Origin of the sequence: Pseudoxanthomonas sp. UTMC 1351 (assembly GCF_040948865.1) — a bacterium.
GTDB lineage: Bacteria > Pseudomonadota > Gammaproteobacteria > Xanthomonadales > Xanthomonadaceae > Pseudoxanthomonas_A.
The window spans coordinates 230470-288140 of sequence record NZ_JAVGJT010000008.1; the positions used below are offsets into that span (position 1 = coordinate 230470).

Sequence of the window (57671 nt, forward strand, 5' to 3'; positions counted from 1 at the left end):
ATTGAGCCCTTCGGGAGCTTTTGGCGTGGGATCTTCCAAGCCCAAGCCGGTGCCAACGTCGCCACTGACCAGCACCAACTGGGCAGCCGATGCCGAAGAGGCTGCCGCCAGTGCGAGGCAAAGAGCGGATGCAAGCGAAGAAAGCTTATTCATGGGCGGCGCCCTCCCGTTTTTCCGCATGGGTGTCACCTGGGGTGCCATCGTCGCCTTCGCCTGCGTGCTGAATGCGCAGCTGCCCATCGGCGTCACGCGTGACCATCAACTGGGTCATCATGCTTTCGGGCACCTGTTGCGCCAGGCCTCCGTTGGGCAGACGACGTTGTGCGGCCTGCGCTTCGGCTTCGGTCGCTGGCGCAATAAAGCCCTTCCTCGCCGCGCCTAACGGTTCGCTGCGGCGCGCCTTCCTGGCGTCTTGTGCGCTGAGTTGCTGCCGTTCTTGCGCGGTCAGTGGCCGCAATTTGCCTGTAACGGGGTCTATAGCGACCCGGCTGTCGGCGGACGTCTCTTGTACGGCTTGCAAAGGCTTTTGGGGATCGGCGGTTTGCGCCGTGGCGTGCGTGGCCATGCCGACGGCGATAGCCGCCAGCAGCCATCGGGAACGATGGTTTCGATTCATTGCACTCTCCATAGCATGCGACAGGGAATGCCTGCGCCTGCCCGTGTTGAGCAACCGGGCGAACGCGCAGGAGTGACTGCGGCCAGACGTGAAGCCCCTGGGGAACTGGCCGGTATCGCAGTCTGCTCCTACCGCTGCTGCAAGTTCAATCCCGCATTGCAGCGAGAGATGGCACGCCCTAGATGATGCCGCCGCCCAGCACCAGGCGGCCGATGCCGACCACGATGACGATGCCGTTGAGGACCAGGCCGGCCTTGGCGCGGCCGCGCCGCTCGGGGGAGGTGAAAAGGATGCCGACCGCGGCGATGATGGCGCCCACCGCGGCGAATGGGATCAGGAACCAATTGCCCCAACCCAATAGGGGAATCAGCGCCAGTACCATCCAGATCATGGCTACGATGCCCCACAACAGACTGATCAGTCCCATTCGCTTCCATCCCATTGTTGGCACGCCAGTGCGTGCGCCTGGCAGCAATATAGACGCGTCGGCGGCAAGATCAAGCCGATACGCCGTGCATGCCTTCGATTTCCACCAGTAGTTCCCGCCGGCAGACATCGGCTTGCAGCATCAGATAAGGCACGCCGCTGCCCAGCCGCGCACTGAGCTGCGCGGCGACCGCCGCGGCATCTTCCTCGTCGCGCACGTAGACCTTCAGGCGTGAAGTCCCATCGAAGTGCGGTGGCAGCGCGGGTGCGCGTCCGCGGGCGATGGCCAACAGGCTGTCCAGGTTGGCAAGGGTTTCGTCCAGCTGCGCCCGCAGCGAGTCGGCGTGCTGCGAAGCGTGGCCGACGATACTGGCGGTGCCGGACAGGAACAGCGGTACCTGCGCGGCGGCCGGCGGCAGCAGTGCGCGGGCGAAGCTCGGCGACTGCGGGCCGTACTCGCGCGGATACCGGTAGGCGCTGGTTTGGCGTGGGTTCTCCAGTGACGTGCCGGGTAAGCGCGATGCCAGCCAGTACACCTGCAGCACGCGCCGGCCGTCCCGGCAACCGATGGCCGTCGCCGCGGGCAGGCGGGAAGTATCGATGCCTCCCAGGCCGCGCACGCGGCCGACGCAGAACTGCCGATAGCGTTCCCCATCGCCTTCGCCGTCGGTAATGGCGTCCAGATAGTTCCAGATGCGCAGCACATGCGGATAACCGCTGCTGCGCCAGAAAGCGCTGAGCTGTGCGTAAGCGAGCTCGCTGGCGTACAGGATGTTGCCTTCGATCTCCTGTACTTCCAGCGCACCGAACTGCAGTTCGCCATCGCTGCTATGCGCGATGGGACCGTCCATGCCTTGGGTCACCGGACCGGAGGCGCGCCAGACCTCGAACGGCGCCACGCCCTGCAAGGCAGGCAGGGGAACCCGCAAATAGCGCGCATCGCCGACCGTCGTGGGCGCCGGCGCCAGCTCGCCGAACCCGAATACCGCCAGGGTTTCGGGCAGGCCCAGCAACGGCCCCGGGGTGGCGGCATGGACATAGTCGACCGCCAGCCGCGACGGCGCGCGCTGCAAGTCGGGAAGAACGCTCATCGTGCGGAATGCGGACCCATGGAAGACCGTAAATGATAACTCGCCGGGGTTCCTCCGCCCTCGGAGCTGCCAGCCCACTCTCAGGCCGGCCGCCGCGGTCAGCACGGTTTGGGTCCGGGGGCGGCGCCCGTCCTTCATCCTGAGGGGAGAAGGAAAAGCTTCGCGTGATGCGATCTTCAATCCAGATAGGCCATTATTCAGCCGAATCGGCGGATCATCCGGTCGAATCCATTGGGAGAATCGCCATGTCGTTCCGACTCGCTCCTCTACTGGCGCTGTCCCTGCTGCTGGGTGGCTGCGCCAATACATCCAAGGTCATGCTGGGCCAGGCGCGTCCACCGGTCGACCCGAGCCAGGTCCAGGTGTATCGCACGCCGCCGGTTGGATCGGTCGAAATCGCGCAGTTGGAATCGACCAGCGCAGTCGGTTTCGGCACGCAAGGACAAACCGATGCCGCGATCGCCCGTTTGAAACGCGAAGCCGCCGCACTGGGCGCCAATGGCGTCGTGTTGATGGGCGTGGGTTCCAGCGGTTCACCGGTGGGCATGTCGGTCGGGGCCGGCAGTTATGGTCGCCACAGCGCCGGCGGCGTCGGCATCGGCATTCCCACCACCCAGCGCAGCGCGGCCGGCGTAGCGATCTATGTTCCGCCAGGTGCGGCGGTCGATCCGGCCTCGGTGGTGGAGCCGAATCCGACGCCGGTCAAGCCGGAATAAACATGTTGCAGACGCCGATTGGTCTCCCTCGTGACCGACGACAAGAGCGTTGGACACGGATCGACGCGGATGAAGGCGGATAAAGCGATGAAGACGGATGAAGCAATGAACGCTTTTCATCCGTGCCCATCCGTGCCCATCCGCGTTAATCCGTGTCTAAAAGCTTTCGCTTTGCGCGCGATGTGCCCGGACTCGCGACCGGAGACAAACGTGTTGGACGGGAATGAACTGTTCCTTCACCGCTTTAGCCAACTGATCCGGCGGCAGCAGGCCCTGATCCAGCAGGAAGTTGTTGAACGCCAGCCGGTCGAACTTGTCGCCCAATGCCAGCTCCGTCTGCACGCGGAGCTCCATGATGCGGCTGTAGCCGTAGAAATAGCTGCCGGCCTGGCCCGGCGCATTGAACGTGTAGCGGTCCAGTTCCTGCCGTGCCATCGGCTTGGACAGCACGACTTCGTTCTCCAGCACCTGTCCGGCGCGCGCTCGGTCAATCAGGCCCAGGTTGAGCATCGGATCCAGCATGGCGCGCGCCGCGCGCATCAGCCGGAACTGCAACGCGATCAGCTGACCTTCCAGTGGCTCGTACGGCACCATTTCGGCTTCCGCGTACAACGCCCAGCCTTCCACGTTGACCGAGTTGAAAGCGAACATGGTGCGCGCCAGCGATATCCCGCGCTCCACCATCGCGGTGAACTGCAGCTCGTGGCCGGGGCGGCCTTCGTGCGCGGTCAGCGTCCAGGTCACCGCGTCGAAGTTGAAGTCGTCGTACTGTTCGCTCTTGTCGCCTTTGCCCGGATTGCCCAGCGGCAACACGAAGGTGCCTTGCTGGCCGGTATTGCCGATAAGCGGCGCAGGCAGGAAATGCGGTGCGGGTTGCGCGGCGCTTTCGGCTTCCGAGCCCAGCCGCATCTGCATCGGGCGCTGGGGCACGTCGACGATCCGGTTCTTCTCGATGATCGGGTCAATGGCGTCGATCACGCCGCGGTAGTGCGGTTCCAGCTGTTCGTTGGGAATCCGGCTCTTCTTCAAGCCACGAATCACGTCGCGATAATCGGTGGCATCGATGCCCTTGGCTTTGGCCACCAGTGGTGCGATCTGCTGCATCATCGCGCGGGTTTCGATGAACTCCAGCTGCGCGCGTTGCATCAACACGGCCGGATCGATATCGATGCCGTATTGCTTCAGTTGATAGGCATACAGTTCCGGCGGTAGGCGAGTATCGGTGCGTGCTTTCGGCAGCACGGTGCTGCGTGCCCACGCGGCGTATTCCTTGAACTGGCGATCCATGGCCGCAAGCGCTTCCTCGCCGCCCGCGACTTTGTACTCGGCGAATAGCTTGCGTATGCCGGCCGCGTACGTCTCTATGTTGTCCAGAGCGCGCTCGACCTCCAGTTTGGTCGGCGGGAGCAGCGCCGCGTTGGACAGTTTTTCTTCGTAGCGTTCGCGCGCGAGTTGAGTGAACGGCGAAGTGCCGGCGGTCAGGCCCACGTAGCGCTGTAGCCGATCCACTGCCTTGGCCTGGCGTTCGGGCGACGTTTGTTTCGACAGCAGCCCATTGATTCCGGTGAACACCTGTCGTGGTGCATCGGTCCACGGCAGCATCAACCGTTCGTTCAACTCGCTGCCTTCGATACTCTCGGCCGCCGCGGCAATCATGATCTCCAGATCCTGGCGGACGTTGGGGTCGCGCTCCGTCGCAAGCCTGGCCTGCAACGTGGCGCTGGCCTTCGCAACGGCGTCGCGATAACGCCGGCTGTTGTCCGGGCCCAGATCGGTTACCTGATCGTCGTAACCGGGAACGCCGAAAAAGCTGAGGGTTTCCGGTTGGAATGGCGCCTGCGCATTCAGCAGGATATGCGCGTACTCGTTGCTCTTGGCGACCCATGCGGGCGCGGGCGCGGGTGTTTGCGCGGCGGGCTTGGACGCGGTCTGCGCCAGGGAAGGAAGTGGCGCGACCAGCGCCAAGGCAATCGCAAGGACGAGTGGTTTCATCAGCATTCTCCAGGGTGAAAGACGGAAGCTACACCGAACAGTGATACCCCGAGCCTGTCTCACGTCATGGAATGGCTGTCCCAAAATTGCGTCTTTCTGTTGCAGGCGGACCGGCAACCGCGTTATTTCAGACTCGACGAAGCCACACCCAGGCTTTCAGAGGCCCTCGCTCTAGGTAGAGCCGAGATCCTATATCGACTGTCTAGCCGCTATGGCGACAGTGTCGACAAGGCATCATTGTGGGAGTCGCACCGGCATGCCGGTGAAGGCATCATTGTGGGAGCGACGTGAGTCGCGACCGGAAACATCAACGTCGCGACTTACCGGTACCGGCATGCCGGTACCACTCCCACAAGGAATTCATCCGTGCTTTTGTAGAGCCGAGCTTGTGCTTGCATCCCCTTGGGGGCTCGGCTGCTCTTCCATCACCATCCGAAAGCAGGCGAACGCGCTCGATGAGAATCGTCTAGAAATCTCTAGAACTCGCTTTGAACTTCCAACTCATCGTTGCCTTCCAGCAAATCGACGCGCTGATGGCTGCCTTCGATCTGGACCACCAACGTTTTGTATTCCCAGCGTCCAGCGGATTGGCTGGCGTCCACGTAGACCTTGGCGCTGCCTTTCGGGCCCTTCAGCGGGATAGCCAGATTGGCTTCGCCGGTGGTCCCCTGTGTGCTGATATTGCCCTGCACGAAGTAACCGGATTCGATCGGTTCGCCCAGGGCCTGGACGATCTGCGGATTCGCCGTGGCGCGCGCCACTGCTTCCCGGTAAGGCTCCGATGATTTCATCATGCCGAAAACGAAAGCGAAGATCGCAGCGAAAAATGCCGCGAACAGCGCCAACATCACCACGGCTAGCACTGGCACGAACCATTTCCAGTTGCGTCCCCACCAGTTTGGTTGCGGTACGTTCGTGGCGTTCATGTGATCTCCGTGGCAGCGCTAGGCGCTTAGCGTTTCAGGCAACGGTTGAAGAAGTCTTCGCTCAATCGGTAGCGGTGCAGCAGATCATTCCCGCGCAGGCCATGCTTGGCTCCGGGATAGGTCATTAGTTCGAACGGTGTGGCGCGCTTCTGAAGTTCGCTCATCAGCTTGGTCGAATTGCTGAACAAGACATTGTCATCGGCCATACCGTGGACCAGCAGCAGTTTGGATGTCAGCCCGCCCAGATGCGTGAAGACGCTGCCTTGCCGGTAGCCGTTCGGATTGACGAGGGGCAGATTCATGTAGCGCTCGGTGTAATGCGTGTCGTACAGCGCCCAGTCGGTCACCGGCGCCCCGGCGATACCGCAAGCGTAAGCCTCACTGTGGTTAGCCAGCATCATCAGTGTCATGTAGCCGCCATTGGACCAACCATAGATCCCGATGCGCTGCGGGTCGACGAATGATTGCGCCTTCAGCCATTCCACACCGCGCAGCTGGTCGGCGACTTCCACCGTGCCCTGTTTTTCATACAGCGCGCCGCCGAACGCCGCGCCCCGGCGCGGTGTGCCGCGGTTGTCCAGCGAGAACACCAGGTAACCCTGCTGCGCCAGGTACTGGTTGAAGAAACCATCGCTGCGGCCCGGCCACGCGCGTGTCACCGTCTGCGCCGCCGGGCCGCCGTAAACGTAGACCACCACGGGATACTTCTTCGCGGGATCGAATCCTGCCGGCTTGATCAGGCTGTAATGAAGCGGCGTCTCGCCGTCGGCCGCCGCCAACGTGCCGAACTCCACCGGTCGCTGCGCGCCGCGATATTGCGCGTAGGGATGCGCCTGGTCCGTCACATCGTTCGTCAGCAGGGTGGCGATCTTGCTGCCGTCGGATTTGAACAGTTCGATCTGCGGCACGGTTTCGTTGTTCGACCAGCTATCGACATAGACGCTACCGTTTCTGGCGAACGCAACGCCGTGCATGCCGGGCGCCGTCGACAACCGGCGAATGTCGCCACCCTGCAACGGGACGGCGTAGAGATGGCTTTCCAGTGCCGAATCACGAGTGCCGCTGAAATAGACCATGCCTTTGGTTTCATCGACCGCCAGCAGTGCATCCACCACCCACTCGCCCTGGGTCAAAGGAGCCAACGATGCGCCATCTTCCGAGGCGAGATAAAGGTGGCCGTAGCCGCTTCGCTCGGAACCCCAGATGAAGCGGCCGTCCTTCAGGAAGCGCAGGTTGTTGTGCAGCGGTACCCAGGTTTTGGCAGTTTCAGTGACGAGCGTGCGCTGCTTGCCGGTCGCCAACACCGTTTCGATCAGATCCAGTGTTTTTTGATGGCGCGACTGACGCTGGAACGTCAACCGTTGCGGGTCGCGCCAATCCACGCGGGCCAGGTAGATGTCCGGGTTCTTGCCAAGATCGATCCAGCGCGGTTCCGCTTTCGCTGTTGGTGCGATGACACCCAGGCGGATGCCGACGTTGCGGTCGCCGGCAGCCGGATAGCGCTGCTCGATGACGTCGGTGCGATCCGGGTAGACCTCGTAGCGCTTCTGTACCGGTACCGGCGATTCGTCGATGCGGGCAAACGCGATTGCCGAATCGTCCGGCGCCCACCAGTAGCCGGTGTGGCGGTCCATTTCCTCGTCGGCGACGAACTCGGCAACACCATTGCCGATGGTGTCCGATCCGTCGAACGTCAGTTGCAGCTCCCGGCCATTCGCCAGCTCGATCACCCATAGGTTGCGGTCACGGACAAAACTGACGTAGCCGCCTTTGGGAGAGATCTTCGGATCCGTGGCGAAACCGCCACCGGCGGTGAGCTTGCGCACGACGGATTTATCGCTGTTCGCCAGATCGTACAGATACAACTCGCCACCCAACGGGAACAGCAGCGCCTTGCCATCCGGCGACCATTGGTAATCGACGATGCCCGACAACGCCGCAATGCGCTGGCGTTCGCGGCGCGCCTTTTCCTCATCGCTCAAGGTTTCCTCACCCGGCAACACCACCGTCGAATCGACCAGCAAGCGCGTCTGCCCACTCGCCACGTCGTATTCCCACAGATCCAGCTGGTTGCGGTTGCTTTCCTTGCCGCGCAGGAACGTCACGCGCGATCCATCCGGCGCAATCTGCGGTTTGGTCAACGTAGGACCGGACAGTGGCGCATTGCCGGTGATCGCCTCAAGAGTGAGTCCGCTCTGGCCGGGCGGGGCGGCGGTGGCGACAGCGGAGGAAGTCAGCATCATCAGGGCGAGCAACGCAGGGCGCATGGAGAATCTCGGTTCGGCATCACAGCGTCATAGTCTGTCACGTGCGGCGAGGGCTTACTTAGGCGTCTGGCCATGGCCGAACAGGTGTTTGCGTTCCTCATCGCTCAGCGGTTTGCCTGCTTCCGGATTTACTTGTGTCTTCAGCGCGTAGGCGCGCTGGGTGGCGGAACGCACCGCGATGGTCGCATGCCAGTGGGCCAGGTGCGGAAACGCATCGAAATCCGGCGGCAGCTTGTCGTAGGCCGCGACCCATGGATAGATGGCCATGTCGGCGATGCTGTAATCGTCGCCGGCCACGAAAGCATGTTCGGCCAGTCGCTTGTCCAGCACACCGTGCAGGCGGGTCACCTCACGTCCATACCGATCGATGGCGTAAGGAATGGGTTCGGGCGCATATACGTTGAAGTGCCCCGCCTGTCCTGTCATCGGGCCCTGTCCTCCCACCTGCCAGAACAGCCATTCCATGGTGGCCACGCGGCTGCGCAGGTCCGCGGGAAGGAACTGTCCCGTTTTTTCCGCCAGATACATCAGGATGGCGCCGGATTCGAACACGCTGATGGGCGCGCCGCCATCGGTGGGGGCATGATCGACAATGGCCGGCATCTTGTTGTTGGGCGAAATGGCCAGGTATTCCGGCTTGAATTGATCGCCCGCGCCGATATTGACGGGTTTTATGTTGTAGGGAAGGCCGGCTTCCTCTAAAAACAGGCTGATCTTGTGGCCGTTGGGTGTCGGCCAGTAGTAAAAGTCGATCACGGCAGTTCGCCTTCGCTATGGGGGAGAGCGAGTTTAGCGCCGGCGGTCGGGTTGGCAGCGTCACAGACTGCCGGTAACCTGCCGCATCCCCGCAACGCAGCATCCCGCACATGTCCCAGCCTTCCGCAGCACGTCTTGGCAGTTTGCCGAATCTGATTTTCGCTTCCCGCTGGTTGCAGCTGCCGCTCTATCTGGGACTGATCGTCGCCCAGGGCGTGTATGTCTGGCAGTTCGGCGTGGAGTTGGTGCATCTGGTCAGCGAGGTGTTCCTGCACAGCGGTGAGGCGGAGCAAGCCGCCAAGCTGGCCGATGGGGGCCCGAGCGCCGAAGTGGCGATCATGCTGATCGTGCTGGGCCTGATCGACGTGGTGATGATCTCCAATCTGCTGATGATGGTGATCGTGGGCGGCTACGAAACCTTCGTGTCGCGCCTGCGCCTGCAAGGCCACCCCGACCAGCCGGAATGGTTGAGCCACGTCAACGCCAGCATGCTGAAGGTGAAGCTGGCCATGGCGATCATCGGCATCTCCTCCATCCACCTGCTGAAGACCTTCATCGAAGTCGGTGACCTGGGGATGCCGGGCAGCAAGTTCACCGAAGCGGGCGTGATGTGGCAGACCATCATCCACTGCGTCTTCATCCTGTCGGCGGTCGGCATCGCCTACACCGACCGTTTGATGTTGCATGTCACGGCGAAGCCCAAGGGCGAGCACGCGGCGCATTGATTCCAGGGTGCTTTGCTTCTCTCGTAGAGCGGAGCAAGCTCCGTGATGGTGCCGGGTTAATGGCAATGAGGCCGTCGCAACGGCAGGCGTAGGAAATAGCCGCTTCGCTTCTCGTAGAGCGGAGCTTGCTCCGCTGCTTTTGACCGCAACGTGCCGGTAATTGGGGCTGTCACGAAAAGCAGCGGAGCAAGCTCCGCTCTACAAAGAAAAAGACCGGCAGCTTCGCCGCTCCTGTAAAATGCCGCGGTGGATGTCTCTCACTTACTCGATGATCTGAACCCCGCGCAGCGCGAAGCCGTTTCGGCGCCGTCGGGCCACTATCTTGTGTTGGCCGGCGCCGGTTCCGGCAAGACGCGCGTGCTGACGCACCGCATCGCCTGGCTGAATGAGGTGCACCGCGTACCGGCGCACGGCATTCTGGCGGTGACGTTCACCAACAAGGCCGCCGGCGAGATGCGCGCGCGCGCCGACATGCAGCTGCGCAATGGCAGCCGAGGCATGTGGATCGGCACCTTCCATGGTCTGGCTCATCGCCTGTTGCGGTTGCATTGGCAGGAAGCCAAGTTGCCGGAAACCTTCCAAGTGCTGGACAGTGACGATCAGCTTCGCCTGATCAAGCGAGTCGTGCAGCAGATGGAATTGGACGAAGCGCGCTTTCCGCCGCGCCAGATCGGCTGGTGGATCAATGCGCAGAAAGACGAAGGCCGCCGCCCGCAGCACATCCAGCCAGGCGAGGACGTATGGACCGACACGCTGCGCCGTGCCTACGCGCTGTACCAGGAGCGTTGCGACCGTGCGGGGTTGGTCGATTTCGCCGAGCTGTTGCTGCGCGCGCATGAATTGCTGCGCGACAATTCGGCATTGCTGGCGCATTACCGCGCACGTTTCGGCGAACTATTGGTCGACGAATTCCAGGACACCAACGCCATTCAGTACGCCTTCGTGCGTGTGCTGGCGGGCGAAAGCGGCCACGTATTCGTGGTCGGCGACGACGATCAGGCCATCTACGGCTGGCGCGGCGCCAAAGTTGAGAACGTGCAGCGCTTCCTGAGCGACTTCCCCGGTGCGCAGACGATCCGCTTGGAGCAGAACTACCGCTCCAGCGCCAACATCCTCAATGCCGCCAATGGCGTCATCGCGCACAATCCCGGCCGTATCGGAAAGCAGCTGTGGACCGATACGGGCGATGGCGATCCCATCGACCTGTACGCCGCCTACAACGAAATCGACGAAGCGCGCTTCGTGGTCGAACGCATCCGCCAGTGGGTGCGCGATGGCGGCAGCATCAGCGACGCTGCCATTCTTTATCGCAGCAACGCGCAATCACGAGCCTTCGAAGAAGCATTGCTGGCCGAGCAGGTGCCGTACCGCGTCTACGGCGGCATGCGTTTCTTCGAGCGCGCCGAAATCAAGGACACGTTGGCTTATCTGCGCTTGATCGCCAATCGCGATGACGATGCGGCATTCGAACGCGCGGTTAATACGCCGACGCGCGGCATCGGCGACCGCACGATGGACGAAGTGCGCAAATGCGCGCGTGATGGCGCGGTGCCCTTGTGGGAAGGTGCACGCCGGATCGCCACGGGCACGGCGTTGGCGGCGCGGGCACGCAACGCGCTGGCGGCATTCCTCGCACTGATCGATGGCTTGTCCGACGAGACCGGCGAGCTGGAACTGAAAGACAAGATCGATCACGTGCTGATGCGGTCCGGGCTACGTGACCATTACGCCGCTGAAAGTCGCGGCCAGCTCGATTCGCGCACGGACAACCTGGATGAATTGGTTTCGGTCGCCTCGCGCTTCGTGCGCCGAGAAATGGACATCGCCGACGACGAAAGCGACGAAGGCATGACGGAACTCGTGGCGTTCCTGTCCTACGCGGCCCTGGAAGCCGGCGAAGGCCAAGCGCAGGCCGGCGAGGATGGCGTGCAGCTGATGACGCTGCATTCGGCCAAAGGACTGGAGTTTCCGCTGGTGTTCCTGGCGGGGTTGGAAGAAGGCCTGTTTCCCAGCAACAAGTCGCTGGACGAAAGCGGTCGGCTGGAAGAAGAGCGCCGGCTGGCCTACGTGGGCATCACCCGCGCGCGGCAGAAACTAATACTCAGCTACGCCGAGGCGCGGCGCCTGCACGGCCAGGATATGTACGGTATTCCATCGCGCTTCCTGCGAGAGATTCCGGCCAACCTGGTGCATGAGGTTCGTCCGCGGGTACAGGTATCCCGGCCGGTGCCGGGCTATGCGCCGCGGCGGGACTTCGGACATGCCGCTATCGAAACACCCGCGTTGAAATTGGGCCAGAACGTCCAGCACGCGAAGTTCGGGCGTGGTGTCGTCATCGACTACGAAGGCAGCGGCGCGCACGCGCGCGTGCAGGTCAACTTCGACAACGAAGGCAGCAAGTGGCTGGTGCTGGCCTACGCGAACCTGCAGGCGGTATAGCGGATAGCTTGCGGAAGATATGTAGGAACGACGTGAGTCGCAGTCCGAAATCCAAGAGCTTTAGACACGGATTAACGCGGAAAAAGCGGATAAGTCATTCATTGCTTTTCATCCGTGTTTATCTGCGTTGATCCGTGTCTAAGAGCTTTAGATACCGGTGCGACCGACGTCGCTCCTATAAGGCGATGCCGCCCTACCAGCCGTAAAGCTTCCAATACACCGGCGACACCGGGCCTTCGCCCTTGCTGCTGTCCAGGCGGCCATCGCCGTTTTCGTCGATCAGGTAATAGGTAGGCCCGCGTGCGGGAACCACCTTGACCATCTTCAGCGCTCCGCCAACCCGGTATTCCTCGATCACATCACCGTTCTTTTCGGTGCGGACGGCCACCTGGGCGTCGGCGAGATCCACGTTGGGATCGTCTTGAGCACCGCCAAAGGCGGCGCAGCCGGCCAAGGCCAGTGTGCCGGACAACAGCAGCGCGATTTGCAGAGTCGTGCGGGACATACGGGTTCCTCGGATTACCAATGTCCGGATTATGCGCCCGGCCGGCAGAACCGCGCCGTGATGGCGGACGCGGGAAGCAGGGGAGGTAGAATCCCGCCATGACACGACTCGTACTGATCGACGGCTCCAGCTATCTCTTCCGCGCCTTCCATGCGCTTCCGCCACTGACCAACGCCGCCGGCGAACCCACCGGCGCGCTGTTCGGCGTGGTCAACATGCTGCGTTCCACCTTGAAGGAGCAGCCCGATTACGTCGCCTTCGTGCTGGACGCCAGCGGGCCGACGTTCCGCGACGCGCTCTATCCGCTATACAAGGCTCAGCGTCCGCCAATGCCGGAGGAACTGCGGGCCCAGGTGGAACCCATGCGCCGGATCGTCGAGGCGTTGGGGTTCCCCTTGCTCTGCATCGACGGCGTGGAAGCCGACGACGTGATCGGCACCTTGGCCCTGCAAGGCGCGGCCGAAGGCATGGAAGTGACCATCTCCACCAGCGACAAGGACTTCGCCCAGCTGGTGCGTCCGGGCATCGCGCTGGTCAACACCATGAGCGGCAGCCGCCTGGATTCCGAAGCGACGGTGATCGATAAGTTTGGCGTACGCCCGGAACAGATCGTCGATCTGCTGGCGCTGATGGGCGACACGGTGGACAACGTGCCTGGTGTGGACAAGTGCGGCCCCAAGACGGCAGCCAAATGGCTGGGCGAATACGGCACGCTGGATGCGATCATCGCCAACGCCGATCAGGTCAAGGGCAAGATCGGCGAAAACCTGCGCGCGGCGCTGCCGCGCCTGCCGTTGAACCGCCAGCTAGTCACCATCAAGACCGACGTACCGCTGGAAGGCGGGCCCACAACTCTGGCCCTGCGCGAGCGCCACGTCGAAACGCTGCGCGAAATGTACGCGCGCTACGGATTCAACCAGGCGCTCAAGGAACTGGATGGCGGCGTTGTCGCACCGCTGCAGGAAAAAGAGCCGGGACGTGCGCGTGGTACCGGACGCGTTGCCTCGTCCACCGAGATCGAAGCCGTCGTGGATGCGGAACTATCCGCGCCCGGCGAATATGAAACTGTATTGACGCATGAGCAACTCGAAGCCTGGATCGAACGCCTGCGCCAAGCCGACGAATTCGCTTTCGATAGCGAAACCGACAGCCTGGATCCGATGCGGGCCAATCTGGTCGGGCTGAGTTTCGCAGTGGAGCCGGGCAAGGCGGCATACCTGCCGCTGGCGCATGAATATCCCGGCGCTCCAGCGCAGCTGGATCGCGCGTCCACATTGGCGCGGCTGGCGCCATTGTTCGCCGACGCGGGAAAGAAAAAGCTCGGCCAGCACGGCAAGTACGATCTCCAGGTGCTGCGCCGCCACGGCGTCGACGTTGCTGGCTACAGCGACGACACCATGCTGGAGAGCTTCGTGCTGAACTCCGGCAGCAACCGCCACGACATGGACAGCCTGGCCAAGCGCTTCCTGGGCTACGAGACCATCAAGTACGAAGCAGTGGCGGGGAAGGGCGCCAAACAGATCCTGTTCTCGCAAGTTGCTTTGGACGATGCCACTCGTTACGCCGCCGAGGATGCGGACATCACGCTACGGCTGCACCGTGTGCTCGCGCCGAAGCTGGTTACCGAGCCTGGATTGCAGCGTGTCTACCGTGAGATCGAAATGCCGCTGGTGCCGGTGCTGGCTTCGATCGAAGCCAACGGCGTCATGATCGACGGCGAAGAACTGCGGCGGCAAAGTGCGGACTTGTCCAAGCGCATGCTGGCGGCGCAGCAGAAAGCCACCGAACTGGCGGGGCGCAGCTTCAACCTGGACTCGCCCAAGCAGTTGCAGGCGTTGTTGTTCGATGAGTTGAAATTGCCTGCGGTGCTGAAAACACCAACCGGACAACCCAGCACCAATGAAGAAGCGCTGGAAGCCATCGCCGACCAGCACGAACTGCCGCGCGTCATTCTGGAATATCGCGGACTGGCGAAGCTGCGCAGCACCTACACCGACAAGCTGCCGGAAATGGTCAACCCGGTGACCGGTCGCGTGCATACCAGCTATCACCAGGCGGGTGCCGCCACCGGCCGGCTATCGTCCACCGATCCCAACCTGCAGAACATTCCCATCCGCACCGAGGACGGGCGGCGCATTCGCAAGGCATTCGTCGCTCCGCCAGGCCGCAAGCTGATCGCCTGCGACTACTCGCAGATCGAACTGCGCATCATGGCTCACTTGTCAGAAGACCCCGGCCTGGTGCGTGCGTTCGAATCCGGTGCCGACATCCATAAAGCCACCGCCGCGGAAGTGTTCGGCCGCAAGATGGAGGAAGTCACTTCCAATGAACGCCGTGCCGCCAAGGCGATCAATTTCGGCTTGATGTATGGCATGAGCGCATTCGGCCTGGCGCGTCAGCTGGGCATCGGCCGCGGCGAAGCCCAGGATTACATCGCCCTGTATTTCAGCCGTTATCCCGGCGTGCGCGATTTCATGGAGCGCACTCGCCAGCAGGCGCGCGAGTATGGCTACGTGGAGACGGTTTTCGGCCGACGTCTGTATCTGGAATACATCAACAAGGGCACGCAGGGCCAGCGTGCCGGTGCCGAGCGTGCCGCGATCAATGCGCCGATGCAGGGCACCGCGGCGGACATCATCAAACGCGCGATGATCACCGTGGATGCCTGGTTGGCGGACTATCGTCAGCGGGCTTTGATGATCCTGCAGGTGCACGATGAACTGGTGTTCGAAGCGGACGAGGATTTCGTGCCGACGCTGCTCAGCGAAGCGACCCGGCTGATGGCCGGTGCGGCGCAACTCTCCGTTCCGTTAATGGTCGATAGCGGGGTTGGGGACAACTGGGACGAGGCGCATTGAGGAGGCCCGAACCGCAAAGTCGTTGAAGAACAGTAATTTATGGAGATTGACCGTGATTTTCAGTCAGGTACATTAATGAACTTACGGGTTTAGTAAACTGAATCTCCAATAAATCTTACGGTTTACTAACGGAAATCTTCACGAACCATCCATGCCTGAAATGGTCATATAGGTCGCGACAGATGCAAGGTCTGTCGCTGGATCTCTCCCATCCCCTGGAGTGATCTCCCCGGAACGGCGACCCCTCCCCAGGTCACGTTCCCTGGCCCCGCTGATCCCCCCCTGGTCTGCGGGGCTTTTTATTGCCTGAAGATTAGTGATGGCGATGTCTAGCCATGCGGGTTCTTCATAATCAACCATCGATGAAGCCCTTGTAGGAGCGCCGCCCGGCGGTAGGAGCGGCGTCCCGCCGCGAGCTCTTCCCGTCAGATTGCGATAGAAAGCGAAGAGCTCGCGCCGAGACGGCGCTCCTACAACAGCGAACGGTGATTGATCCGGAACCCACCCGGCACGAAAAACCTCTAACGTGGCGTCGCATCCATCAAGAGACATGCCATGCACGCCGAATTCGACCAGATGTTCGAGCTATCGATGCCCTGGTGGGCATTCGTCCTGCGCGCCTGCGTGGTGTACTTCGTGTTGCTGACGATGATCCGGCTGTCGGGCAAACGCACGATGGGTCAGTTCACCGCGTTCGACATGCTGCTGGTGGTGCTGCTGGGCAACGCGGTCCAGAACGCGTTGCTGGGTAGCGACAACTCGTTGGCCGGCGGCTTGTTGCTGGCCGCCACGCTGATCGCGCTGAATGGACTGGTCGGGCTGGTATCGGCGCGTAGCGACAAGATCGAGGCATTGGTGGAAGGCACGCCGGTGCTGCTGGCGCGCGACGGCAAGGTCTACAAGGAGGTGCTGCGGCGCCAGCTGGTGAGCCGTGCCGACTTCGAGAAGGCGATGCGCGAAGCCGGTATCGAGGAGGTCGACGATATCCGCATGGCGGTGCTGGAGACCAACGGTCATATCACTGTCGTCAGTCGCGACTGACACGGAGCTACTGTGAGCCGTAATGGCCCAATGCAGCGCAGTGGCTTTTAACAGCCGAATGGCTGGTCAATCCGGGGAAAGGAGCATCAAAAACAAGGCCGTAACGCGCCCACGGACATCACGCCAGTTCGTTCAACCAGTCGCGCGGCTTCAGATAATCATTGAGGCGTTGCTCCGGGCTATCGGGCTCCGGCGTATAGCCATACTCCCACCGCACACGCGGCGGCAAGCTCATCAGGATCGATTCGGCGCGGCCACCGCTTTGCAAGCCGAACAAAGTGCCGCGGTCGTAGACCAGGTTGAATTCGACATAGCGGCCACGCCGGTACAACTGGAACTCGCGCTCACGTTCGCCATATGGCATGTCTTTGCGGCGATCAACCAAGGGCAGGTACGCGTCCAGGAACCCGTCGCCCACCGCGCGCATGTAAGCGAAGTCGGAACCGAAATCCTCCCCAAGATCGTCGAAGAACAATCCGCCGACACCACGCGTCTCGTTGCGATGCTTGATGAAGAAGTACTCGTCGCACCAGCGCTTGTGCGCGTCGTACCGCGCTTGGCCGCCGAACGGTTCGCACAGCGCGCGCGCGGTGCGGTGCCAGTGCAGCACGTCGTCATCCATCGCATAGAACGGGGTCAGGTCGAAGCCGCCGCCGAACCACCATGCCACCGTCTGCCCTTCGCGCTCGGCACGGAAATGGCGCACGTTGGCGTGGGTGGTCGGCAGATACGGGTTGCGCGGGTGGAATACCAGCGAGACACCGACCGCGCGCCAGGACGCACCTGCCAGCTCAGGTCGATGGGCGGAAGCCGAAGGCGGCAACTTGTTACCCGAGACATCGGAGAAGCCGATGCCGGCCTGCTCGAACACGTTACCGTCGCGCAGGATGCGGGTACGCCCACCGCCGCCCAAGGACGGGCCAGTGTCGCGGGAGGCAGGACGCCGGGAGCGACCGCCGCCCAAGGACGGGCCAGTGTCGCGGGAGGCAGGATCCGCCGGGCGACCACCGTCTTCCGATCGCGTCCAGATATCTTCCTTGAACCGGGCGTGGCCGTCGGCCATCTCGATCTGGGCACAGATGCGGTCCTGCAGACCGGTCAGGTAATCGCGTACGGCGTCGAATTCGTTCATGCCGCGCATTCTAACGGCGGTGGCGACCATCTCGCGCCGCGGCTCTCACGAAGCACTCAACCTTGCGCGTCACCGCCGGAACTCGGACCGGATGGCGCGCGTGCACAGTTGATAGACGATCCAACCATGCAGCGCGGCGAACACGACGGCGCTGCCGGACGTCATCGCCAGCGACGTGACGCGCAGTTGCGCCAGCTCGGCTTGCAGATACGCGGCATCTGCGGAGACCGGCAGCGATTGCAGCCAGTCGAACACGGCGGCCAGTAGCCATACACCCACGAAGTTCGCCGCCGCGCCTACCACCATGAAGACGATAAACAACAGTCGGCCCCATTCGTAACGCTTGAGCAAGCCTACCGATGCAGCCAGGAAAGCGCCTGACATCAACACGAATCCCCAGCCCATCGCTGGCAGGTAGGCTATCAGCCCGTTGGCAAACGGCGGCAGGCTTTCAGCCGGTATTTCCGCGAAGGCGCTTCTCACGGAGTCACTGTCGAGCAGGACGGTGACCACCACCATCTGCAACAGACCGTAGGCGGTGCCGACTATTCCCAGCACGATCGAAATCACGGCCATGACGGTTACGAACTGCGACCGTCGCGGCATCGCGGTGCTGATAGTGGCCACAGAGTTCTCCGGCGCTATTTCAGGTTGTTTTCGAATAGCTTCAGGATGCGCTTGTACTCGTCCAGCCAGGCATCAGCACGGACAAAGCTGTGGCGCTCCATCGGGTACGGCGCGATTTCCCAGTTGTCTTTACGTAGTTCGATCAGTTTCTGTGTCAGCACCACCGAATCGCGGAAGAACACGTTGTCGTCGATCATGCCGTGCGCGATCAGCAGGTGGTCTTGCAAGCCAGCCGCATATTCGATCGGCGAAGACTTGCGATAGGCCTCCGGGTCCAGTTCCGGCGTGTTGAGGATGTTGCTGGTGTATTCGTGGTTGTACTGGGTCCAGTCCACCACCGGCCGCAGCGCGGCACCGGCCTTGAACACACCGGGTTGGCGGAACAGCGCCATGAACGTCATGAAGCCGCCGTAGGAACCACCATAGATGCCGGCGCGGTCGCGGTCGCCCTGCTTGTTGGCGACCAGCCAATCCAGACCATCCAGATAATCTTCCAGTTCCGGGTGGCCCATCTGCCGATAGATCGCGGTGCGCCAGTCGCGGCCATAGCCTTCGCTCGCGCGGTAGTCCAGATCCAAAACGATGTAGCCGCGTTCCACCAGCAGGTTATGGAACATCTGCTCGCGGAAGTAAGCCGGATAACGGGCGTGGACGTTCTGCAGGTAGCCGGCACCATGCACGAACATCACCACAGGGTAGCGCTTGCCGGCTTCCAGCTGCTTGGGTCCGTAGTACTTGCCCCAGAGGGTGCCGGCGCCGTGCTTGGACGGCACTTGCACGATCTCAGGTTGAATCCAGGCGCGTGCCTTGAAGCCGGTTTTGCGGGTGTCGGTCAACGCCTTGGCCTGGCCGCCGGCGGCGTCCACCAGCGACAACTGCGCGGGTGTATAGCTGCGCGAATGCCGCACCAGCAAATGGCTGCCATCGGGTGATTGGGCGAAATCCTCCACGCCGTCCAGCGCGGTCACTTCGGTCACCTGTTCGCTGGCCATGTCCAGCTTGCAGACCTCGTAGTCGCCAGGCCATTTGCGGTTGCACAGGAAGAAAAAACCGCGGCTGTCGGCGGAAACCTGCGGCGCGGACACTTCCCACTTTCCTTTGGTTAGCTGGCGGGGCTTGTTGCCGTCGGCCGTGTACAGATGCGAATAGCCGGACTGTTCGGACAGGAACCATAAGGTCGTGTTATCCGGTAGCCAGCCAAACTCGTTGAAGCCCCAGTTGACCCAGGCCTTATCGGTTAGCCGGTGACGCGGCTGCAGCTTGGCGGCGGCCAGGTCGACGCTGGCGAGCCAACGGTCCTTGTTGTCCACCGAATGGATTTGCACGGCAACCTGGTTGCCATCGTCGCTCCAGACGATGGCGTTGCCATCGCTGTCGTTTTCGATATGCACATCGCGGTTGCCCTTGAACGGTTCCTTGCCCGCGGCTTTACGCAACGCGGCCAATGGATCCTTGTCGATACCCGGCAGCGCATCGAACTTCAGCTCCTTGATGCTGCCGTCGTTCAGATCGATTCGCCACAGCGTGTGCGCCAGCGGTGAGTTGCGGCCGACGCGTGTGCGGACTTCCTGGAATTCTTCGTAGCCGGATTCGGTGACGTACTTGGGCATCTTGCCGGCCTGGCCGGCATCGGCGCCCTTCTTGCGCATGACCACCAGCAGCCAGCGCGCGTTCGGCGAAAGTGCGCTGTCTTCGATGTGGACGTCATCGCCCAGGAAGATCGGAGCCGGCGAGCGGCTGGTGTCGGCTTTGCGCCAGGCTTCGCTTTGCTTCTGCGCGGCTTCGCGTTGGGCACGGTCCTGCGCCAGCGTCTGCAAGGTGCGCAGCTGTTGTTCGCGCAAGGCGTCCGGCTTGGGTTCGGAAGCCGGGTCCTTCTCGGCTTTCAACAAGGCGACCTGCGTTACGACGCCCCCCGGCGTGCTGCGATACCAGTCATTGCCGTTGCGCCAGATCGCACCGCCGTTGGTGGCGAAGCGCGCGCGCGTTTCGGCATCGTTGCTGCGCGTGAGCTGGCTCAACGCGCCATTGCGAAGGTCGCGGATGAAAACATCGCCGTTGCGGACGAACAGCATGCGCTGGCGCTGCGAGTCGTAGACCGGCGCGTTGGCGTCCAGTTCATTGCGCTGGGCATCTTCCACTTTGCGCCCAGCGCCGCCTTCGGTGGATTGCTCGTAGGTGTCGCGGATCAGGCTGCCGTCGCGTTTCAGTTCGTACTGCACGCGCTTGCCGTCCCACGCCCACCAAGCACGTTCGACCGGCGGGCCTATCCAATCGGGGTCGGCCATCACTTGCTCGATGGTCAATGCGGACGCGGGAGCGCTGGATGTGGAAGTGTCGGCCGTGCCTTGGGCATGCAGTTGGGGAGCCAAGACCAGCGATAGCAGGAGGGCGAACGGGGCAATGCGCATCCGGGTTTCCGTTAGTGCGATGTGAAACGCCAAGATTACCAGCCTGCCGCACCTGGCTCCGTATGAACGGCGTGGCTGTCGTGCGGGTTTCGCCGAACTGTCATTTACTACACAATCTGCCGATCCTCTTTTACTGCAGGGCGCGCACGCGCGGATGCAAGCCTACGTTTACAAAAGCCAGCGCAAGGCCGACACGTTCGTCTACCTTGCCCAGCGCGACGACTTCGCCTGCCTGCCAGAACCGTTGAGGACCCAGATGGGAGCGCTGTCCTTCGTGTTGGAGGTAGCGCTGACGCCGGATCGAAAGCTCGCCCGCGGGGACGCAGCAGTGGTCCGCCAGAATCTGGCAAGCCACGGTTTCCACATTCAGTTCCCGCCAACACCCGAAACCTTCGAACGCGCTGCGGGCAAACATTCCGATGCTTGAAACCCGCTTCTCCCTCCGGCGTATCTCGCTCCGGCACATCGCTGCAGCCGCGCTGGCGTTCGGCGTGCTGCTGGCGGCGTTGGGGGCGATCGGTGGCGTAGTCGCCGCGCTGGGCACTTGGCTGGCGCAGCCAGTGTTCGCGCTGGGTGTGTCGTGGTGGCGCGGGACGCGGGTGCTGGCACCGCAGCGCGGTTGGCGCAAGGACCTGCCGGCGCTGCTGCTGGCTTGGGCGGTGGCGTTTGCCGCCGCCGCGATCCTGCTGGCCTGGCCATTGGCTTCGCTTCGCGAAAGCGGCAGCCTGCCGGCCGCGCTGAGTGTCAGCGCGGTGATTGGCGCGGTACTGATTGGATTGTGGCGTACGTGGCCGCTGTGGCATGGCCTGGAGCGCGATGGCGGTTCGCTGATCCCGCATTGGCGGGGCTTGGCCGAGCGCGACTTCCACGCTTGGCGTGGTTTGGGCGTGGCGGCGCTGGTAGGTGCTGCCGTGGGCGGCGGCTTGCTGCTGGCCTGGCCGGACTTGCTACCGCAGAGCGCGCGTATCGCAACGGCGTTGGCCTACGCGCTGATATCGCCGGTTCTGCACTGGACCCTGCAGCGCGTGGATGGTGCCGGGACGTTGCCGGTGGTGGAAATGGCGGCCGATGGCGCAGCCGCCGTCATGTTCCCAACGCCTGAGCCAGACCAGCTTCAACTTCAACACCCGGTCGCCGACCTGGATGCTGCCCTGTTCGAAGCGGCCCGTGCCGGCAGAGTGCAGCGCGCGTTGGACCTGATCGAAGCCGGCGCCGATCCGCACGCGGTGCCGCCGGAAGGGTCGCGCGATCAGCGCAGCCTGAGCGTACTGGCGGCGGTGCTGCCTGATCTGCGCCTGCTGCGCGCCTTGATCGCGCAAGGTGTCGATCTCAATCACGCGCATGCGGGCATGACCCCGTTGCTGGCGGCCACGCGCGACAGCTGGCATGGCCGCCCTGATGCAGTCACCACCCTACTCGCCAACGGCGCCGATCCGCGCATTACGGACAACGAAGGCAACACGCCGCTTCATTTCGCTGCCCGCAGTTCCGATCCTGGCGTGGTGGCCTTGCTGCGCGATGCGGCGGCGGAAATCGATGCGTTGAATCACGACGGCCTATCGCCGCTGGGCATCGCCTGCGTGGCGGGCAACTGGCGTTTGGCGAAGTTCCTGCTGGAGCGCGGCGCGCGGCCTGATCCTCAGGGCGGCCAACCGGTGTTGCTGGCGGCAGCCGCCACGGAAGAAGACGACCCGGCCGGCGTGCAACTGCTGTTGAAGCACAAGGCCAAGATCGATGCGCGCGATGCGCAGCTGCGCAGTGCATTGCATGAAGCCGCATTCGCCGGCCACACCGACATCCTGGCGACGCTGGTCGCAGCAGGCGCCGATGTGCACAGCCGCGACAACGCTGGGCGTACTCCTTGGCTGGATGCGGCGCGTGGCGGGCGCATCGGAGCACTGGAAAAACTGGTGGAAGCCGGGTTGGACGTTGCCGCGGTAGACGCCAATCAGCGCAACGCGGTGATGCTGGCGTGCACCGCCGAGGCCGCCTCCCCTGCGTTGATTCGGCGTTTGTTGGAACTAGGCGTCACGCCCGGACACGCCGACGTCGAAGGCAAACGCGCCGTAGACCTGGCGGCGGCCGCGGGCCGCTGGGCGATCGTGTCCGTGCTGGATCCGAACTATCCGCTGCCTTCCGCGGTTTCGCTGGGCGACGAAGAACAAGCACCGCCAGACCGTGCGCCGCTGGCGCTGGTACGCGATGGGCTACATGCCAGCCAATACGACGGTCTCACCGAGCTGGCGAAACTATGTTCGCCGCAGGAACTTGGCAGCCTGCTGCACGATCCTGAGCTGGCTTTGTCGCCGACGCGCTTGGAATGGCTGCTGGCGCGGGGCGCTGATCCTGAGATCCGCGATCATTCCGGCGATGTGCTGGTGTTCTTCTTGTTGCCGGAAGGCGCCGATGCTTTGCCGGCCCTGCAGGTGCTGTTGCGCCGTGGGGTTTCGCCCGCCGGTGCCAGCGGACTGGCGCGTTTCCTGGCCGGATGCGCGCAGGACGAACAGGCGGCGCGTGGGTTGGAACAGTTCGCGCTGGAGTTGATCGAACGCGGCGCCGATCCGTTCGCACCATCCAAGCAGGGCGATCCGCCGCTGTCGTTGGCGGTGCGCCTGGGTTGGACCCGTTTGCTGGAGCGTCTGCTCGACATCGGCGTGGACAGCGAGGCGCGCGACAGTCACGGCATGACGGCATTGCACCTGGCCGCCGCGCTGGGCCGCGAAACCGCATTGAAGCGGCTGATCGCCAGGGGCGCTTCACCCGAGTCGCGCGCGGCGGACGGCCAGACGCCGTTGGGCGTTGCGTTGTCGACCGGCCGGCGCGACTTGGCGGATTGGTTGGATTGGCGCGGTTGGAACCTGCCAAAACGCGCCCTTCGCGCATCGGACCTGCCGGCCGCGGCGATGGTGGGCGACACCGAAGCCGTACGCCGTTTGCTGGACCTGGGCTTCACGGTGGACTCGCCGGATGCGCAAGGTTGTACCGCGCTGCTGCGTGCTGCCGGTGGCGGTCATCGCGCCACCGTGGAACTGCTTATCTCGCGTGGCGCCGATCCGCAACGCGCGGCCAACACCGGCGCTACGCCGCTGTCCGCCGCTGTCAGCATGCGCCAGGCGGATATCGTCAAAGCGCTGCTGGCCGCAGGCGCGCAGCTGGAACATCGCCTGCCGGGCGGCGTGACTGTGTTGATGCTGGCCGCCGCACTGGGCTTGCCGGAAATCGTCGCCAAATTGCTGACCGCCGGCGCCAATGTCCAAGCGGGCGACGCGCAAGGACTCACGCCATTGCATTGCGCGGCGCTGTACGGCTTCACCGCGCGGGATAAACCGCGCCTGGTGGCGCTGTTCGACACCTTACTGCTGTCTGGCGCCGAGCCCGAACAGATCGCCGCCGGCGCGGTCACGCCGTTGCTGTTGTTGCTGGGTGCGCGCGCCGAACCAGGAACGGCCTGCGACGAAGACGTCGTACTGTCCGGATTGGAACGCCTGCTCGACGAAGACGTGTCGTTGGACGTGCAGGATCCGCGTGGTTTCGGCCCGCTGCACCTGGCCGCATTGCATGGTCTGCTGCGCGTCGTGCAGCGGCTGATGCGCGCCGGCGCGGATCCGGAACTGCGCGACGCCTTGAACCGCACGCCGCGCGAGATCGCCATCATGCGCGGCTTCGTCGATGTCGCCAGTGAATTTTCACCCGCGCTACCGGGTGCATCGATGGCCCGCTTCCTGCGCGAGCGGAGTTGATTCGCGCGAACGCGGATTTCCGAATGGAATAGGACATGTAGAGCGGAGCTTGCTCCGCTGCTTTTGCTTCCAAGGCATTGCGAAGAGGAGCGGAGCAAGCTCCGCTCTACGTCATCGCTCGTTCAACACGCGCTAGCTCTCGCGCGCATCGACGCCACCCGCATCGGCTTCCAACAACTTCTCCAGATCGCCGATCGCATCCTTGGCGGTCTGGATGACGGCCACGTCATCGTCATAGACCAGATACTGCGCACGCAGCAGTTTCTCGTCGTGCTCGCGGAAGCGTTCGGTCTGCCGGGCGGCGGCGTCTGGCGGCACGCCCAGGGCAACCAGCACTTGCTCGCCCATTTCCAGACTGGAGGCGAAAGTTTCGCGGATGGGTTCGGCGCTGAGGTCCATCAGCCGCCACGCGTGCTGCCGGTTGCGGGCGCGGGCGAATACCTTGGCTTGCGGAAACATCCGGCGGATCAATCGGGTCGCCTTGATGTTGATGTCCGGGTCGTCAACGGCCACCACGAATGCCTTGACGTGCTGGGCGCCGGCCGCGCGCAACAGATCGGGCCGTGTCGGATCGCCGTAGTAGATGCGGGCGTTGCCGAACCGGCGCAGCGTGTCGACGGTCTCCGGACTGTTCTCCAGCGCGACAAAAGGCACCCGCTGTGCCGTCAGCATACGGCCGATGATCTGTCCGAAGCGGCCCATGCCGGCGATCAGTACTTGCGGCTGATCGTCGGGAAAGTCGTCGAACGCGCGCGACGGCGGCTTGCGTTTGGCGACACCCGCCAACATCTGGCTCATGCCGATCAGCAACAGCGGCGTCAGCGCCATCGACAAACTGACGATGGCGACCAGGCGGTCGCGCAGTTCGTCATCCATCAAGTTGGCCCGCACCGCTTCGCTGAACACCACGAAGGCGAATTCGCCACCCAGCCACAGCACGCCGCCCAGCATCAGCGCCCCGCGCATATCCAGCTTGCCGGGCCCCATGCCGATCAGGAACAGCATCAGGAATTTGATTGTCAGCAAGATCAGCACACCAGCGCTGATGAGTTGCGGCTCGGCCATCACCCGGTCCAGATCCACGTCCATGCCCACCGCGATGAAGAACAGGCCCAGCAGCAAACCTTTGAATGGTTCGATCTGCGATTCGAGTTCGTGGCGGAACTCGGAGTCGGACAGCAGCACGCCCGCCAGGAAGGCACCCAAGCCCGCGCTCAGTCCCGCCAACTGCATGAACCAGGCGATGCCCAACACCACCAGCAGCGCGCTGGCCGTGAACACTTCCGGCATGCGCGTGCGCGCCACTATCCGGAATAGATGACGCAGCAGCAGGCGGCCACCGAAAATGACGACGGCTACCGCGCCCACCGCCTGGAAGACGTCCGTCCAGGTAAGAGTCTCGTCCTTGGCGCCGCCCAGCAATGGAATCGCCGCCAGCAGGGGGATGGCGACCAGATCCTGGAACAGCAGGATGGCGAACCCTAAACGTCCGTGTTCGCTGGTCAGCTCCTTGCGTTCGGAGAGCAGTTGCAGGCTCACCGCCGTCGACGACAGCGCCAGGCCCAGGCCGATGATCAGCGCCGTTTTCCAGTGTTGGTCAGCCAACAGCGCCAACCCGCCCAGCGCCAGACCCGTCAGCAGCACCTGAAGACCGCCGGCACCAAACACCGGCTTGCGCATCACCCGCAGCCGCGATGGCGACAACTCCAGGCCGATCACGAACAGCATCATCACCACGCCGATTTCCGCCGCGTTGAGGATGCGGTCCGCATCCTGCACCACGCCCAGGCCGTACGGCCCCAGCACCACGCCAGTCACCAGGTACGCCAGAACGGCGCCCAGTCCAAAGCGCTTGAACACTGGCACGGCAGTCACCGCGGCCAGCAAAAACACCAATGTCAATTCCAGGGCACTACCGTGCATGCGTCACCTCTGCCTCACATTATGCGGGCTGATCGTTCACTAAGAAGGGTCCATGGGTGATCAGCGTTGTCTTGGTGGTCTGCCGTCCCGGCTGGAGGAACCACAGATTGAAACCGTTCGTGGGCAGTAGTAGCCTCGGCGAACTCACCATGTAGGGAAGCATGTCCGATGCGAGCGATTGCAATATTGCTGTTGCTGTTCCTTGTGTCGGCTGCGGCCCAGGCCCAGCAGGATGCCAAGCCGACGCTATCGATGACCGTGACCGGGCATATCGAAATTGCCCCAGACGGTAGCCTGCACACCTATCAGTTGGACAAGGACAAGGGGCTCCCGCCTGCCGTCCAGCAATTGGTGGAGCAGAACCTGCGCGGATGGACTTTTGAGCCGATCACCGTCGATGGACGCCCCGTGATCGCGAGGACTCGGCTGCGGCTAATGCTATCGGCCGAAGAGGTTACCGGCGGCTACCAACTGAAAGTGGAGAACGTGTGGTTTGGCGAACCCACTCGCTCGTCGAAGATGCGGCCGCCCCAATACCCGATGCAGGCGGCTTACGCAGGACTCGGCGCCAGAGTGATCCTGGTGCTCAAGCTGGACGCGAGCGGCAAGGTGATCGATGTCCATTCCGAGCAAACAAGCCTGGGCGCCATCACCAAGAATGAGAAACAAGCTGAAGAATGGCGCGCGGTATTCGAAAAGGTCAGCGTGGCAGCGGCTCGGCGTTGGAAGTTCGACGTGACCGAGATCATCGAAGGAGCGCCTGTAGAGACGAGTAGCGTGCGAGTGCCTGTGGACTTTGAAATGATGGGAAGCACCTCCAAGAACCGGTGGCGCGGTTATGTCCCTGGACCTCGGCGACCTGCGCCCTGGGTGGCGGATGAGGTGGCGGCCACTCATGCGATCGACAATTTGGGTGCGAACGATACGCAGCCGCTGGACTCGCGATTCAAGTTGAAGACGCAGGTTGTCGGCGTACTGCTCTGACGCAGTGGTTGATTCGGATGGGAATAGAAGCAGAGCAACCCGGTGTGTTATCCCGCTGGTGCGGCTTCGCGGGGCATCATGGGCGCTTGGTACGTGGGGATCGAAACCGAGGGAAGTGTCAGCCGACTGGAGATTGATCAGCGCGACAAGCGGCCCGCCGCCATCGTGAGACTGGTGGAAGGTTCAGAGCCCTCCTAGAAGCTGGCGAAATCCGCTGCGGTCGGGTGAGCTTCAGAAGCGGAACAGCGAGGAAGCTTTCGTTTCTCATTTCGCTAGAAACACAACTTGCGCGGCTCGGGATATTTCGGCGAGAACGGCAATAAAAAGCCCCGCATTGCAGGGCTCTTTTTTTTAGCCAACTGCTCGGCGGAGCAAGGCTTCCTACGATCCTCGTCGCGCGCGCTGCTCGCCCAGGGCAGAGAGCAGCATGTCCTGATCCGGCCGCGATTGCCGTTAGTGTGATGAGAACCCGGGGGGTATCCTTGACCAGCTTTCATTCCAGCCAGTCGCTTGTGCGGCTCGGCATTGTTGGATGCGGCGCGATCACGCGCGAGGCGCATCTTCCGGTGATCATCGGAGACCGCAGGGTCGAGGTGACCGTGCTCTGCGATCGCGATCGCGCCAACGCCACGCACGCCGCGCGCGCGAGTGGCATTGAGGCGGCGATCATCACCGACCTCGCCGAGCTCGCCGGGAAGGTCGACGCCGCCATCGTGGCCGTTCCACCGCGCTTCCACGCGCCCGTCGCGATCCAGCTCATGGAGATGGGGATCGATGTCCTGTGCGAGAAGCCGCTGGCGATTACGGTCGCCGACGGTCGCAAGATGGTGGAAGTCGCTCGCCAGACCGAGCGGGTGCTCGCCGTGGCGCTGATGATGCGGTTCTTTCCGCACAACCGGTGGCTCGCGGACCTGGTGGAGGAAGGAGAGATCGGCGAGGTTCGCGAGGTGATCGTCGAGGACGGCGCGCCGCTCGACTGGCCAATGGCGAGCAACAGCTACTTCGACCGCAAGGCGACCGGCGGCGGCGTCCTCTTCGACAGCGGCGTGCACCTGCTCGACAGGGTGCTCTGGCTGTTCGGCGATCTCACCGAGATCGCCTACGAGGACGACGCATTCGGCGGCTTCGAGAGCAATGCGAAGTTGACCGGCATGCTGCGCATCGGTGGGCGACCGGTGCCGGCACGCCTGGAGTTCAGCTGGTCGCACCGGCTGCGCCGCAGCATCCGGGTGGTCGGTGAGCGCGGCACGCTGGAAGCATCGACCTCGGATCCGCGGACCCTCACCCTTCACCGCACCACGCGCCGCGGGCCCATGGAGATGCAGATCCCGTGCGCCAAACAGTGGGATGGGCGCAGCCACTACCGGGCGCAGCTCGACGATTTCATCGGCGCGGTCCGCGAGCGGCGCGCGCCGTTCGTGACGGCGGAGTCGGCCCTGCACGCGCTTGCGGTCATCGAAACGGCGTATGCGAGCCGCACGCCGATGGCGCAGCCCTGGCTGGCACGAATGGAGCGCTCGGCTTGAAACCCACCAAGATCCTCATTACCGGCGCCACCGGATTCATCGGCTCGCGCCTCTGCGAGCTCCTGTCGCTCGAACACCGGCTCCCGTACCGCGCGCTGGTCCGCGATTTCTCGCGCGCGGCGCGGATCGCCCGGCTGGATCCCGAACTGGTTGCCGGCGACATGCTCGACGCCGGCAGTCTGGCGCGCGCGGTGGAAGGGTGCGACGCCGTCGTCAACCTGGCCCACGGCGACGACCAGAGCGCGGAAAAACAGACCAAGCTCCTGGTCGACGCCTGCGTGCGTGCGCGTGTCCGCCGCTTTGTCCACGTGAGTTCGATGGCGGTGCACGGGCCGTCGCCCAAGCCGCCGGTGCTCACCGAAAGCACCGCGTCGATCCAGCGATGGGGTGAGGGCTACTCCGACGCCAAGTCCGCCGCCGAGGCCGTGGTTACCGCGGCGGGAAAGCGAGGCGCGCTCGCGACCGTCATCCTCCGCCCGACCATCGTCTACGGTCCCTACAGCTTCTTCGTCACCCCGATAGTCCAAGACGCGCGGGCAGGGAAGATCAGCATGATTGATGGCGGCCGGGGCGTCTGCAACGCGGTGTATGTCGACGATGTCTGCGAGTCGATCATGGCGGCGCTCGACCGCGACGACGCTGTCGGCGAGGCGTTCTTGATCAACGGCGATGGCCGCATCACGTGGCGGGATTTCATCACCACGTTCGCCGGCATGGTCGAGGGCGCGAAAACCATCCACGACCACTCGCTCGACGAGATCGCCGCCTATTGGCAGGCGAAGCGCCCGCGCGTTCGCGATAGCGTCACCGCGGCGATGCGGCTCGCCGCCTCTCCAGCGTTCCATGCACAGCTCGGCACCATCCCGCCCGTCGGCAAGCTGATCCGCGGCACCAAGGAGCTGGTCGCCCGTCGAATCAGCTCCGAGCAGAAAATGACGATCAAGTCTCGGCTGCAGAGTCGTAGCGCCACTGCGCACGCCGACGAGGCCCCGGCGGTGCGGATGCCCAGCGAAGGCCGGGTCGTGCGCGAGGCGTATCGATCGTGGGTGTCGAACGATCTGGCGAAGGCCAGGCTCGGCTGGGTGCCGGCCCATTCGTTCGAACTCGGCGCCCAGCGCACGGGCGAGTGGATGCGTTTCGCGCGCATCGTTTGATCGGAAGGTTGTCACGCTTGGCTCCAATGCCGAACCAAGCCGGCCCTGGGCTGGTTCTTGATCGACCCGATCCGCAATAAAAAACGCCCCGCATTGCGGGGCGTTTTTGTTCTTCACCAAGTGCGCCGTCGAGCGAAAACTTACCGCTTCATCGAAGCGAAGAACTCATCATTCGACTTGGTGTTCTTCATCTTGTCCAGCAGGAATTCCATCGCGGCGATCTCGTCCATGGGATGCAGCAGCTTGCGCAGGATCCAGATCTTCTGCAGCAGTTCCGGTTCGATCAGCAGGTCTTCGCGGCGGGTGCCGGAGCGGTTGATGTCGATGGCCGGATAGACGCGCTTCTCGGCGATACGACGGTTCAAATGCACTTCGCTGTTACCGGTCCCCTTGAATTCTTCGTAGATCACCTCGTCCATCTTGCTGCCCGTCTCTACCAGAGCCGTGGCAATAATCGTCAGCGAGCCGCCTTCTTCCACGTTGCGTGCCGCGCCGAAGAAACGCTTCGGGCGGTGCAGTGCGTTGGCGTCGACGCCGCCGCTGAGTACCTTGCCGGAGCTGGGCACCACGTTGTTGTAGGCGCGGGCCAGACGGGTGATCGAGTCCAGCAGGATCACCACGTCCTTCTTGTGCTCGACCAGGCGCTTGGCGCGCTCGATCACCATTTCGGCGACCTGCACATGGCGCGCGGCCGGCTCGTCGAAGGTGGAGCTGATCACTTCGCCGCGCACCGTGCGCTGCATTTCGGTCACTTCTTCCGGACGCTCGTCGATCAGCAGCACGATCATGTGCACGTCGGGATGATTGGTGGTGATCGCGGTGGCGATCTGCTGCATCAGGATGGTCTTACCGGCCTTCGGCGGCGACACGATCAACGCGCGCTGGCCTTTGCCCTGCGGCGCCATCAGGTCCATGATCCGGCCGGAGATGTCTTCACTCGAACCGTTGCCACGCTCCAGCGTGAAGCGGCGCCGCGGGAACAGCGGGGTCAGGTTCTCGAACAGCACCTTGTTCTTGCTGGCTTCCAGCGGCTCGCCGTTGATGGTGTCGACGATCGACAGCGCGAAATAGCGCTCGCCATCTTTCGGGAAGCGGATGCGACCGGAAAGATGATCGCCAGTGCGCAGGTTGAAGCGGCGGATCTGGCTGGGCGAGATGTACACGTCGTCCGGGCCGGCCAGGTAGCTGGCCTCGGCGGCACGCAGGAAGCCAAAACCGTCGGGCAGGATTTCCAGCACGCCGTCGGCGGCGACGCCTTCGCCATGACGGGTCAGCACTTTCAGCAACGCGAAGATCACGTCCTGCTTGCGCGCGCGGGCGACACCGTCCTGGATGCTGAGCTGTTCAGCGATGTCCAGCAGCTTCTGCGCCGGCATCCGCTTCAGGTCGCTCAGCGAATACTGCGGAAAACCTTCCGGCACGTTGGCGGCCGGGGGACGAGGCACATAAACCTCATTGCCGTTGCCGCCCTCGTTGGGCATGCCTTCGTTGCCGAAGCGCTCGCGGTTGCGCTCGCGACGGTTGCGGAAGCGATCGCGGCGGTTCTGATTCTGGTTCTGATTGCCGCCGTAGCGGTTGTCGCCGCGCGACTGATCGCCGTCTTGAGCGGCGCCATTTTGGCCGCCATCGGTGGCCGGTGCGGGAGCAGAAGAGGGGCTCAGCTCCTGCTTGGGCGCAACGGCGGATTCGCGCGGGACATATTCGCGCGGAGCGGGAGGCAGGGTACTTTCTGCGGCGGGCACCTTTTCCGCAGCCGGCGCTGGCCTCGGCGGCGCGGCTACGGCAGGTGCGGGTGCGGCTTCAGGCGATGCTGCTGGCGGCGCTTTGGAGGCTGCCGTGGATTCGGTAGTGGCGGGAGGAGTGGCTTTCGGAGCGCGCGGCTTACGCACACGCTTCTCGGCGACTGCGCCGGTTTCATTGCTGCTGTCAGACAAGTGCGATTCCTCGCTAAGTGGCGAGCGCCGGCGGAAGTGCGGGCGTTTTTGGGTGGAGAGAGTGGTTTCTCAGAAGGGGTGCGGCGCTGGATACCACGCCGGATATGCGGACACTAACACCGTGCCGCAACAACGGCAAGCGTTGCGCGGCAGCGGGTTCAAGCAGATTCAGCCGGCAAGCCGACCGGAAAAGAACGGATGATCAGGCGGTGTGGGCGGAGCCGATGGCCTTGTCGATCATCTGGGTCAGCTGGCCCTTGCCGACGGCGCCGACCTGGGTGGCCTGCACCTGGCCATCCTTGAACATCAGCAGCAGCGGGATGTTGCGAACGTGGTACTTGATGGCGGTGGCGCGGTTCTCGTCCACATTGAGCTTGACCACCTTGAGGCGTCCGTCATAGGTCTGGGCGAGTTCGTCCAGAACCGGAGAGATCATCTTGCACGGGCCGCACCATTCGGCCCAGAAATCAACCAGGACGGGTTCTTCGGACTGCAGCACGGTGGCGTCGAAATCGGCATCGCCAACGTGGGTTACTTTATCGCTCACTGAGGTCTCCTGCAGGTCCGCGGATGAGCGCGGACGGGTTTGGGCCGGGGCGGCCGGCTCTATTGCGGTAAACTGGGGCGTTCCGCGGCCAGATTCAAGTGTGTTCCCAGGCGGTCGCGCAACCCAGCATAGGGGGCGCAGTGTGCGACGCCGCCGACGGCGATGCAAGCCACGATTCCCCAACTATCCAGCCCGCGCATAGAACACAGCGGCACAAAGAAGAAGGCATGAGCGACAAACCTTTAACCGACGTAACATTCTCTTCATTCGACCTGCACCCGGCGCTATTGGCTGGCTTGGAGTCCGCGGGATTTTCACGCTGCACTCCCATTCAGGCGCTGACGCTGCCGGTGGCGCTGCCTGGTGGCGATGTTGCCGGGCAGGCACAGACCGGCACCGGCAAAACGCTGGCGTTTCTTGTAGCGGTGATCAATCGGCTGCTGACGCGCCCGGCGCTGGCCGACCGCAAACCGGAAGATCCACGCGCGCTGATTCTGGCGCCTACGCGTGAACTCGCCATCCAGATCCATAAGGACGCGGTGAAGTTCGGCTCCGACCTGGGCCTGCGTTTCGCGCTGATCTACGGCGGTGTGGATTACGACAAGCAGCGCGAAATCCTGCAGCAGGGCGTCGATGTCATCATCGCCACGCCGGGCCGCCTGATCGACTACGTGAAGCAGCACAAGGTGGTATCGCTGCACGCGTGCGAAGTCTGCGTGCTGGACGAAGCCGACCGCATGTTCGATCTGGGCTTCATCAAGGACATCCGCTTCCTGCTGCGCCGCATGCCTGAGCGCACCACTCGGCAGACGCTGCTGTTCTCCGCCACCTTGAGCCACCGCGTGCTGGAGCTGGCATACGAGCACATGAACGAGCCGGAGAAGCTCGTCGTGGAAACAGAATTCATCACCGCGGCCAAAGTGCGGCAGAAAATGTACTTCCCCGCCAACGAAGAAAAGATCCCGCTGCTGCTGGGCCTGCTGTCGCGCAGCGAAGGCGCGCGCACGATGGTCTTCGTCAACACCAAGGCATGGGTGGAGCGGGTCGCGCGCGCGCTGGAAAAGGGCGGCTACCGCGTCGGCGTGCTGTCCGGCGACGTTCCGCAGAAGAAGCGCGAGAGCCTGCTCAACCGTTTCCAGAAAGGTCAGCTGGAATTGCTGGTGGCCACCGATGTTGCCGCGCGCGGTTTGCATATCGATGGCGTTTCGCACGTCTACAACTTCGACCTGCCGTTCGACGCCGAGGATTATGTGCACCGCATCGGTCGCACCGCGCGGTTGGGTGCCGAGGGCGATGCGATCAGTTTCGCCTGCGAAATCTACGCGCAGAGCCTGCCCGACATCGAAGCCTATATCGAGCAGAAGATTCCGGTGGAGCCGGTCACCGCCGAAATACTGACGCCGTTGCCACGCCCCGAGCGCGCCCCGGCCGCGGAAGGTGCCGAAAGTGAAGACGACGAGAGCATCGGCGAGATCTTCCGCGAGGCGCGCGAACAGAAGGCCGCCGACGACCAGCGCCGCGGTGGTCCGCGCAAGAGCGGTCCGGGTGGTGCTAGCGGCGGCCGCAGCGAGGGCTCACGCTCACGCGATGGCAAGCCGCGTCCGCCACGTGGCCCGCGCCGGGAAAGCACGCCAGCCACCGGCCAGCCTGTCGCCGCAGCCACGCAGGCTGCCGTCGCCAAGCCGGCCAGCAAGCCGGATGCCGATCAGCCCGAAGGCGACCGTACACCGCGCAAGCGCCGCCGCCGCCGTCATGGGCGTCCGCTGGAAGGTGCCGAGGTGGCAACAACGAACGAACAAAAGCCGACCCAGTACAAGCCGGCGGCGAAAGCCGCACAGCCGCCCGCGGAAGGTTCGTCTTTCCTTACCCGTCTTGGCCGCAAGCTGAAGTCGCTGGTCTCGGGCGGATAAGTTGTACCCATCCATTCCGGGGTAGGTCCGCCTGTCTCCGGAACGTGAAGGAACACGGCATAATCCCGGGCTATGAGCGTCCTGCGATTCGAAAACGTCAGCAAGCAGTATCCCGGCGGTCACGAGGCGTTGACCGACATCAGCTTCGAAGTGGCCGAGGGCGAGATGTTGTTCGTCACCGGTCACTCCGGCGCGGGTAAAAGCACGCTGCTCAAACTCATCCATTTGAGTGAACGCCCCAGCCGCGGCGCCGTGGTGTTCGACGGCAGGAATCTGTTGAAGGTGCGGGGTGGACGCATCGCCCTGCATCGCCGGCATGTGGGCGCGGTCTACCAGGATCATCGCCTGCTGACCGACCGCACGGTGATGGAAAACGTCTCGTTGCCATTGATCCTGCGCGGCGATCGCCGCCACGGCATGAGCTCGCGGGTGCGCGAAGTGCTGGCGCGGCTGGGCCTGGGCCACCGCGAACGCGCATTGCCCACGCAACTATCCGCCGGCGAACAGCAGCGGGTCGGCATTGCCCGCGCCATCGTCGCCGAACCCAAGCTGCTGGTGGCCGACGAGCCCACCGGCAACCTGGACCCCACCTTGTCGGCGGAGATCATGTCGCTGTTCGCCTCCATGCCCGAGCGTGGCACCAGCGTGCTGGTGGTCAGTCACGACCTGCCGCTGCTCAAGCGCATGAAGAAGCGTGTGCTGATCCTGGACCACGGCAGGTTGGTCGACGATATTTCGCCGGCAGATCTTGCCGAATGAGCGCGCGCGGAATGAACGACAACGGCAACACGATGGCGCGCCCGTCGCCGCACCCACGCTCCGGCTTCGGCATTTGGCTGGACCAGCATCTCTATAGTTTCGTTGCCAGTTTGGGCCGGATAGTGCGCAAGCCCTGGGCGACACTGCTGACCATCGGCGTGATGGCGGTGGCGTTCGCGTTGCCGCTGGGCTTGTGGCTGGCGTTGTCCAACGTCGAGCATTTCGCCGGCAGCGTGCAGCAATCCCGCGAAGTCGACCTGTTCCTCAAGCCCGAGATCGATGTCGCTCGTGCCCGCGCCCTGGCGGAGGAATTGCGTGGCCGCGCCGATGTGGCGGCGGTCGAGTTGCGCACGCCGGAGGAAGGCCTGGAGGAATTTCGCGATCGCAGTGGATTGGGCGCCGCGTTGGAAGCCCTGGACAGCAATCCGCTCCCCAGCTTGTTGATCATCACGCCGCGCGGCGAGGATTCCCAACTGATCGGGTCGTTGCAGGGTCTGCCGGAGACCGACCTTCTGCAGCACGACGCCGTTTGGCGTGAGCGGTTGCAAGGCTGGTTGAACTTCGGTGAGCGCTTGAGCTGGGTGCTGGCGGCGCTGTTCGGGTTGGGCGCGCTGCTGGTGGTGGGCAATACCGTCCGGCTGGACATCCAGTCGCGGCGCGAAGAGATCGGCGTGCTGCAACTGCTGGGAGCCACCGACGGCTTCATCCGGCGCCCTTTCATCTATCTGGGAGCTTGGTACGGCTTGGCAGCAGGCGGGCTGGCGCTGGGATTGTTGGCGCTGGCCGGGACCGCGTTGCGCGCACCATTGGCCGCGCTGGCCAAAAGCTACGGTAGCGGATTCTCGCTGACGGGGCTGGAGCCTGCGCTGGCTGGCGCCGTGTTGTTGGCCGCGGCGGCGATCGGCTGGCTGGGCGCATGGCTGGTGACCGGACACTTCTTACGTCAGACTCGCCCGACCGAAACCTGAGCCTCCATCCTTTCATGGCACAAGAGCTCCGTCATCTGATCAGCGATGCCCCCCGGGTGATGGTGGTGGATGGCTCCAAGCTGGTGCGCAAGATGATCGCCGACATGCTGCGGCGTGAAGTGCCCGGCGTGGAGGTGGTTGGCTGCTCCAGCATCGCGGAGGCGCGCAAAGCCCTGGCGACCGGCGAAGTGCACCTGGTGACCACGGCTTTGGCGTTGCCCGACGGCGATGGGCTTGAGATTGCGCGAAGCGTGCGCGAATCGGCGGGACAGGCTTATGTGCCGGTGATCGTGGTGTCCGGCGACGCCCAGCAGCATCTGGAAGAACGCCGCTTCACCGAATTCGTAACCGACTACTTCGATAAGTCGCTTGGCCATGAAGCCTTGGCCACCTTCATCCGCGGCTACGTGCAGCCGGAGCCTATCGTCGGTGCCACCATTTTGTATGTGGAAGACAGCCGCGTGGTGGCGGAAACCACCAAGCGCATGCTGGAACGGCAATCGCTGAAAATAGTGCACGTGCTGAAGGCCGAAGACGCTTTCGCCCTGCTCACCGCCGAATCGCTCGGCCTGTCGACACACCGTTTTGATCTGGTATTGACCGACGTGACGCTGAAAGGCGAACTGAGCGGGCGCGACGTGGTGCAGCGCATCCGCGTGGACTTCGCTTATGGCAAGCGCCGCTTGCCGATACTGGTGATGACGGGCGACGGCAATCGCGACAATCAGTCCGAACTGCTGCAGGCCGGCGCCAATGATCTGGTGCTCAAGCCCATCGAAGAACGCCTGCTGGTCACCAAGGTCCTGTTCCAACTGCGGCTGGCCCGCATGGACGACGCCCGCAGTCTGGTATGAGCGGCGTGGAAGGCGAACGCATCCAGTTGGAGCCTTCGTGGAAGGCGCGTGTCGGCGACTGGCTGCTGCGCCCGGAGATGCGCGAGCTTTCCGCATTCCTGCGCCAGCGCAAGGCGGCCGGCGCGCGCATCTACCCTCCCGGGCCGCGAATCTTCGGCGCGTTCGATGCCACGCCGTTCGACCGGGTAAAGGTGGTCATCCTGGGCCAGGACCCGTACCACGGACCTGGACAAGCACACGGCCTGTGTTTCTCGGTACTGCCCGGCGTGCCGGTGCCGCCTTCGTTGCAGAACATCTTCAAGGAGATCAACAGCGACCTGGGCATTCCGCCGCCGGATCACGGCTGCTTGCTGCCCTGGGCCCAGCAGGGCGTGATGCTGCTCAACGCGGTGCTGACGGTGGAGGAAAGCCGTGCTGGCGCTCACCAAGGAAAAGGCTGGGAAGGCTTCACCGACCACGTCATCGAAACGCTGGCCAATGAGCGCGAAGGACTGGTGTTCCTGTTGTGGGGCAGTTATGCCCAGGCCAAGGGCAAGGTGATCGATAGCCGTCGCCATCGTGTGCTACGCGCGCCGCATCCCTCGCCGTTGTCGGCGCATCGCGGCTTTCTAGGCTGTGGACATTTTTCGGCGACCAATCAGTATCTGGCTCAGCGTGGTCAGACGCCCGTGGACTGGCGCCTGCCGCCGCGCAGCCAACTGATGCTGGACATGCCGGGAACGGAGAACCGGTAATCGGTGGCCGGCGAGCGGCGGGTGTTGGGTAGGAGCGGCGTCCCCGCCGCGAGCTTTTGATCTTCGTCGTAGCGTGCGCTGTGCGCACGAGCCCTTGCATCCCAAGTCACGCGCACACCCGCGTTGCTCGCGTGGGGGCGACCTACGCAGACTGCCGGAACAGTAAGCAGGTAGCCAGAAAGAAAGCGGGAGACAGCTTTTTCGGCGACCGGCTTACCCGTTCCCGGGACTACTTTTTCCTGCGTTTCTTTGGCGGCGAAACAGCCGGTGCCGGTGCTGGCGCTACCGGAATGCTTTTGATCTCCGTCTGCAGTTCTTCCAGCATGGGCACCATCTTCTGCTGGATCGCGGCCGTCAGGTTCTGCATCAGCACCGGGTTCTTGTCCAGCAGGCTCTTGCCGGCAGTGCTTTCGTAGAATTTGGCGATTGCCCGCACTTCCTCGCGCGTATAGGTCTTCTTGTAGGCGTCGACATACAAGGGACGCATTTCCTCCCAGGACAGCGCTTTTTGCGCAATTTCACGGGTCTTCGTTTGGATGCGCGCCACTTCCGCGGTCTGCTCGGCGTTGAGCTCCTTGCCGGCAAAGTGTTTTTCGAATTCCTGCTGCTGCATTGCTTCCAGTTGCGGAATCACGCCGTTGAGCAGGCTTTGCGCGCGCGACGCCCGCAGCAAGCGATCGATGTCCGCGTCGGAGGGTTCAGCGGCGTACGCAGCGGCGTATATCACCACCAGGACCAGCGTCAACAGCATGCGAGCAGGCAAGGATGCGATCTTCATGCGGTTTTGGCATGTCCGAGACGAAAGGTCATGAATGGTGCCGCCGATCAAGTAAATGTCACGTTAAGTGGCGGTGCTTTGCCGTCCGCGCTACGTTCTGCCGTTCTTCCTGACTACAATTCCCGCATGGGGATCGGCTCACTCGACATCACGCCCACGCTGGCGATACCGGACGACGAATTGGTCGAACGATTCGTGCGCGCGAGCGGTGCGGGTGGCCAGAACGTCAACAAGGTGTCCACGGCAGTGGAACTGCGTTTCGATCTCGCACACTCTCCGTCGCTGCCGGAGCCCGTGCGCGAGCGTCTGCTTGCCAAGCGTGACCGACGCATCACCGACGATGGCGTGCTGATTATTGATGCGCAACGCTTCCGCACCCAGGAACGCAACCGACAGGATGCGCGTGAGCGCTTGGCCGCTTTCATCGCCACGGGCTTGGTCGCGCCGAAGAAACGTGTCGCCACCAAGCCTTCCCGCGCGGCCAAGGCGCGCCGCTTGGACAACAAGCGCGAACGCAGCCAGATCAAGCGAGGCCGCTCGCAAAAGAACCAATGGGAGTAAACCGATTGAGCGACACCCGCGATGTCATCCCCGCTATTCCACCCAACATGCCGCAGGTGCCGCCGAACCGGTTCACCCGCTGGCTGGGGCGCAGTTTTCTGCGCCTGTTCGGCTGGCGCGTCGTCGGCACGCTGCCGGACATCCCCAAGCTGGTGATGATCGTGGCACCGCATTCATCCAACTGGGATGGTCTGTGGGGCATGGCCGCCAAGATCGCGATGGGGCTTGAAGTGCGGGTGCTGGGCAAGGCGCAGTTGTTCTGGTGGCCGCTCGGCCCGCTGCTGGCCAGGTTGGGCGTACTGCCGATCGATCGCAGTTCGCCGCAAGGCACGGTGGAGCAGGCCATCACGCTGATCAAGCGCTCCGACCGCATGTGGTTCACCCTGACGCCGGAAGGCACTCGCAAGAAAGTGCAGAAGTGGAAAAGCGGTTTCCTGAAGATCGCCCGGCGAGCCGACGTGCCGATCCTGATGGCGTATTTCCACTACCCCGAGAAGATCGTCGGCATCGGCGATGTCTTCTACACCACAGGCGACGCCGAGGCCGACATGGCCAAGATCCGCGAGTGGTACCAGCCGTGGCAGGGCAAGAACCGCGGCACGGTTTAATTGCGTCGCGGCGCGGGCCGATATGGGAAACTTGGGCACGCTCTTTGGGAATAGCAAAATGACGCTGCCGAATCGCCTTGCCCGCAAGACTCTCGCTCTCACGCTGATCATGGCCGTTGCACCGGCATGGGCTGCCTCGCCGGTGCTGGTCATTCACGGTGGTGCCGGCGTGATGCGCAGTGGCATGACGTCAGAGGATGAGGCAGCCGCTCGCGCGGCATTGGAACAGGCGTTGCTTGCCGGCCATGCCCGCTTGACCGAGGGCAAACCGGCGTTGGATGCGGTGACTGCGGCGATCACCGTGCTGGAAGATGCCCCCATGTTCAACGCGGGCAAGGGCGCGGTGTTCACCCATGACGGCAAGAATGAGCTGGATTCGGCCATCATGGACGGCACCACGCGGCGGGCAGGCGCGGTGGCGGGAGTGCGTCGGGTTAAGAATCCGATCCTGCTGGCGCGCGCGGTGATGGAAAAATCCAAGCACGTGATGATGGTGGGCGAAGGTGCGGAAGCCTTCGCCAGGGAAAACGAGATCACGCTGGTGGATCCTTCTTATTTCCGCACCGAGAAACGTTGGCAGCAGTTGCAGAGGGCACTGAAAGAAGAAGCCGCACGCGAGGCACACACCGACATTGAAACCGCCAAGTATTTCGGCACGGTTGGCGCCGTGGCGTTGGACAAGCAGGGGCGTCTGGCTGCGGGCACTTCGACCGGCGGCATGACCAACAAACGCTACGGCCGCGTGGGCGATGCACCCATTATCGGCGCCGGCACATATGCAGATGCGCAATGCGCAGTATCTGGCACGGGCTGGGGCGAGTTCTACATTCGCGCGGTGGCGGCACATGACATTTGCGCGCGTGTGAAATACGCCGGCGAAGGCATTCGTCAGGCGGCGGAGGGCGTCATCAACCAGGACATCCCGAAGGCCGGTGGCGACGGCGGCGCCATCGCGTTGGCCGCCGACGGCAGTTTCGCGCTGCCATTCAACACCGAGGGCATGTATCGCGGCTGGATCGGTGCCGATGGGGTGCCGCATGTGGCCATCTACGCGGAAGATACGCCTGAAGATCGGGGCACTGAATGAGGTGCATTGGGTCGTAGCAGTGACTGGCGCTGCACAGCTTCTCAAACAGTCAGCAATCGGAGACCCAAGCTTTCGCATGCTTTGAAGATAGCGTGCGGCCATTGTTGCGTACGCGGCCATGGCGAAGAATCCGCCGCATCCTGCTGCGATTCGGTGAATCTTATGGGGTATCCGCAAGCAAGCCCCGAACATGTGGAATTCTTCCGTGAACATGGCTACCTGGTAGTCAGGAACCCGATTCCGCAGGCCGATCTGGATCAATTAGAGCGCTATTGCGATCTGCTGATCGAACGGAAACATGAATTGGCTAACGACTGGGCGTGGACGGTCGGCGAAAGCAAGGAAAACCGCTCGTTCCGCATCGTTCAATCGTCGCCTACCAAAGTCTGGCCAGAGATTGCCGGACAGCCGTATCGCCAGTGGTTGGCGGCTTTCTCGTCGAGTCTGATGGGATTGGACATGGCGTTCTGGTACGACCAATTCCTGGGCAAACCGCCCGGCAACAGCGCGCCCACGGATTGGCATCAGGACGAAGGCTATTGGGGCCGCAATCTTTACGACGCAGGCATCACCGGTTGGATTCCCTTGCAGGATGTCGATACGGCCAACGGCTGCATGCACTTCATCGATCGCGGCCACACATTGGGTGTGCTGCCGCACCGCTTGGTGGAAGGCGTGCAAAGTGATCTGCTGACCTGCGACGTAAACGAACGCGACATGGTGGCATGTCCCATGCATCGCGGTGATGTCGCGTTCCATCACTCCAAAACGCCGCATATGAGCACCGCCAATCTGGGCACCGGCTGGCGCAAAGCGGTGACCAATCACCTGCAGCGACGTGGTGCTGGCGGCGAAGGCGATCACTACCCGTGGCGGGTGAAGGTCAATCAGCGCACAGGCGAGCGCATTGCTATCGGCATGAGTACGCCGGAAGAAAAATAGGCGGTAGTAATGCGCGGGTCAGCGCTCGGAATGCCCGCTGTCGTCATAGCTGCGGCGGGTGAACAAATCGGGCTGGATCAGTTCGATGAAGGCGCGCGCCTGCGGTGACAGATATTTGCCCTTGCGTACCACCACGCCGTAGCTGCGCGAAGGAAAATAGTCGCTGAGCGAACGCGCGGTCAGGCGGCTGCGGTCGGCTTCGGTCAGGCAGATCGAAGTGACGATGGAGATGCCCATGCCCATCGCAACGTACTGCTTGATCACCTCCCAGCCGCCGACTTCCAGTGCCACGGTGTAGGGCACGCGGTTCTGCTGGAACACCAGGTCCACCAGCCGGTAAGTGATCTGGCGCTTGGGCGGCAGGATCAGTCCGTAGGTCGAGAGATCTTCCAGCTTCAGCTTGGATTTCTTCGTCAACGGGTGGTCCAGCGGTGTGATCAGCAGCGGCTCGAACCGGTAAACCGGCGCGTAGCTGAGATCGGCTGGCACATCCAGGACCGAGCCGATCGCCAGGTCCACCGCGTCCGAGCGCAGCAGATCGGTGCCGTCGGCGGTGATGGCGTTATGCAGGGTCAAGCGGACATCCGGGTGCTCCCGGCGGAAGTTCTCAACGATCTTGGGTAACAGATACAGGATGGTGGAACTGTTGGCCGCGATGTTCAGTTCGCCGGCGTCGAGCCCGCTGACCTTGTCGTGGAACACGGTTTCCAACCCATCGATGCCTTCGACCAGTGGCTGAGCCAGTTCGAACAGCACCTGGCCTTCCCGGCTGGGCGCCAGGCGGCGGCCGCTGCGTTCGAACAGCTTCACCCCCAATTCCCGCTCCAGCGCCTGCAACTGCAGGGTGATAGCGGGTTGGCTGACGAAAAGCGCCTCCGCGGCCCGCGAAACTGACCCCAGGCGCACTGTCTGGCAGAACGCCCGGAGCGGTTTCAGCCGGTCGGACTTGTAGGGAAAACGCAGCGTGGGCGGGGCTTTGTCGATGTTTGGATGATCAATATAAGTTAGGCTTATTTAATGCATTGATAAAACTGTGTTGTCAAATATATCGGTGGAGGAGCAGATTACAAGCCAGCAACAGTAGGAGACCTGCTCATGTCCGCCACCGCTTTCGCTTTGTCTCATTCCCGGGAAACCGGGCCCGGCAGACCCACGCCAGGTATCACTCTGACCACCAACCTGGTGGGGCAGGACAGCCTGCTTCCGCCGGCAGCCTTGGCGCTACTGGTCTCATTGCATCGTGCGATTGAGCCGGAGCGACAGGAGCGTCTGGCGAAGCGCCGTGAGCGCCAAGCCTATTTCGACGCGGGCGGTTTGCCCGATTTCCGCGAGGACACTCGCAACATCCGCGACGGCCATTGGAAAGTAGCGCCGCTGCCGGCCGCGCTGCGAGACCGTCGGGTGGAGATCACCGGGCCGGTAGACCCCAAAATGGTTATCAACGCCTTGAACTCGGGGGCGAAGGTGTTCATGGCGGATTTTGAGGATTCCACGTCGCCGACCTGGAATAACCTGTTGACTGGCCAGCGCGCGCTGATCGGCGCGGTCGCTGGAGACCTGACCTTCACCGCCCCGTCTTCTGGCGGCGCGTCGGGAAAGAAATACGCGCTGAAGCCGCTGGAAGAACAAGCCGTGCTGCTGGTCCGCCCACGCGGCTGGCACCTGGACGAGAAACACGTGCTGATCGACGGCGCGCCGATCGCGGGTGGCTTGTTCGACCTGGCGGTGTTCGCCTTCCACAACGCCAAGGCGCTGGCCGCCAAGGGCCGCGGCCCGTACTTCTACCTGCCCAAGCTGCAAAGCATGGAAGAAGCGGCGCTGTGGGAAACCGCGCTGTCGCATATCGAAGCCTCGCTGGGGCTGCCTCAGGGCCAGATGAAGGTCACTGTGCTGATCGAGACGCTGCCGGCGGTGTTCGAGATGCACGAGATTCTGTACGCGCTGCGCGATCGCATCGCCGGCCTGAACTGCGGGCGCTGGGACTACATCTTTTCCTATCTGAAGACCTTCCGCAGGCACCGCGACAAAGTGTTGCCGGAACGCGGCCAGGTAACGATGACGCAGCCGTTCCTGAAGGCCTATTCGGAACTGCTGATCCAGACTTGCCACCAGCGCGGCGCGCATGCGATGGGCGGCATGGCCGCGCAGATTCCCATCAGCAACGACGAAGCCGCCAACGAGCAGGCGATGGCGCGCGTGCGCGCGGACAAGCTGCGCGAAGTCATCGCCGGACATGATGGAACCTGGGTGGCGCACCCGGCGCTGATCCCCATCGCGCGCGCCATCTTCGACGAACGGATGCCAGGTCCGCATCAGCATCAGGTGCTGCGCGAAGACGTCCTGGTGACGCGCGAAGATCTGATCACACCATCCACCGGCACCATCACCCGCGCGGGTTTCGAAGGCAACGTGGAGGTCTGCGTGCGCTACCTGGCCGCATGGTTGGATGGCAACGGTTGCGTACCGATCCACTGGCTGATGGAAGACGCCGCCACGGCGGAAATATCGCGCACCCAGTTGTGGCAGTGGCTGCACAACAGCGGACTGCACCTGGCCGATGGCACAGCGATCGACTTCGGTCTACTGGAGCGCACGTTGGCGAATCTGCCGGCCAAGCTGGGCGACATCAACGCAATTCCAGGTGGCCGCCGGATCGATGAAGCCATTGCCCTGCTGGATGAGCTGACCCGCAGCGACGAGCTGGCCGAATTCCTGACGCTGCCCGCATACGAACGTATCGATTGATCTTGATTTTATTGATCTCGCTTTTGTAGGAGCGGCGTCCCGCCGCGAGCTCTTCGTCTCTACCGCAACCCGCCAGAAAGAGTTCGCGGCGGGATGCCGCTCCTACATGGCTTTCCCTTCTTTGCATCACAACACGGAACTATCGCCATGACCCAACTGCCGACTGCCCAACAAATCCAGAAAGACTGGGACACCAATCCGCGCTGGAAAGGCATCACCCGCAACTACGCCGCGGCCGACGTGGTGCGCTTGCGCGGCACCGTGCCGGTCGAGCACTCCATCGCCAAGCTGGGCGCGGAAAAGTTGTGGAATTATCTTCAGACCGAAGACTTCGTCAATGCACTGGGCGCACTGACGGGCAACCAGGCCATGCAGCAGGTGAAAGCCGGCTTGAAAGCCATCTACCTCTCCGGCTGGCAGGTGGCGGCCGACGCCAACCTGGCCGGTCAGATGTATCCGGACCAGTCGCTATACCCGGCTGACTCGGTCCCCGCCGTGGTCAAGCGCATCAACAACACGCTGCTGCGTGCGGACCAACTGCATCATGCAGAAGGCGACGACAGCATTGACTTCCTGCAGCCCATCGTGGCCGATGCTGAAGCCGGCTTCGGTGGCGTGCTGAATGCGTTCGAGCTGATGAAGGCGATGATCGAAGCCGGCGCCGCGGGCGTGCACTTCGAAGACCAACTGGCCAGCGTGAAAAAGTGCGGCCACATGGGCGGCAAGGTGCTGGTGCCGACGCGTGAGGCGGTGGAAAAGTTGAACGCAGCCCGCCTGGCCGCCGACGTCTGTGGCGTGCCCACCTTGCTGGTCGCGCGCACCGACGCCGAAGCCGCTGACTTGTTGACCAGCGATGTCGATGACAACGACAAACCCTTTGTCATGGGCGAGCGCACGGTCGAAGGTTTCTACAAGACCCGCAACGGTCTGGACCAAGCCATCAGCCGGGGCCTGGCGTACGCCCCTTACGCCGATCTGGTGTGGTGCGAAACCGGCAAACCGGACCTGGAGTTCGCGCGCAAGTTCGCCGAAGCCATTCATGCCAAATTCCCCGGCAAGTTGTTGGCGTACAACTGCTCACCCAGCTTCAACTGGAAGAAGAACCTGGACGACGCGACTATTGCCAGGTTCCAGAAGGAAATCGCCGGCTACGGCTACAAGTTCCAGTTCATTACCCTGGCCGGCTTCCATGCATTGAACTACTCCATGTTCAACCTGGCCCACGGTTACGCCCGCCGCCAGATGAGCGCATTCGTAGAACTGCAGGAAGCCGAATTTGCCGCCGCCGACCGCGGCTTCACCGCAGTCAAGCACCAGCGCGAAGTCGGCACCGGCTACTTCGATGCAGTCACCCAGGCGATTCAGCAGGGTCAGTCATCGACCACGGCGCTGAAGGGCTCCACTGAGGAGGAGCAGTTCCACGGCGAAAAGGCCGCTTGACGGCGAGGTGCGTTAGCCGCCATTTTTTGATCAAAGGATGGACCAACTTACCGTGGATTGCTCGCATGAAAGTATGGGCGCGTGTGTCGGCCATTATCCGCGGCGATGTGTGGCTGCCAGATATCGGCGCCGAATCACCTTACAGTCGGTTGGTGCGGTGAGGCTGGTATGGAGACCTCAATGTGTGGATTGCTCGCTGCGACCACCCCGGGCCAGAACCCTAGCCAGGGTCTGACAGCCAGGAGCATCGGCGAGATCTTCCTCTCAAGAGAATTGTTGGCCGCTGCGGTGAGCGTTGCATAACTGAGCAAGCTGGATAGCAGAAAAACAATTCCCACTCTGAGCCAAAAGGCTTCGATCAAGGGCCTCATCCACATCGCTATGCCGAGAAGGGCATAAAGCATCGCCCCGTAGGAGAAGACCTGAACCGCCGTCTGAAACATCTCGGATGCAAACTTCAGTGCATCAATAACAGCGCTTGCAGTAGCAATGCACGTGCAGAACACAAACCACTGCTTTGCTAGCGACAGCCAGCGCCTAGTGAGCTTACGATCCAGAGAGGCGGCGGATCTGAATGCGATCAAAAGGGCAGCTATTGGAGTTGCTCCGAACGCGAATAGCCGCACCTGTTGGAAGCCAAGGCTCATGAGAAAAAAAAGAATCAATGATCCCAAGGTTGCGGCGCCATAGAGGTGCCGCGGATCGACTCGAAGTTGTCTGAAAACCATCACTGCTGCACGGTTACGACACTGCCGACAATTACCGTTCCGGACCTCACCCCAATGCCGCCGTTTGGTCGAACAATGAGGAGGCCGTGGCTGTTGAGCCACCCCAGCCCTCGATTGTAGTCCGGCGCATTGCGAGCTTCGGGGCGCTCGTACGAAGAGTAATCCACTTGAACGGGCGACTGGCTGCTGGTGTAGATGAGATTACCTGCCGAATCTCGGACTTCCGCTACGACAAGCGACTGAGTTGCGGACTGGTGGTCGACCTTGGCCACAGTGCCATCGGGAAACCGGAAGGTGATCCGGATGGCGAACTCCTCTCCGGTATGGAGTTTCTTGCCAGACTCGATAACAAGCTTGGCGTAAAAACTTCGCCTGTCGCCCGCATCAGGCCAGTTATCAACGTTCTTTGCCCATTGCAAGAGCGCCTGACGGGCTGATCCATCGCGCGTAATATCAAACCCGCTCTGAGGAAAGTGCGGCGGCACGGTTGTAGGCTGAGCAGCAGCCGTATAAACGTTGAAATCAACAACTGTCGCGCCACCGGCCTCGCGATAGGCATCTGAGTAGGCCATGAACTCCATGGCCCGTTCTTCGGTGACTGACATGGGTGTTACTACCCAGTCCATCGGATAGACCCAAATGGGAGTGAGATCTACCCAGTATGCGTTGAGCTGGCCGGTAGCACGGTTTCCCACGTGTACGAGATGGAGGCCCGAAGTTTTTGCTCTTTCTTGCATCTGTGCGCTGGTGCAGCCATCGCATAGGGCTACGTTTGCTGTTTCTTGGGCGCTGGCTCGCCCGCTTGCCCCTGCCAGAAAGATCATCATCGGAACGGCTGGCGTCCAGAGAGCATGCCGCCTACTTTGTACATACCGCGTCATAGCAACTTCTCCATTGAAATACAGAGCAAACGGTCCGTAGACGCTCACGTTTGCGCATTCAATGTCGACTGCCATTTTTGCCGAATCAATGGATATTTCTCGAAAAAATACCGGCGCACATACCTTCTTCCCGGTGCTGTCAGGTAGCTCCGTTCGCCGCACCCCGGTCTACCCGCCGATATCCCAGAGCTTCCGTCAAATGCGGCGTTTGGATGTGCGCGGAGTTGGCCAGATCGGCGATCGTGCGCGCGACACGCAGAATGCGGTGCATGGTGCGGGCCGAAAGCTGCAGGTGTTCAATCGCATTTTCCAGCAACGCCTGATCGCATGGCTGCAACCGGCAATGCAACATGGTGTCTGACTGACCGAGCTGGGCGTTGACTTTGCCATTGCCGTTGCGGCCAGTTTGCAAGGCCCTTGCCCGCACCACTCGTTCGCGCACGCTGACCGTGGGCTCACCGTCGGGAGCATCCGGTCGAAGTTCCTGCGGCGGCAGGCGCGGCACTTCCACGTGCAGATCGATCCGGTCCATCAACGGCCCGGAAATTTTCGCACGATAGCGACGAACATTCTCCGGGCTGCAGCGGCAGCGGCCGCTGGGATCGCCTGCCCAGCCGCAAGGGCAGGGATTCATGGCGGCCACCAATTGAAAGCGCGCCGGAAACTCGGAGCTGCGCGCGGCACGCGATACGGTGACCGTGCCTGATTCGAGCGGCTCACGCAGAACCTCCAGTGCACGCCGGTCCCACTCCGGCAATTCGTCCAGGAAAAGGACGCCATGATGTGCCAACGAAATCTCGCCGGGGCGCGGCTCCGCACCGCCACCTACCAAAGCCACCGCGCTGGCGGTGTGGTGCGGGGCGCGATAGGGACGTTGCCTCCATCGCGCCGGGTCCAATCCCCGCCCGCTGATCGAAGCGATGGCGGCGCTTTCCAGAGCTTCCGCTTCGCTGGCTTCCGGCAACAGCCCCGTAAGCCGAGAAGCCAGCAGCGTTTTCCCACAACCGGGCGGACCGATAAGAAGTAGATGATGGTTGCCCGCCGCAGCCACTTCCAGCGCACGGCGCGCATGCATCTGGCCGCGCACGTCGGCCATGTCCGGAACTTGCGTCGGTTGCGGCGGCGGCGCTTCAGCTGCGGGAAGCATCTTGGTGCCGATCAGTGCCGCGCAAACCTCCAGCAGCGTGCGTGCGGTATATGCGTTCACCTCGCGTGCCAGTGCGGCCTCCGCACCGCTGCCGATCGGCACGATCAGCTTATGTCCGGCGTTTGCCGCTGCCAGTGCGGCAGGCAATACACCATCCACCGTTCGCAGTTCTCCGGTCAGCCCCAATTCGCCCAGGAACTCGTACTCGTCCAACGCCTCGCGAGGGATTTGTCCGCTGGCGGCGAGAATGCCCAATGCGATAGGCAGATCGAAGCGGCCGCCGTCCTTGGGAAGATCAGCGGGTGCAAGATTGACGGTGATGCGGCGGGAAGGAAACTCGAACTGCGAGCACAGGATGGCGGCGCGGACACGGTCGCGCGATTCGCGCACGGCGGCTTCCGGCAAGCCGACGATATTCGTCAACGGCACTCCCCCTGATAGGTGTACCTCAACCCGGACCGAAGGCGCGCGCACGCCCGCGCGTGCACGGCTGTGCACCAACGCCAGACTCATGAAAGTCTCAGTTCGGGTCGGGTTTGGCGGCGGCGGCTTGGGCTTCCAAAGCCTGTACCGTGCGCTCTAGCGCTTCCAGCTTTTCGCGCGTGCGCAACAGCACCGCGCGCTGGACCTCGAACTCTTCACGGGTGACCAGATCCAGCTTTGACAAACCCGTTTGCAGCGCGCTCTTGAACGTTTGTTGCAGTTCTTCCTGCGATTCACGCAGGCCAGGTGGTACCAAATTGCTGAGGCGGCGGGCTAGGTCGTCGATGTGGTTCAGGTCGATCATGAGTTTCTCCGGCAGTCCGGCCAGCTTGTCCATACCGCAAGGGCAGCGCCATCAGCGTTCGCTGTGCGGTGCTGTCGGGAAAATCCGATGCTCGCCGCGCCGTCATTGAACCGCACCCCCGCTTCACCTGCAACTGCGTCGACTTCAATGGGCCTGCCTCAGCAAAGCCTGATCAATCGGGCCGACCCCAATCAGGTTATCCTGCCGCCAGCGTACAAAGGGAGCACCCTGCATGAAAATGATCATGGCCATCATCAAGCCCTTCAAGCTGGACGATGTGCGAGAAGCGCTGGCCGAATCTGGTATTGCCGGCATCACCGTCACCGAAGTGAAAGGATTCGGTCGCCAGAAGGGCCACACCGAGCTCTACCGCGGCGCCGAGTATGTGGTCGATTTCCTGCCCAAGGTAAAGGTGGAGGTGGCGGTCACGGACGAGCAGGTGGAGCAGGTGGTGGAAGCCATCGTCAAGGCCGCTGGTACCGGCAAGATCGGCGACGGCAAGGTCTTCGTCTATGAACTGGAAAAAGTGGTGCGGATCCGGACCGGTGAATTGGATGGAGACGCGCTGTGAGGATGGACGAATAGCCCGCAGCAAGTGATCTCACTTCGTGGGCAGGGGATGCCTGGATCCACTGGAAGGCATCCAATGATGGAACTTCACAACAGAAAGGGGATTTGAGTGCGTAACAAGTTGATGATGTTGACAGCGGCAGTGGCGCTAAGCGCCTCCTCATGGGTTTCGGCCCAATCGATAACACTACAGAAAGTGACGCCACTGGCCGAGGAGAACGACATCTCCGACGCTATCAAGGCCGAGTGCAATCTGGGCGAGAAGCTGGCGGATTCCGTCAAGCGAAATTCCTCATTGCCGGTAACACTCGTCGATGGTCCGCTGGATACCAAGGCTGGTCGTGTGTTGCAGATGGAAATCCTGGATTCGGTGAACATGGGCAACGCTTTCATGGGGCGCCAGACCTACACCAAGATACGCGGAACGCTCTATCAGGACGGGAAGAAGGTCGGCTCGTTCAAGGCACGCCGTAATTCGATGGGCGGCGCTTTCGCGGGTTTCAAAGGCGCCTGTTCGGTACTGGGCCGCACCGTCGAAACCCTGGGCAAGGATGTCGGCGGCTGGCTGAAGGCGCCCACTGACGAAGCTGCTTTAGGCGATTGACGCTGGCGCATACGAAAAAAACCCCGCGTGATGCGGGGTTTTTCAATGTCGCGCGTGAAGCGCGTTGGATCTCCGCCACAACGGGCCTTATGATCACCCTCGGGTGGGTCTCGCCCAAAGAAAACAAAGCCGCGCATGGTGAGGCTTTGTTTATCGGATCGCAGCTGATTACTCGCCCAGCGCTTTCGCCACGAATGGCGGAGCCACCATTACACCGGTATGCAGATGCGCGGTGTAGTACAGCGTATCGAAGGACTTGCCACTCGAATCCTGTTGGCGAAAATCGAAGCCGCCATGCTTTCCATCGGCATGTTTGCGCGCCATCGTCACGCTCCACCAGCCAGTGGGATAGCAGGGCTGCGGAAACGGCAGCGTTTTGAAGGTGGTGAAGCCGGCCTTGCCCATTTCGGCGCGCATTTCCTTGATCAGGTCCAGCAGCGCCAGCGGCGATTCGGATTGCTGGACCAGGATGCCGTCGTCTTTCAGCGCGCGGAAGCAGGATTCGTAGAACGACTTGTTGAATAAACCTTCCGCCGGGCCGACCGGATCGGTGGAGTCAACGATCACCACATCCACGCTGCCAGCCGGACAATTGGCCATGTAGGCCACACCGTCGTCGAACAGCAGTTCGGCACGCGGGTCGCCATTGGATTCGCAAAGTTCTGGGAAGTATTTTTCCGACATCCGCGTCACTTGCTCATCGATATCGCATTGAGTGGCACTCTGCACACCTGGGTGCTTCAGCACTTCACGCAAGGTGCCGCAATCGCCGCCGCCAATGATCACCACACGTTTCGGGTCGGCGTGGGTGAACAGAGCCGGATGTGAAATCATCTCGTGATAGAAGAAGTTATCGCGCGTGGTCAGCATCACCGCGCCGTCGATGATCATCAACTTGCCCCAGTCGGTGGTGTTGTAGATCTCGATTTTCTGGAACGGCGACTGCACTTCATCCAACTTGCCGGTGACGCGATAGCCGATGGCCGAACCGGTGGGCTGGAAGTGCTCGATATACCAGTTGTCTTCGTTCGTCATCGCCGTGATTCGCGGTTCAAAGGGGCGCCGATTGTACCGGAACCGGTGTTACAAGCTGGCGGCGATCCTTTAGCATCTGGATATCCAGGGAGACAACGATGCGTTCAATGGAAGCCCGGCGAAGGCTGGTGGAGCGGCTGGAGCGCGAAGTGCACGTGGCGCCCGCGCGCTACCGGCTTAAACTGGCCCTGTTGGCCGCATTGGGCTATGCGGTGCTGGCTGTATCGCTGGCGATGACGCTAGGCGTGGCGGTTTTTCTGGTGCTGTACGTGGTGATTGTTCGCCCGCCGGCGGATCCTATGGTCGTGATCCCGATCTTGATGCTCGGGACGGTCGGCGTCGTTATCCTGCGTGCGCTGTGGATCCGTTTCAGCGAGCCCGACGGGCACCGCCTGCAACCGGGCGAGGCCCCGGGCCTGCGAGAAGAAGTGGAACGGATACGGCGCCAGGTCGGCGCCGAACGCCTGCACGGCATTGTCATCGACGATGCGCTCAACGCAGCGGCTGCCTACGTGCCGAGCGGGGTCGGGCTGTGGAATCAACGGCACTATCTGGTATTGGGATTGCCGTTGTTGCAGCTGCTCAACCGCAGCGAGCTGGCGGCGGTGATCGCGCATGAGTTCGGCCATTTCCATGGCGGCCATGGGCGCTTCGGTGCCTGGATCTACCGGCTGCGCAGCAGCTGGTATCGGTTGATGGAAGGCGTGGCCAGCGGCGGCTGGTCGGTGGGGCAGCTGCTGGGACTGTTCTTCCGCTGGTATGCGCCTTATTTCGACGCTTACAGCTTTGTGCTGGCCCGCCGCCAGGAATATGCAGCCGACGCGGTGGGCGCGGCGGTCGCGGGAGAACGGGCGATGGCAAGTGCGCTGGTACGGGTAGGGCTTGCAGCCGACTGGTTGCAGCGCGACTTCTGGCCGGGCGTGCATCGGTCGGAACAGGACCAGTCCTACCCGCCGGCGCATGTCCACGGCCGGCTATCGTCCGCGATACGCGAGCACCGGCGCACTCATGAGGGCGCACCGCGCTGGTTGCTGGAGCGCGATGCCGGCTTGGACGATACGCATCCCACATTGGCCCAGCGGCTCAATGCACTCAAGATCATGATTGCGCCACGCCCGGATTCTGCAAGCGATCATTCCGCGGCGGACCTGCTGGGAGAAGTTCTGCATGAAAAGCTGGAGCAGCGTTTCAGTCGCGAGTGGCACGAGGCGGCAAAAAGAGAGTGGGAGGCGCGTCACCGACAATGGGAATTGGAGCGCCGTCGGCTGACAGAGCTGGAAGCGCACAACGAGCGCTCGCCCGCCGAATGGGTGGAATATGCAGCGTTGGCTGAAGCACACCGCCTGGCCCAGGATGCGCTGACGTTGTACCGGGAAGCCTTGGCCAGATCGCCGTCCCACGTTTGGACCCGATATCGGTTAGGAGCGCTTCTGCTGAAGCGCGGAGACGAAGCGGAAGGCATCGAATGCTTGCAGCGCGCAATGGAGTCGAATGCGGCGGTGATCGAGCCCGCACTCCAAAGTTTGGAAGAACATGCGCGAACGCAGCCGGATGACAGCAACGTATTCACGGTCATGGCGGCGCTGCGTAAACGCTACGGCGCTGGCATCCACGACGGAAACCGGCTGGAAACCGATGCCGAGTGGTTGCCGCATGCGTTGGACGCCGTGCAAATGCAGGGCATTGCCCGCGTATTCCGCGGCTTCGAGAAGATCGCCGAAGCCTGGATCGTCCTTCAGCCCGCTGGCGGCACATCGGCGCTGCCGCATTATCTGGTGCTGGTGCGCTGGACTGGGTCGGTGGTCAGCGAGTCCGTTGGCCTGGAGCGGCTCGCCGATCAGTTGCGATTGCCCGGCACCTTCACCATCGTCACCACCACCACGCAGGCGGCATTGGCGCGGCAAATAAGATCCAAAGCGGGTGAACCGGCGTATCAGCGGCCCCGGTAACCGGAGTGCGACATCCGCAGCGGTAGAATGCACACCTTCTTGTTCTGTCCGAGCCGCCGCAATGACTCACTGGTCCATCGACCAAGCCCGCAAGACCTATTCCATCCCGCATTGGGCGGAAGGGTATTTCGACGTGGATGGCGCCGGCCGCATCGTGGTGTCCCCCCAGGGTGCACAAGGGCCGCAGATTCCACTGCCTGAAGTGGTGGATGCCGCGCGTGCCAATGGCGCAAAATTGCCGCTACTGGTGCGCTTTCCGGACATCCTGGGCGATCGCCTGGGCAAGCTTCAGTCCGCGTTCGCGCAGGCGCAGAGCGAGTGGGAATATCCGGGCGGCTATACCGCCGTCTATCCCATCAAAGTCAACCAGCATCGCGGTGTGGCCGGCACCCTGGCCTCCCATGCCGGCGAAGGCTTTGGCCTGGAAGCGGGCAGCAAGCCTGAGCTGATGGCCGTGCTGGCGCTGTCGCGTCCAGGCGGGCTGATTGTGTGCAACGGCTACAAGGATCGCGAATACATCCGCTTGGCACTGATCGGCCGCAAGCTGGGATTGCAGACCTTCATCGTGGTGGAGAAGCCTTCCGAGCTGCCGTTGGTGATGGAGGAGGCGCGTGCCCTGGGAGTACGCCCCGGTCTTGGCGTGCGTATGCGGCTGGCGTCGCTGGGCGCAGGCAAGTGGCAGAACAGCGGCGGCGACAAGGCCAAGTTCGGCCTTAGTCCGCGCCAGGTGCTGGATATGTGGAAATACCTGCGCGACTCCGGCATGGAAGATACGTTGGGCCTGCTGCATTTCCACATGGGCTCGCAGATTTCCAATGTGCGCGACATCGCCAATGGCATGCGCGAAGCGACGCGCTATTTCGTCGAACTATCCAAGCTGGGCGCGACGATCAGTCATGTGGATGTCGGCGGTGGTCTGGGTATCGACTACGAAGGCACGCGTTCGCGCAGTTACTGCTCGATCAACTACGGCCTGAACCAATACGCCTCCAATATCGTGCAGCCGTTGGCCGAGGCCTGCGAGCAGCACGGGCTGGCGCCGCCGCGCATTGTCACCGAATGCGGACGCGCGATGACCGCGCACCATGCGGTGCTGGTCGCCAACGTGTCGGAGGTGGAGCGCGCGCCAGAAGGCCGTGTTCCCCCGGCGCATGAGGACGAGCCGGCGGTCATCCGTCACTTGCGCGAGATTCATGGCGAACTGGACGCGCGTCCGGCGGTGGAACTGTTCCATGAAGCGCAGCACCACCATAGCGAGGGCTTGTCGCTGTATGCGCTGGGGCAGATCGATCTGACCCACCGGGCGCGCATCGACGATCTTTTCTACGCCATCGCCCATGCCGTTCGCGGCCGGCTGAGCAGCGACGAGCGCAGCCATCGCGATCTGCTAGACGAGTTGAACGAACGCTTGGTGGACAAGTACTTCGTCAACTTCAGCGTGTTCGAATCCATTCCCGATGTGTGGGCCATCGATCAGGTGTTCCCGATCGTGCCGATCGAACGGCTGGACGAGACGCCCGATCGCCGGGGCATGATCGCCGATATGACCTGCGATTCGGACGGCATGGTGAAGACTTACGTCGAAAACGAGGGGTTGGATTCCTCGATGCCGCTGCACAGCCTGAAATCCGGAGAGAGCTATCGCCTCGGCATTTTCCTGGTAGGCGCCTATCAGGAAATCCTGGGCGACATCCACAACCTGTTCGGCGATACCGATGCGGTGGAAGTCAGCGTCGATGCCGGTACCGGCTATCTCCTCAACCAGCAGCGCCGTGGCGATACCACCGACGTGATGCTGGATTACGTGGGCTATCGGCTGGACGATCTACGCGCGGTCTACGCTGAGCGGGTGGCGAACGCACAGCTGCCTGCCGATGAATCGAAGATGCTGTCGGAGGCGCTGGAAGCCGGATTGACGGGCTATACCTATCTTTCGGACGAACCCTTGGCGTAGTTCATTCCTGTCGAAAGGAGGCATGCTCGTCCCTTCTCCCCCCGGGAGAAGGTGGCGCGCAGCGACGGATGAGGGCATGGGATGTCCGCTTGTAGCGAATTTGGCGAGCCAGTCGGTGCCGTTCCCTCATCCGCCCTCCGGGCACCTTCTCCCGGAGGGAGAAGGAAGCATGCGCGCTCCGAGAGAGTGAAGCAGACTACTTCCGTGCCACCTGAAATCCCGCGAACGATTGCGTCACCGGCATCAATTCAAGCCGGTTGATATTGAGGTGTGGCGGCAGCGTGGCGACCCAGTAGAGGGTATCGGCGATGTCCTCGGCGGTCATTGGCTGGGCGCCGGTGTAGAGCTTGTCTGAAGCTTGCTGGTCGCCGTGCGTGCGCACCAGGGTGAATTCGGTTTCGGCCATGCCCGGTTCGATGGAGGTCACGCGCACGCCAGTGCCGTGCAAATCCGAGCGCAGGCCCAGCGAGAACTGGGTTACGAAAGCCTTGGTGCCGCCGTAGGTATTGCCGCCCGGGTAGGGATAACTGCCGGCGATGGAGCTGATGTTGATGATGGCGCCTTTACGCGCGATCAGCGCAGGCAGTAGCCGATGCGTCAGCGTAACCAGGCTGGTGACGTTGGTGTCGATCATGGTGCGCCAATCGTCCAGGCTGGCGCTCTGCGCGGGGGCGGTACCCAGCGCCAGGCCGGCATTGTTGATCAGCAGATCAATGTCGCGAAACGCCTCGGGCACCTCTGCCAATGCGGCATCCATCGCGGCTTCGTCGCGGATATCGAAATGGGCCGCGTGGACCTTGTCGGCACCTAGTTCGTCTACCAGCATTTGCAGGCGGTCCGCGCGGCGACCCGTCGCGATCACACGCCAACCCGCATTGGTGAAACGCCTGACGGAGGCGGCACCAAAACCCGAGGTGGCGCCGGTGATGAGAACGGTTCGTGTCATGGTGATGGGGAATAGGGAGCGGGGAATAGGGAAAGGGAAAGCGCGAGGCTAGCGAAGATCGTGAGCAGGGTCGCGGGGCGCAGCAGTACCGCCTTTTTGCTTCTACAGATTCTCGTTTCCCGATTCCCCATTCCCGACTCTTTCGCTCACTGCGCCTTGATGGCCATCGCCGGCAGTCCGCCATCGGCGAGTTTCTGTTTGGCATCGGCCAGTTCGCTGGCGGTGCCGTACGGCCCCATGCGCACCCGATACACGGTTTTGCCATTGATCCGCGCCGACTCCACGCGCGCACCCAGGCCCAGTAAAGCGATCTTGGCCTTGGCGGCTTCCGCATCGCCAGAAGCGCCAAACGCGCCGGCCTGCAGGACGTAGCGCGCGCCGGTGTTGGCGCTGGCGATGGTAGTAGCGGTACTCGTTTCTGCTGGCTTGCTGGGCGTCGCGGCCGCTGTGGTCGTTGCTGCCGATGTACTGACCGGCGTCGGCCGGCTTTCCGACGTCTCCGTCACAGGCGTTGGATTGCGGGGAAGCGTCGGCGCTGGCGGTGCCACCGGAGTGTCGTTGCCGGCGGTCAGCAGCGCGCGCGCGCGGCGTGCTTCTTCCTCACGCGCGCTGGCGGCGAGCTCCGCATCGGACATCTGCACTTCCTTGCCCGGAAGCAAGGTGTAGAAGTCGTACTGAGTTTCCTTCGGCGCTTCATCCGTCGCCGCAGACTGCTGCGAAGGAGTTGATTCGGGCGCCACCTCTTCCACACTGGTCACGTCTGCCGGCGCTGGCTGTGCGTCCGGATTGGGCTGCGGACGGAAGAAACCGTCGCCGTCTTTTTTCAACAGGCCCGGAGCGATGAAGAAGATGGCGACACCGACCAGCAGCCCAAGCAGCAGCCACACCCAGGCCGGAGTGGCTTGATTGGAATGACGTGTCGCCTGGCTTTTGCCGCGTCTTGCAGCCATTACTTGCTCTCCACTTACATGCGTTCCGGGGCGCTGACGCCCAACAATTCAAGTCCGTTCGCCAACGCCTGCCGGGCCGCCAAGGCCAGCGCCAAGCGCGCGTTGCGCACGGCTGCTTCGTCGATGAGGATCGGCGAGCCGTCGTACCACGTCTGGAAAGCATAGGCCAACTCGCGCAGGTATTGCGCGATCAAGTGGGGCTCCAGGGCCTGCCCTGCGCTTTCGACTGTTTCGGGATAGCGGGAGAGCTCGACCATCAGCAACAGCGATGGTTCGTCGTTCAGTTCATCCAGACCCGTGATGCCCTGTGTCTGATCGTAGGCGTAGCCCTTTTCGGCCGCTTTGCGCATCAGGCTGCAGATACGCGCATGGGCGTACTGCACGTAGTAGACGGGGTTGTC

General features: G+C 62.8%; 50 protein-coding genes (2 of these 50 only partly in view). 25 read left to right on the forward strand and 25 right to left on the reverse strand.

Annotated features, from left to right (window positions below; genetic code table 11):
• From AB6O04_RS06895 to AB6O04_RS06910, 4 genes are all read right to left on the reverse strand, one after another.
• Positions 1-153, reverse strand: partial view of a PA domain-containing protein gene (locus tag AB6O04_RS06895; protein ID WP_368563089.1) — the start only. It extends 1464 nt beyond the left edge of the window; the window shows 153 of its 1617 coding nt (coding positions 1-153); it begins with the start codon at positions 151-153; the stop codon falls past the left edge of the window.
• Positions 146-616, reverse strand: coding sequence for a hypothetical protein (locus tag AB6O04_RS06900; protein ID WP_368563090.1), 471 nt, complete (start codon positions 614-616; stop codon positions 146-148). Before AB6O04_RS06900 ends, AB6O04_RS06895 begins: the two co-directional genes overlap by 8 nt.
• Before the next feature lie 178 nt (positions 617-794).
• On the reverse strand, positions 795-1043 hold the full coding sequence (locus AB6O04_RS06905) for a hypothetical protein (protein ID WP_368563091.1): 249 nt from the start codon (positions 1041-1043) through the stop codon (positions 795-797).
• A 70-nt stretch (positions 1044-1113) separates the two neighbouring features.
• A complete protein-coding gene (locus AB6O04_RS06910) occupies positions 1114-2133 on the reverse strand; it encodes a pteridine-dependent deoxygenase (RefSeq protein WP_368563092.1) in 1020 nt (339 codons plus the stop codon).
• Between the two features lie 245 nt (positions 2134-2378).
• Here AB6O04_RS06910 and AB6O04_RS06915 point away from each other — a divergent pair, with 245 nt between their 5' ends.
• Positions 2379-2849, forward strand: a complete 471-nt coding sequence (locus AB6O04_RS06915) for a hypothetical protein (protein ID WP_368563093.1) — start codon at positions 2379-2381, stop codon at positions 2847-2849.
• 156 nt (positions 2850-3005) lie between these two features.
• Here AB6O04_RS06915 and AB6O04_RS06920 read toward each other — a convergent pair whose 3' ends face one another.
• The 4 genes from AB6O04_RS06920 to AB6O04_RS06935 all read right to left on the reverse strand — a co-directional run bounded on the left by AB6O04_RS06920 (position 3006) and on the right by AB6O04_RS06935 (position 8790).
• Positions 3006-4841, reverse strand: a complete 1836-nt coding sequence (locus tag AB6O04_RS06920) for a DUF885 domain-containing protein (protein WP_368563094.1) — start codon at positions 4839-4841, stop codon at positions 3006-3008.
• 476 nt (positions 4842-5317) lie between these two features.
• Positions 5318-5767, reverse strand: coding sequence for a cytochrome c oxidase assembly factor Coa1 family protein (locus AB6O04_RS06925; protein ID WP_368563095.1), 450 nt, complete (start codon positions 5765-5767; stop codon positions 5318-5320).
• A 26-nt stretch (positions 5768-5793) separates the two neighbouring features.
• Positions 5794-8034, reverse strand: coding sequence for a DPP IV N-terminal domain-containing protein (locus AB6O04_RS06930; protein ID WP_368563096.1), 2241 nt, complete (start codon positions 8032-8034; stop codon positions 5794-5796).
• A 54-nt stretch (positions 8035-8088) separates the two neighbouring features.
• On the reverse strand, positions 8089-8790 hold the full coding sequence (locus AB6O04_RS06935; RefSeq protein ID WP_368563097.1) for a glutathione binding-like protein: 702 nt from the start codon (positions 8788-8790) through the stop codon (positions 8089-8091).
• A gap of 110 nt (positions 8791-8900) precedes the next feature.
• On the opposite strand from AB6O04_RS06935, the gene AB6O04_RS06940 reads away from it, so the two are divergent.
• Both AB6O04_RS06940 and uvrD read left to right on the forward strand, forming a co-directional pair.
• A complete protein-coding gene (locus AB6O04_RS06940; RefSeq protein WP_368563098.1) occupies positions 8901-9515 on the forward strand; it encodes a TIGR00645 family protein in 615 nt (204 codons plus the stop codon).
• A gap of 246 nt (positions 9516-9761) precedes the next feature.
• Entirely contained in the window at positions 9762-11954 is a 2193-nt protein-coding gene (gene uvrD / locus AB6O04_RS06945; protein WP_368563099.1) for a DNA helicase II, read from the forward strand.
• A gap of 193 nt (positions 11955-12147) precedes the next feature.
• Here the strand turns inward: uvrD and AB6O04_RS06950 are convergent, their stop codons facing one another.
• On the reverse strand, positions 12148-12459 hold the full coding sequence (locus AB6O04_RS06950) for a DUF2782 domain-containing protein (RefSeq protein ID WP_368563100.1): 312 nt from the start codon (positions 12457-12459) through the stop codon (positions 12148-12150).
• Positions 12460-12557: 98 nt separating this feature from the next.
• Here AB6O04_RS06950 and polA point away from each other — a divergent pair, with 98 nt between their 5' ends.
• Both polA and AB6O04_RS06960 read left to right on the forward strand, forming a co-directional pair.
• Positions 12558-15317: a DNA polymerase I gene (gene polA, locus AB6O04_RS06955; RefSeq protein WP_368563101.1), complete on the forward strand. Its 2760-nt coding sequence runs from the start codon at positions 12558-12560 to the stop codon at positions 15315-15317.
• A 555-nt stretch (positions 15318-15872) separates the two neighbouring features.
• The gene (locus AB6O04_RS06960; protein WP_368563102.1) at positions 15873-16358 is read left to right on the forward strand and encodes a DUF421 domain-containing protein; all 486 of its coding nucleotides are present in this window, start codon (positions 15873-15875) and stop codon (positions 16356-16358) included.
• A gap of 118 nt (positions 16359-16476) precedes the next feature.
• Here the strand turns inward: AB6O04_RS06960 and hemF are convergent, their stop codons facing one another.
• The 3 genes from hemF to AB6O04_RS06975 form a co-directional block, all read right to left on the reverse strand.
• Positions 16477-17490, reverse strand: a complete 1014-nt coding sequence (gene hemF / locus AB6O04_RS06965) for an oxygen-dependent coproporphyrinogen oxidase (RefSeq protein WP_368563103.1) — start codon at positions 17488-17490, stop codon at positions 16477-16479.
• A 69-nt stretch (positions 17491-17559) separates the two neighbouring features.
• Positions 17560-18117, reverse strand: a complete 558-nt coding sequence (locus AB6O04_RS06970) for a hypothetical protein (RefSeq protein WP_368563104.1) — start codon at positions 18115-18117, stop codon at positions 17560-17562.
• A gap of 14 nt (positions 18118-18131) precedes the next feature.
• Positions 18132-20525 carry a prolyl oligopeptidase family serine peptidase gene (locus tag AB6O04_RS06975; RefSeq protein ID WP_368563105.1) on the reverse strand — a complete coding sequence of 798 codons (2394 nt, stop codon included), beginning with the start codon at positions 20523-20525 and terminating at the stop codon, positions 18132-18134.
• A gap of 154 nt (positions 20526-20679) precedes the next feature.
• Here AB6O04_RS06975 and AB6O04_RS06980 point away from each other — a divergent pair, with 154 nt between their 5' ends.
• Together AB6O04_RS06980 and AB6O04_RS06985 are read left to right on the forward strand one after the other, a co-directional pair.
• Positions 20680-20952, forward strand: coding sequence for a YcgL domain-containing protein (locus tag AB6O04_RS06980; RefSeq protein ID WP_368563106.1), 273 nt, complete (start codon positions 20680-20682; stop codon positions 20950-20952).
• Entirely contained in the window at positions 20945-24265 is a 3321-nt protein-coding gene (locus AB6O04_RS06985) for an ankyrin repeat domain-containing protein (RefSeq protein WP_368563107.1), read from the forward strand. Before AB6O04_RS06980 ends, AB6O04_RS06985 begins: the two co-directional genes overlap by 8 nt.
• A 132-nt stretch (positions 24266-24397) precedes the next feature.
• Here AB6O04_RS06985 and AB6O04_RS06990 read toward each other — a convergent pair whose 3' ends face one another.
• Positions 24398-26188 carry a monovalent cation:proton antiporter-2 (CPA2) family protein gene (locus AB6O04_RS06990; protein ID WP_368563108.1) on the reverse strand — a complete coding sequence of 597 codons (1791 nt, stop codon included), beginning with the start codon at positions 26186-26188 and terminating at the stop codon, positions 24398-24400.
• Positions 26189-26356: 168 nt separating this feature from the next.
• Here AB6O04_RS06990 and AB6O04_RS06995 point away from each other — a divergent pair, with 168 nt between their 5' ends.
• The 3 genes from AB6O04_RS06995 to AB6O04_RS07005 all read left to right on the forward strand — a co-directional run bounded on the left by AB6O04_RS06995 (position 26357) and on the right by AB6O04_RS07005 (position 29852).
• On the forward strand, positions 26357-27172 hold the full coding sequence (locus AB6O04_RS06995) for a hypothetical protein (RefSeq protein WP_368563109.1): 816 nt from the start codon (positions 26357-26359) through the stop codon (positions 27170-27172).
• Positions 27173-27654: 482 nt separating this feature from the next.
• The gene (locus AB6O04_RS07000; protein WP_368563110.1) at positions 27655-28698 is read left to right on the forward strand and encodes a Gfo/Idh/MocA family protein; all 1044 of its coding nucleotides are present in this window, start codon (positions 27655-27657) and stop codon (positions 28696-28698) included.
• Positions 28695-29852, forward strand: a complete 1158-nt coding sequence (locus AB6O04_RS07005; RefSeq protein ID WP_368563111.1) for an NAD-dependent epimerase/dehydratase family protein — start codon at positions 28695-28697, stop codon at positions 29850-29852. The genes AB6O04_RS07000 and AB6O04_RS07005 overlap by 4 nt, the downstream gene beginning before the upstream one ends.
• A gap of 140 nt (positions 29853-29992) precedes the next feature.
• Here the strand turns inward: AB6O04_RS07005 and rho are convergent, their stop codons facing one another.
• Both rho and trxA read right to left on the reverse strand, forming a co-directional pair.
• Complete coding sequence (rho, locus tag AB6O04_RS07010) at positions 29993-31786, reverse strand: transcription termination factor Rho (protein ID WP_368563112.1); 1794 nt, start codon at positions 31784-31786, stop codon at positions 29993-29995.
• 202 nt (positions 31787-31988) lie between these two features.
• The gene (gene trxA, locus AB6O04_RS07015) at positions 31989-32333 is read right to left on the reverse strand and encodes a thioredoxin TrxA (RefSeq protein WP_368563113.1); all 345 of its coding nucleotides are present in this window, start codon (positions 32331-32333) and stop codon (positions 31989-31991) included.
• Between the two features lie 227 nt (positions 32334-32560).
• Between trxA and rhlB the strand changes: the two genes are divergently transcribed.
• The 5 genes from rhlB (at position 32561) to ung (ending at position 37558) form a co-directional block, all read left to right on the forward strand.
• Entirely contained in the window at positions 32561-34243 is a 1683-nt protein-coding gene (gene rhlB, locus AB6O04_RS07020) for an ATP-dependent RNA helicase RhlB (RefSeq protein ID WP_368563114.1), read from the forward strand.
• Between the two features lie 72 nt (positions 34244-34315).
• A complete protein-coding gene (gene ftsE, locus AB6O04_RS07025; protein WP_337343897.1) occupies positions 34316-35002 on the forward strand; it encodes a cell division ATP-binding protein FtsE in 687 nt (228 codons plus the stop codon).
• Between the two features lie 32 nt (positions 35003-35034).
• On the forward strand, positions 35035-35970 hold the full coding sequence (gene ftsX, locus AB6O04_RS07030; RefSeq protein ID WP_368563174.1) for a permease-like cell division protein FtsX: 936 nt from the start codon (positions 35035-35037) through the stop codon (positions 35968-35970).
• 14 nt (positions 35971-35984) lie between these two features.
• Complete coding sequence (locus AB6O04_RS07035) at positions 35985-36824, forward strand: response regulator (RefSeq protein ID WP_368563115.1); 840 nt, start codon at positions 35985-35987, stop codon at positions 36822-36824.
• The gene (gene ung / locus AB6O04_RS07040; RefSeq protein WP_368563116.1) at positions 36821-37558 is read left to right on the forward strand and encodes a uracil-DNA glycosylase; all 738 of its coding nucleotides are present in this window, start codon (positions 36821-36823) and stop codon (positions 37556-37558) included. Before AB6O04_RS07035 ends, ung begins: the two co-directional genes overlap by 4 nt.
• A gap of 229 nt (positions 37559-37787) precedes the next feature.
• Here the strand turns inward: ung and AB6O04_RS07045 are convergent, their stop codons facing one another.
• Positions 37788-38336, reverse strand: a complete 549-nt coding sequence (locus AB6O04_RS07045; protein ID WP_368563117.1) for a DUF2059 domain-containing protein — start codon at positions 38334-38336, stop codon at positions 37788-37790.
• Between the two features lie 126 nt (positions 38337-38462).
• On the opposite strand from AB6O04_RS07045, the gene arfB reads away from it, so the two are divergent.
• The 4 genes from arfB (at position 38463) to AB6O04_RS07065 (ending at position 41534) form a co-directional block, all read left to right on the forward strand.
• Positions 38463-38897, forward strand: a complete 435-nt coding sequence (gene arfB / locus AB6O04_RS07050; protein ID WP_368563118.1) for an alternative ribosome rescue aminoacyl-tRNA hydrolase ArfB — start codon at positions 38463-38465, stop codon at positions 38895-38897.
• Between the two features lie 5 nt (positions 38898-38902).
• A complete protein-coding gene (locus tag AB6O04_RS07055) occupies positions 38903-39505 on the forward strand; it encodes a lysophospholipid acyltransferase family protein (protein WP_368563119.1) in 603 nt (200 codons plus the stop codon).
• A 58-nt stretch (positions 39506-39563) separates the two neighbouring features.
• Complete coding sequence (locus AB6O04_RS07060; protein ID WP_368563120.1) at positions 39564-40592, forward strand: isoaspartyl peptidase/L-asparaginase family protein; 1029 nt, start codon at positions 39564-39566, stop codon at positions 40590-40592.
• A gap of 162 nt (positions 40593-40754) precedes the next feature.
• On the forward strand, positions 40755-41534 hold the full coding sequence (locus AB6O04_RS07065; protein WP_368563121.1) for a phytanoyl-CoA dioxygenase family protein: 780 nt from the start codon (positions 40755-40757) through the stop codon (positions 41532-41534).
• Between the two features lie 18 nt (positions 41535-41552).
• On the opposite strand, the gene AB6O04_RS07070 is transcribed toward AB6O04_RS07065, so the two are convergent.
• Positions 41553-42518 (reverse strand): LysR family transcriptional regulator, encoded by a 966-nt coding sequence (locus tag AB6O04_RS07070; RefSeq protein WP_368563175.1) that lies wholly within the window; start codon positions 42516-42518, stop codon positions 41553-41555.
• 111 nt (positions 42519-42629) lie between these two features.
• Between AB6O04_RS07070 and aceB the strand changes: the two genes are divergently transcribed.
• Both aceB and aceA read left to right on the forward strand, forming a co-directional pair.
• A complete protein-coding gene (gene aceB / locus AB6O04_RS07075; RefSeq protein ID WP_368563122.1) occupies positions 42630-44279 on the forward strand; it encodes a malate synthase A in 1650 nt (549 codons plus the stop codon).
• A gap of 147 nt (positions 44280-44426) precedes the next feature.
• Entirely contained in the window at positions 44427-45719 is a 1293-nt protein-coding gene (gene aceA, locus AB6O04_RS07080; RefSeq protein ID WP_368563123.1) for an isocitrate lyase, read from the forward strand.
• Between the two features lie 134 nt (positions 45720-45853).
• Here the strand turns inward: aceA and AB6O04_RS07085 are convergent, their stop codons facing one another.
• From AB6O04_RS07085 to AB6O04_RS07100, 4 genes are all read right to left on the reverse strand, one after another.
• Entirely contained in the window at positions 45854-46447 is a 594-nt protein-coding gene (locus AB6O04_RS07085; protein WP_368563124.1) for a hypothetical protein, read from the reverse strand.
• Entirely contained in the window at positions 46447-47052 is a 606-nt protein-coding gene (locus tag AB6O04_RS07090; protein ID WP_368563125.1) for a hypothetical protein, read from the reverse strand. The genes AB6O04_RS07085 and AB6O04_RS07090 overlap by 1 nt, the downstream gene beginning before the upstream one ends.
• A 415-nt stretch (positions 47053-47467) precedes the next feature.
• Positions 47468-48988, reverse strand: coding sequence for a YifB family Mg chelatase-like AAA ATPase (locus AB6O04_RS07095; RefSeq protein WP_368563126.1), 1521 nt, complete (start codon positions 48986-48988; stop codon positions 47468-47470).
• Positions 48989-48995: 7 nt separating this feature from the next.
• The gene (locus AB6O04_RS07100; RefSeq protein WP_368563128.1) at positions 48996-49262 is read right to left on the reverse strand and encodes an accessory factor UbiK family protein; all 267 of its coding nucleotides are present in this window, start codon (positions 49260-49262) and stop codon (positions 48996-48998) included.
• A gap of 232 nt (positions 49263-49494) precedes the next feature.
• Between AB6O04_RS07100 and AB6O04_RS07105 the strand changes: the two genes are divergently transcribed.
• Positions 49495-49833, forward strand: coding sequence for a P-II family nitrogen regulator (locus tag AB6O04_RS07105; protein WP_368563129.1), 339 nt, complete (start codon positions 49495-49497; stop codon positions 49831-49833).
• A 108-nt stretch (positions 49834-49941) separates the two neighbouring features.
• Positions 49942-50436: a hypothetical protein gene (locus AB6O04_RS07110; RefSeq protein ID WP_368563130.1), complete on the forward strand. Its 495-nt coding sequence runs from the start codon at positions 49942-49944 to the stop codon at positions 50434-50436.
• A 168-nt stretch (positions 50437-50604) separates the two neighbouring features.
• Here the strand turns inward: AB6O04_RS07110 and speE are convergent, their stop codons facing one another.
• Entirely contained in the window at positions 50605-51471 is an 867-nt protein-coding gene (gene speE / locus AB6O04_RS07115) for a polyamine aminopropyltransferase (RefSeq protein ID WP_368563131.1), read from the reverse strand.
• 98 nt (positions 51472-51569) lie between these two features.
• On the opposite strand from speE, the gene AB6O04_RS07120 reads away from it, so the two are divergent.
• Together AB6O04_RS07120 and speA are read left to right on the forward strand one after the other, a co-directional pair.
• Complete coding sequence (locus AB6O04_RS07120) at positions 51570-53420, forward strand: M48 family metalloprotease (protein ID WP_368563132.1); 1851 nt, start codon at positions 51570-51572, stop codon at positions 53418-53420.
• Positions 53421-53481: 61 nt separating this feature from the next.
• Positions 53482-55374: an arginine decarboxylase gene (speA, locus tag AB6O04_RS07125; protein WP_368563133.1), complete on the forward strand. Its 1893-nt coding sequence runs from the start codon at positions 53482-53484 to the stop codon at positions 55372-55374.
• A 196-nt stretch (positions 55375-55570) separates the two neighbouring features.
• On the opposite strand, the gene AB6O04_RS07130 is transcribed toward speA, so the two are convergent.
• The 3 genes from AB6O04_RS07130 to argS form a co-directional block, all read right to left on the reverse strand.
• Positions 55571-56320: an SDR family oxidoreductase gene (locus AB6O04_RS07130; RefSeq protein ID WP_368563134.1), complete on the reverse strand. Its 750-nt coding sequence runs from the start codon at positions 56318-56320 to the stop codon at positions 55571-55573.
• Positions 56321-56466: 146 nt separating this feature from the next.
• Positions 56467-57270, reverse strand: a complete 804-nt coding sequence (locus AB6O04_RS07135; RefSeq protein WP_368563135.1) for an SPOR domain-containing protein — start codon at positions 57268-57270, stop codon at positions 56467-56469.
• 14 nt (positions 57271-57284) lie between these two features.
• Positions 57285-57671: the 3' end of an arginine--tRNA ligase gene (argS, locus tag AB6O04_RS07140; protein ID WP_368563136.1), read on the reverse strand. It continues 1302 nt past the right edge of the window; the window shows 387 of its 1689 coding nt (coding positions 1303-1689); the start codon falls outside the window, past its right edge; its stop codon occupies positions 57285-57287.

What these genes read in the sequence shown, in the direction of transcription:
- AB6O04_RS06900 (WP_368563090.1), bottom strand. Translation starts at nt 616, where the DNA reads ATGAATCGAAACCATCGTTCCCGATGGCTGCTGGCGGCTATCGCCGTC.
- AB6O04_RS06905 (WP_368563091.1), bottom strand. Translation starts at nt 1,043, where the DNA reads ATGGGACTGATCAGTCTGTTGTGGGGCATCGTAGCCATGATCTGGATG.
- AB6O04_RS06910 (WP_368563092.1), bottom strand. Translation starts at nt 2,133, where the DNA reads ATGAGCGTTCTTCCCGACTTGCAGCGCGCGCCGTCGCGGCTGGCGGTC.
- AB6O04_RS06915 (WP_368563093.1), top strand. Translation starts at nt 2,379, where the DNA reads ATGTCGTTCCGACTCGCTCCTCTACTGGCGCTGTCCCTGCTGCTGGGT.
- AB6O04_RS06920 (WP_368563094.1), bottom strand. Translation starts at nt 4,841, where the DNA reads ATGAAACCACTCGTCCTTGCGATTGCCTTGGCGCTGGTCGCGCCACTT.
- AB6O04_RS06925 (WP_368563095.1), bottom strand. Translation starts at nt 5,767, where the DNA reads ATGAACGCCACGAACGTACCGCAACCAAACTGGTGGGGACGCAACTGG.
- AB6O04_RS06930 (WP_368563096.1), bottom strand. Translation starts at nt 8,034, where the DNA reads ATGCGCCCTGCGTTGCTCGCCCTGATGATGCTGACTTCCTCCGCTGTC.
- AB6O04_RS06940 (WP_368563098.1), top strand. Translation starts at nt 8,901, where the DNA reads ATGTCCCAGCCTTCCGCAGCACGTCTTGGCAGTTTGCCGAATCTGATT.
- AB6O04_RS06950 (WP_368563100.1), bottom strand. Translation starts at nt 12,459, where the DNA reads ATGTCCCGCACGACTCTGCAAATCGCGCTGCTGTTGTCCGGCACACTG.
- polA (WP_368563101.1), top strand. Translation starts at nt 12,558, where the DNA reads ATGACACGACTCGTACTGATCGACGGCTCCAGCTATCTCTTCCGCGCC.
- AB6O04_RS06960 (WP_368563102.1), top strand. Translation starts at nt 15,873, where the DNA reads ATGCACGCCGAATTCGACCAGATGTTCGAGCTATCGATGCCCTGGTGG.
- hemF (WP_368563103.1), bottom strand. Translation starts at nt 17,490, where the DNA reads ATGAACGAATTCGACGCCGTACGCGATTACCTGACCGGTCTGCAGGAC.
- AB6O04_RS06975 (WP_368563105.1), bottom strand. Translation starts at nt 20,525, where the DNA reads ATGCGCATTGCCCCGTTCGCCCTCCTGCTATCGCTGGTCTTGGCTCCC.
- AB6O04_RS06980 (WP_368563106.1), top strand. Translation starts at nt 20,680, where the DNA reads ATGCAAGCCTACGTTTACAAAAGCCAGCGCAAGGCCGACACGTTCGTC.
- AB6O04_RS06985 (WP_368563107.1), top strand. Translation starts at nt 20,945, where the DNA reads ATGCTTGAAACCCGCTTCTCCCTCCGGCGTATCTCGCTCCGGCACATC.
- AB6O04_RS06990 (WP_368563108.1), bottom strand. Translation starts at nt 26,188, where the DNA reads ATGCACGGTAGTGCCCTGGAATTGACATTGGTGTTTTTGCTGGCCGCG.
- AB6O04_RS06995 (WP_368563109.1), top strand. Translation starts at nt 26,357, where the DNA reads ATGCGAGCGATTGCAATATTGCTGTTGCTGTTCCTTGTGTCGGCTGCG.
- rhlB (WP_368563114.1), top strand. Translation starts at nt 32,561, where the DNA reads ATGAGCGACAAACCTTTAACCGACGTAACATTCTCTTCATTCGACCTG.
- ftsE (WP_337343897.1), top strand. Translation starts at nt 34,316, where the DNA reads ATGAGCGTCCTGCGATTCGAAAACGTCAGCAAGCAGTATCCCGGCGGT.
- ftsX (WP_368563174.1), top strand. Translation starts at nt 35,035, where the DNA reads ATGGCGCGCCCGTCGCCGCACCCACGCTCCGGCTTCGGCATTTGGCTG.
- AB6O04_RS07035 (WP_368563115.1), top strand. Translation starts at nt 35,985, where the DNA reads ATGGCACAAGAGCTCCGTCATCTGATCAGCGATGCCCCCCGGGTGATG.
- ung (WP_368563116.1), top strand. Translation starts at nt 36,821, where the DNA reads ATGAGCGGCGTGGAAGGCGAACGCATCCAGTTGGAGCCTTCGTGGAAG.
- AB6O04_RS07045 (WP_368563117.1), bottom strand. Translation starts at nt 38,336, where the DNA reads ATGAAGATCGCATCCTTGCCTGCTCGCATGCTGTTGACGCTGGTCCTG.
- arfB (WP_368563118.1), top strand. Translation starts at nt 38,463, where the DNA reads ATGGGGATCGGCTCACTCGACATCACGCCCACGCTGGCGATACCGGAC.
- AB6O04_RS07060 (WP_368563120.1), top strand. Translation starts at nt 39,564, where the DNA reads ATGACGCTGCCGAATCGCCTTGCCCGCAAGACTCTCGCTCTCACGCTG.
- AB6O04_RS07065 (WP_368563121.1), top strand. Translation starts at nt 40,755, where the DNA reads ATGGGGTATCCGCAAGCAAGCCCCGAACATGTGGAATTCTTCCGTGAA.
- aceB (WP_368563122.1), top strand. Translation starts at nt 42,630, where the DNA reads ATGTCCGCCACCGCTTTCGCTTTGTCTCATTCCCGGGAAACCGGGCCC.
- aceA (WP_368563123.1), top strand. Translation starts at nt 44,427, where the DNA reads ATGACCCAACTGCCGACTGCCCAACAAATCCAGAAAGACTGGGACACC.
- AB6O04_RS07085 (WP_368563124.1), bottom strand. Translation starts at nt 46,447, where the DNA reads ATGGTTTTCAGACAACTTCGAGTCGATCCGCGGCACCTCTATGGCGCC.
- AB6O04_RS07090 (WP_368563125.1), bottom strand. Translation starts at nt 47,052, where the DNA reads ATGTCAGTCACCGAAGAACGGGCCATGGAGTTCATGGCCTACTCAGAT.
- AB6O04_RS07095 (WP_368563126.1), bottom strand. Translation starts at nt 48,988, where the DNA reads ATGAGTCTGGCGTTGGTGCACAGCCGTGCACGCGCGGGCGTGCGCGCG.
- AB6O04_RS07100 (WP_368563128.1), bottom strand. Translation starts at nt 49,262, where the DNA reads ATGATCGACCTGAACCACATCGACGACCTAGCCCGCCGCCTCAGCAAT.
- AB6O04_RS07105 (WP_368563129.1), top strand. Translation starts at nt 49,495, where the DNA reads ATGAAAATGATCATGGCCATCATCAAGCCCTTCAAGCTGGACGATGTG.
- speE (WP_368563131.1), bottom strand. Translation starts at nt 51,471, where the DNA reads ATGACGAACGAAGACAACTGGTATATCGAGCACTTCCAGCCCACCGGT.
- AB6O04_RS07120 (WP_368563132.1), top strand. Translation starts at nt 51,570, where the DNA reads ATGCGTTCAATGGAAGCCCGGCGAAGGCTGGTGGAGCGGCTGGAGCGC.
- speA (WP_368563133.1), top strand. Translation starts at nt 53,482, where the DNA reads ATGACTCACTGGTCCATCGACCAAGCCCGCAAGACCTATTCCATCCCG.
- AB6O04_RS07130 (WP_368563134.1), bottom strand. Translation starts at nt 56,320, where the DNA reads ATGACACGAACCGTTCTCATCACCGGCGCCACCTCGGGTTTTGGTGCC.
- AB6O04_RS07135 (WP_368563135.1), bottom strand. Translation starts at nt 57,270, where the DNA reads ATGGCTGCAAGACGCGGCAAAAGCCAGGCGACACGTCATTCCAATCAA.